The sequence below is a fragment of the Streptacidiphilus sp. MAP12-33 genome (assembly GCF_041261265.1).
In the GTDB taxonomy this organism is placed as follows: Bacteria; Actinomycetota; Actinomycetes; order Streptomycetales; family Streptomycetaceae; genus Streptacidiphilus.
The window spans coordinates 109305-165315 of sequence record NZ_JBGCCA010000007.1 but is presented as its reverse complement, the minus strand read 5'-3'; the positions used below and the strand labels follow the sequence as shown (position 1 = coordinate 165315).

Sequence of the window (56011 nt, the reverse complement as noted above, 5' to 3'; positions counted from 1 at the left end):
CGCTCGTCCCCTGGCGCGGCGTCGGCGCCGAGCAGGCCGCGGGCGAAGGCGTCGGCGTTGGCGGGGAGCACACCGGGCACGCCGAGGACGGCCCAGGGGTCCTCCCGCAGCAGCTCCGCCGCCCGCTCGCCGAGGGCGGCCACCGCCGCGCCCGCGAGCTGCGCGGGCGCGCCGCCCTCGCCCAGTACCGCGGCCGTCTCGCTCAGCGCGTCCCGCGCCTGCGCGTCGACGTCCTGCCCCCGGCCGTCGGCGGCACGGATCGCCTCGGCGAGCTGCTCGGTGACGGCGGCGGCGGTCTCCGTCCCGAGGCCCTCCGTCGCGGGGACCTCCGTCACGGAGCCGTCCGTCGTTGCGCTGTCGGTCATCGGTGGTGACCCTTCGGTGGGGACTGTTCCTTACGCGAGAACGCTATCGGTCACCACCGACAGCCCGTGCCCACCGAATCGGTCAGTACAGCGCGGTCCAGTTCTGGTCGGGGTAGACGTGGACCGGTGCCGAGATGTCGTCCAGCGCCGCGCGGATCTCGTCGGGCAGTACCAACCGCTCGACCTGCAGCGCGGCCTGGAGCTGCGAGGCGGTGCGCGCACCCAGCACCGGCGCGGTCACGCCCGCGCGGTCGCGGACCCAGGCGAGCGCCACCTGCATGGGCGTGGTCGCCAGCCCGTCGGCGGCGGTGGTCACGGCGTCGACGATCCGCCGGCCCCGCTCGTCCAGGTACGGCTGCACGAACGCGCCGAACGACGGGGAAGCGCCGCGCGAGTCCGGCGGGGTGCCGTGCCGGTACTTGCCGGTCAGCACGCCGCGGCCGAGCGGGGAGGAGGCCAGCACCCCGATGCCCGCGTCCAGGGCGGCGGGCAGCACCTCGCGCTCTATCCCGCGCTGGAGCAGCGAGTACTCCATCTGCGTCCCGGCCAGCGGGGTCCGTCCGGGGACCGCCCGCTGCCAGGTGGCGGCCTTGGCCAGCTGCCAGCCGCAGTAGTTGCTGACGCCCGCGTACTGGGCCCGGCCGCTGCTGACGGCGAGGTCGAGCGCCTGGAGGGTCTCCTCCATCGGCGTCTCGTCGTCGTAGGCGTGGACCTGCCACAGGTCGACGTAGTCGGTGCCGAGACGGTTCAGCGAGGCGTCGAGCGCTTGGAGCAGGTGTCCGCGCGACCCGTCGAAGCGGCGATCGCGGTCGGGGACGCTGCCCGCCTTGGTGGCGATGACCAGCTCCGCGCGCGGGACAAGACTGTCGGTGAGCCGGCCGAGCAGGTATTCGGCGCCTCCGTCGGCGTAGACGTCGGCGGTGTCGACGAGCGTGCCACCGGCGTCGACGAACGCCTTGAGCTGGTCGGCGGCCTCGTGTTCGTCCACGTCCCGGCCCCAGGTCATGGTGCCCAGACCGAGGCGGGACACGCGCAGGCCGGTACGGCCCAGATGACGCTGCTGCACGGGAGGCTGCCTTCCTTGGGTCGCGCTGCGGTCGCGGCGCAGCAGGGATGCGGGGCGAGCCTACGCGGATCGGCGTGCACCCGGGGGCATCGGCGATCACCCGCCTGGCGGCGTGTCCCAGCGGGCCCGGACCCGTGCTTGGCTACCCGCCAGTAGCCGCGGGCGGACCCGCGCACTAGAGTCGGCCCAGGCGCCCCACCGACGCGAGCGCCGTCAGCCCGCCCGTCAGGAGGCAGCAGCGTGCGACTCGGGATCAACCTCGGTTACTGGGGTCTCGGCAACGACGCCGACAACATCGCCGTCGCGCAGGAGGCGGACCGGCTCGGCTTCGCGGTCTGCTGGGCCGCCGAGGCCTACGGCTCCGACGCCGCGACCGTGCTGGCCTACGTGGCCGCGAAGACCGAGCGCATCGACGTCGGCTCGGCGATCTTCCAGATCCCGGCCCGCACGCCCACGATGACGGCGATGACCGCCGCCACCCTGGACACCCTCTCCGGCGGACGTTTCCGCCTGGGCCTCGGCGTCTCCGGCCCGCAGGTCTCCGAGGGCTGGTACGGCGTCAAGTTCGACAAGCCGCTGGCCCGCACCCGCGAGTACGTGGAGATCATCCGCAAGGCGATGGCCCGCGAGCGGGTCGTTCACGACGGCGCCAACTGGACCCTCCCGCTGCCGGGCGGCCCGGGCAAGCCGCTGAAGCTGACCATCCACCCGGTCCGCGAGCACATCCCGCTCTACATCGCCGCGATCGGCCCGAAGAACCTGGAGCTGACCGGCGAGATCGCCGACGGCTGGCTCGGCATCTTCTTCGCCCCGGAGCAGGCCGAGCTCTCCCTCGCCTCCGTCCGCGCGGGCCGCGAGAAGGCGGGCCTGACGCTCGACGGCTTCGACGTCGCCCCGAACGTCCCGATCGCGGTCGCCGCGAGCGACAGCGAGGCCGATCTGGCCGCGGCGGCGGACATCTTCCGTCACTACACCGCGCTGTACGTGGGCGGCATGGGCAGCAAGGAGCAGAACTTCTACAACCGCATCGCCTGCCGCATGGGCTACGAGGCGGCGGCGGACGAGGTCCAGAAGCTCTACCTCTCCGGCGACAAGGCGGCCGCGGCGGCCGCGGTCCCGCAGCAGCTCATCGACTCCACCACCCTCGTCGGCACCCGCGACCGCATCGCCGACCGCCTCCAGGCCTACGCCTCCGCCGGCGTCACCACCGTGAACCTCGCGCCCGCCAGTTTCGGTAATACGCTGGACGAGCGCCTGCATGCCTTGCGCACTGCCGCAGAGGCTCTTGAGCTGGCGGGCCTGGGTTGAGTTGACCTGGCGGCCGGATTCCCCCGTTGGGAGGAGCGATCCTCCCTGACCCGAGGGAAGAAATGGCCACCCTGACTAGCACAAACGACGCGCCCGTAACCCAGTTCGATGGTTGCGGGCGCTGTCTGCTTGGGGTCCGGCGGCTCTCGCGGGTGCAGGGCGTCACGTCCTCCCCAGCACGGCAACGTGATCTGATTCTGGACGCCGTGCAGCGCGACGGTGGGCATGTCATCGCCTGGGCTGACGACTGGGACGTTTCCGGTGCCTCCGACCGATTCACCCGGCCTCAGCTCGGTCCATGGCTGATGGGGAAGCGCGGCCCCTTCGACGGGCTCGCGGCATCTGCTGTGGACCGTGTAGGCCGTGATGTCTACGAGGGGCTGCGACTGGCTCGTGAAAATGCTGCTGCGGGTCGGACGCCACTGACTGCGGATCACGTCGGATTCTGGGACCTCACGGACCCGAACCAGGAGCAAGAGTTCCCGCTGAAGCTGTTCGGCGCCCAGATGGAGCACCGAAGCATCCGGACGCGGAACCGTCAGTGGCCGCCGGCTAAACCGGTTCCGCAGTGTTCACACCTGGCACCACGACCGGGAACCCGGCCGGCACACGAATGGTCCGTCATGCGGGCGAGCGCACGCGGCGCCTGCGCGCCCGGCGGTCGGGCACGTTTCGGGTGGATCGGTCAGGGGCTGAGCCGGAATCCCGTGACGATCTCGGGGTGACGAATGGTGTGGTCCATCGTGTGGTCGGTCCAGGGGCGCAGCAGGGTGGCGAACTCGGCGGCCTCGTCGGGGTCGGTGACCAGGGTGGCATAGCCGGTGACCACGACGCTCCATCCGGTGCGGGCGAGGGGGTCGATGTCGTCGGCCTCGTAGGCGACGACCACGCCTGTGGATCCGGGGGCGTCGGCGGCGTTGACCAGGGCCGCGCCGCTGTGGCTGCGGATGACGATGTCGCCCTGGTCGACGATGTGGTTGGGGGACCTGGCGACCGCCGAGAAGCTCGGCGTGAAGGCGCTGCCGCGCCGTGCGGAGAACTGCGGCCGCACCCTGGCCAGGGGCTCGTCGCGTTGCCACCACCTGCCTCAGCGCGGGCTGACGATGACGGTCGCGATGACAGGCCCGGCGAGGGCGAGTAGCGTTTGCTGAGGATGCCTGATGGGCGAGATTCATCCACCTTGCGGGTTCGGGACAACGGGCTCCCTGGTGGCTGGACTTGCTGCTCGATCTGGCTTGCGCCGGTCACGCAGCGCGCGATCGGCGAGTCCGACGGAGAGGCTGGTCACCCGGACACGTACTGGTAGACCGCCAGTTGGTCCCGGATGCTCAGACGCAAGGGGGGCCGCCCACGGAGGTGAACCACGCGTCCCCCGTCGTGCCGTGAGCGGAGGTCGACGATCTGGGCCGGCCGGCCGCCGGTGAACACCCAGTCGCCCACGACGAGGGCGCGGGCGGTGGCGAGCAGCGGCGACGACAGGACGCGGCCGTCGGGCAGGACGAGGCGGCTCGGCGCTGAGGCGACGCCATCGGTCGGCTGCACCAGGTGAACCCTTCGCGTTGGGCCGTCCTCACGCGGAGGTGGGCCAGAACAGGAGCTGGTTCAGGAAATCCGGACCGACGGGAACCGTGAACGTGCTGCTGCTCTGTGAGTGCGCTGCTTCTTGGTTGTGCCACGCGAAGGCCACGCGCGTGTCCGGGTGATCGATCCGGTGTTCGGGGTCGGCCACGACGATCGTCGCGCCGACTCGTCGTGCGCCGCGGGAGATCACGGTGAAGGCGGAACCTCGGGGGAGTGCCAGTTCCACCCGGTCGCCGGGGCGCACGCCGTGGGCCCGCAGGCCGCCTGCGACTCGGGTGCTGAGGTCGTCCAGTTCGTCCTCGGTCGAGGCGATTCGGCCCAACGGACGTGACTGGACGGTTCGGTGGCTGCACGAACCCGTTGTCGCGCTGGTGGCGAGGTTGCTCATCTGGTCTCCCGGCAGGTGGATCGCATCACAGCGATCGTCGCTGTCGGCGTCGGTCCGTGACGATGTGGACGCCGACAGGGTTTTCGCGCGCGTCTCTGTTGCCGGCGACAACGACGATTGGGCCAACAGGCGCGAGTCAGAGGCCGGTTGTGCAGCAGACTGGCCGTTGACCCTTTCGGCGGCCGGGCCAGGCCGTCCCCCGATCACGTGAGGCGTAGGCGTGCGGCAAGTGGCTTTGGATCCGGCGGTTGGCGAGCTCGCGAAGGTGCTGACTCACAGGCTCGACGACCTGGTGGCAGGCATGGCCGACTCGATCGTTCAGGGGATCGAGGTCTACCGCACCTCCGGGGTGAAACCGCACGACCTGCACGACTCGTTGCGGCACAACACCAGTGGAACGCTGGCCCACCTGACCGATGGGCAACCGCTGGACCTGTCCGGGCCTGCCGCGACCGGCCGCACCCGGGCCCTGCAAGGCGTGCCGCTGCCGGAGGTCCTGCGCGCCTACCAGCTGAGTTTCAGCTACTTCTGGGATCAGCTGCTGCTGGAGGCGGTCCGCTCCGGTCCGGAGGCTCAGTCGGCGCTGCTGCGCGCGGCCGGCCGGGTCTGGGGGGTCTCCGAGAGCTACTCCACGGCCGTGACCGCCGCCTACCGCGACGCGCTCGCACAGCGGCTCGTCGAGACCGACCGCAGGCGTTCCGCGCTGGTGGCCGCGCTGGTTGACGGGCCGCCACCCGGCAGCGACACCGTCTGGGAGATCGCGCGGATGCTCGGGTTCCCGTTCGAGGGGACCTTCCTGCTGGTGACGGCGGAATCCCACAGTGCGGGGGAGCCGCCGCTGCCCGGATTGGACGTCAGGTGCCAGGCGATCGACGTCGCGTTCGCGTGGCGTGCCGAGCCGGGCCACGAGATCGGTGTGCTGTCCCTGCCTGCGCGTGGGGCGGCCGGGCCGGTCCTGGACGCGGTGCGGGCCGCGGCGGGCGGGCGCGTCGGTGTGAGTCCTGCGTACACCCGTCTCGACCAGACTCCCCGCAGTCTGCGCTATGCCCAGGTCGCACTCGAATCACTGCCGGCGGGTACCTCGGGGGTGCGGCAGTTGGAGGACACGCCGCTGACCGAGATGGTGATGAACAATCTGGAGACCACCCGGCGAGCGGTCAACCGCATCCTCGGTGGAGTCCTGTCCCTTCCCGAGAACGACCGCACCACCCTTCTGGCCACCGCCCGCGCGTGGCTCGAAGCCCATGGCTCGGCCGCAGAGGCGGCCAGAGCGCTGTACTGTCACGAGAACACCGTGCGGTACCGCATGCGCCGCCTGGAGGAGTACCTGCGCGGCTCCCTGGACAATCCGGAGATCGTCGCCGAACTGGCCATGGCCATCAACGCCGTCGGCGCCTTCCCAGTGCTGCTGGACCCGCACACACCGACCACACCCACCCACGCGTAGCAGTCTTGCGGCCCACGGTCCGGGGCTGCAGCAGGGGACGTGGTCGGCGAGCTCTCCAGGGCCGATGGCCGGAGTCGCGCAGCCGCTGCTGACCTCACTCCATCCGGCGCGGCTGGGAGGGGGCGATCGCGTAGGCCTCATAGGCGACCACCGCAGCTGCCGAATCGCCGACGACAACCATCTTTGTCGTGGCGACCACTACTCCGGCAGCCCGAGCAGGTACTGCTTGACCTAGTTGTTCAGGGACTCCGGTCGCATCAGCCGGGCGCCCCGCGCCCGGGGCCCGTTTCGTGCAGTTGTCCGGCAGGGCACGGGCGTTCAGGTCGCGGGTTCGCACGGGCAGGGGACCGCCCTGCGGTGGTTGACGCCGCAGTTGAGCCGGACACCTCAGGTCTCAGGCGCCTGCGGTGCAGCCGGTCGTCACGGCGCGCCCTCTCGCTGCGAGCCTGGCAGCATCGAGTTATGCACCCAGCCAATACCACCGGAGCGAGCCATTCGGTTCTGTACTACGGCTCCTTGGAGAGACAACACGTCCTGCAGGTGTTCTGGGAGGCCCGCGATGCGGGCAGCGCGACGATGGCCGAGTCCCTACTCGGGACGATCCGTGAGGCCGCCGACGACGCCGAATTCGTCGTGCAGTTCCACTTCGCGGCGAACATCGACGACGAGTTCGGGGGAGTGGGTTCGCGGCGCGCCCTCAGCGCACTCGGAGCAGCAGCCGACGTGGGGGCCGCCGAGTTCGTCGCACTTCTGAACGTACTGTTCTCGCATCAACCCGTGTGCTTCGCCTGCGACTCGTTCTGCGACCCGCGGTTCCTGCTCGACCTAGCATGCCGAGTGCCGGGTCTGCGGTCGGATGGATTCGACCAGAAGGTCATGGAGGACACCTACGCGGACTGGGCAGCGAACGCCACCGCGGCCTTCCAGCTGCCCGGCATATGGGCAACCCCGACGATATTGTTCGACAAACGCGTGATCTGGCTGGACAAGCTCGTCATGCTCGGGGTGCCCCGAGATCCGATGCTCACACCACGGCAGTTGCTCGCCGGTATCCGGGCGTAGCGGCGACGCGAGAAACGTGCGCAGGTAACCCGGCAGCGCGCGCAACGCTGGACGGACAACAGCGTCTACGTTCCCGCAGAAGCAGGTCGATTGATGCAGCATGGCGTTTGACACAGCATCGCGTTCCCTACGGCGGTTCGCTGCCGGGGCAGGAGTCTCATGGTCGTCCCTCAGTCCATCGTCAGGCCCCCGGCCCGTGCCGCTGTGATCCTTGTCGGCGTCTTCGCCGCCGGCGGTGAGGCGACCGTGCGCGGTTTGCTCCAGGACCTGGCGAGCATGATCCGGTCGGTGGGGTTCCGATCCCCGGCCGACGGGCTGACCTGTGTGGTCGGCATCGGCTCACAGGCGTGGGACCGCCTCTTCGAGGGCCCGAGGCCGCGTGAACTCCACCCGTTCTCGGCCCTGGCCGGTCAGGTACACCGTGCGCCGGCAACACCCGGTGATCTTTTCTTCCACATCCGCGCCCAGCGGATGGACCTGTGCTTCGAGCTCGCCCGCCTGATCACGCAGCGATTGGGCGACGCGGTCACCGTCGTCGACGAGGTGCACGGGTTCAAGTACTTCGACGAGCGCGACCTGCTCGGCTTCGTCGACGGCAGCGAGAACCCCGAGGACCAGGCCGCGGACGCCGCCGTGTACGTCACCGACGAAGATCCGGGCTTCCGTGGTGGCAGTTACGTGATCCTGCAGAAGTACCTCCACGACATGGACGCATGGGCCAAGTTGACCACCGAGGAGCAGGAGCGGGCCATCGGCCGCAGCAAGGCGTCCAACGTGGAGATGCCCGACGACGTCAAGCCCGCGAACTCGCACGTCGCGCTGAACACGATCGTCGAGGCGGACGGCCGGCAACGGCAGATCCTGCGCGAGAACATGCCCTTCGGAGCGGTGGGACGCGGCGAGTTCGGCACGTGCTTCATCGGATACGCGCGCACGCCGTCGGTCACCGAGCGAATGCTGCGCAACATGTTCCTGGGCGACCCACCCGGCAACACGGACCGCATCCTCGACTTCTCCACGCCTGTCACCGGATGTCTGTTCTTCGTCCCGAGCGCGGAGTTCCTCGACGGCATCGGAACCTGATCGGGGGCTGAACAGCTGAGCCGGTCCCCTCGCGTGCGAGCTGGCCCTCGCTGGCACACGCCGGTTGTTCGAGCGCGCCGCTCAGGACACCCCTGGGATGTCCCGCCACTGGATGCCTGTCGCCGAGGAGGAGGACGCCGGAGACGCGTACGTGGTGCGAGCCGAACTGCCGGGCGTCCCGCGCGAGCGGGTGTCCGTCGAGCTGGACGGCAAGGAACTGCACATCTCCGGCTCCGTGGACGAGACCGCAGCGGGCAGAACACTCAGCCGTCGGCAGGGGACCTTCTCCTACGGCATCCGGGTGCCCGGGGACGTGGACAGCGCCGGGATCCACGCCCGGCTCGCGGACGGCGTGCTGACGATCTCTCTCCCCAAGTCGGGGGAGCAGGCCCGCCGACGCATCGAGATCGACGTCGACTAGCGGGCGGTGACTTTCGTGCGTTGCGCCTGCCGATCCTACGCAGGAACGGCGGACCGGTGGCCGGGCGAAGCTTCGCAGGGACGACCGGTCCGCCGACACCAGGGGCGTCAGGGCTCGTAGCTGCTCGGCGGGAACGCCTCGCGGTCCTTGCGTGGCAGGTCGGCGTCCCCGGCGACTTCGCCGCGTCGTGCCTCGCGGTCGACCTCGGCCTCCTCACCCGCATACGCGGTGTCCGCGTCCGGCTCGGCCTCGGGGTCGAGCCCGACCTCCTCGCGGTCCAGCTCGGTGCGCTCCTCGAGCTCGTCCTCGTCCGGACGCCGGGGCAGGCCACCGCCGTGGCCGGTGTCCGGGTTGCCCTCGACGGTCTTGTTCGACTTGTGGTGCGCCATGGTCTCTCCTCGGGTCGTCAGGTCGCTTCGGCGCTCGTGGTGGCGCCGGCCGGCGACTGGGACTCGGACTCGGACGCTTCCGCGTCGCTCTCGTCGTGCTCTGCCGCCGCGCCGGTGTCCGCGTCCTTGCTGCGGATCGTGCAGTGCAGGGAGTCGCCCTGGACGTCGGCGACGATGGTGTCGCCGGGCCCGGCAACACCGCCCAGGAGCAGGGACGCGATGCGGTTGTCGAGCTCGCTCTGGATGGTGCGGCGCAGCGGGCGGGCGCCGAACTCGGGCTGGTAGCCGTGGGCGAGCAGCAGCTTCTTCGCGGCCTCGGTGACCTCCAGCTTCATGTCCTGCGCGGCGACGCGGCGCTCGCTCTCGTCCAGCAGGTGGTCGACGATCTTCGCGAGGTCGCCCTCGGTGAGGGCGTGGAAGATGATGATGTCGTCGATGCGGTTGAGGAACTCGGGAAGGAACCGCGTCCGCAGGTCCTCCATCAGTTCGTCCTTGATCTCGGAGACGTCGCCCTTGTGGGCGATGATCCGGTGGGCGCCGATGTTGGAGGTCATGATGACCACGCAGTGGCGGAAGTTGACGGTGCGGCCCTGGGCGTCGGTCAGCCGGCCGTCGTCGAGAACCTGCAGCAGCGCGTTGAAGACGTCCGGGTGGGCCTTCTCCACCTCGTCGAAGAGGACGACACTGTAGGGCTGGCGGCGGACCTTCTCGGTCAGCTGGCCGGCTTCCTCGTAGCCGACGTATCCGGGCGGGGCGCCGACCAGGCGGGCGACGGTGTGCTTCTCCTGGAACTCGCTCATGTCGAAGCGGATCATGCGGTCCTGGTCGCCGAAGAGCTGCTCGGCCAGGGTCTTGGCGAGTTCGGTCTTGCCGACGCCGGTGGGGCCGAGGAAGAGGAACGAGCCGACGGGGCGGTTCGGGTCGCCCATTCCGGAGCGGTTGCGCCGCACCGCCTCGGAGACGGCCGTGACGGCCTCGTCCTGGCCGACGACGCGCTCGTGCATCGCGTCCTCCAGGCCGAGCAGCTTCTCCTTCTCGCTCGCGGTGAGCTGGGAGACGGGGATGCCGGTGCGCCGGGAGACCACGTCGGCGATGTCGTCGGTGGTCACTGTGACGACGCCGGGACGGCCCTCCTCCGCGCCGGCGAGCTCGCCCTCCTGGACGGCGATCCGCCCCTTGAGCTCGGCGGCCTTCTCGAAGTCCTCGGCCGCGATGGCCTGGTCCTTCTCCCGCCGCAGCTGCGCGAGCCTGGCCTCGTGGCCGGCGACCTCGGTCGACGGCCCGGCGGTGCGCAGCCGGACCCGGGCGCCCGCCTGGTCCATGACGTCGATGGCCTTGTCGGGCAGGAAGCGGTCGCTGATGTAGCGGTCGGAGAGCTCGGCTGCGGCGGCGAGCGCCTCGTCGGTGAAGCGCACGTCGTGGTGGGCCTCGTAGGCGTCGCGCAGGCCTTCCAGGATCCGCACGGTCTCCTCGACCGTCGGTTCGGGGATCAGGACGGGCTGGAAGCGGCGCTCCAGGGCGGCGTCCTTCTCGACGTACTTGCGGTACTCGTCGATCGTCGTCGCGCCCACCACGTGCAGCTCGCCGCGGGACAGGGCGGGCTTGAGCATGTTGCCCGCGTCCATGGAGCTGTCCCCGCCCGCTCCGGCGCCGACCATGGTGTGCAGCTCGTCGATGAACAGGACGATGTCGCCCTCGGCCTCCTGGACCTCCTCGATGACCTTCTTCAGCCGCTCCTCGAACTCGCCGCGGTACTTGGCGCCCGCGACCATCCCGGCCAGGTCCAGGGAGATCACGCGCTTGTCCTTCAGCGTTGCGGGCACGTCGTCCGCCACGATCCGCTGCGCGAGGCCCTCGACGATCGCGGTCTTGCCGACGCCCGGCTCGCCGATCAGCACCGGGTTGTTCTTCGAGCGCCGGGAGAGGATCTCCACCGTCTGCTCGATCTCGTCGGCGCGGCCGACCACCGGGTCCAGCTTGCCGGCCTTCGCCTCCTCGGTCAGGTCGCGACCGTACTCGTCCAGCGTGGTCGCGGGCTTCTGCCCGTTCGTGGAGGCACCGCCTCCACGGCCGTCCCCACGCCCGCCTCCACGGCCGTCCCCACGCCCGTCCCTGCGGCCGCCCCCACGGCCGTCCGGGCGGCCGGCCCGGTCGGTGAGCCCGCGCAGTCGGCCGGAGTCCACCCCGGCGTTGCGCAGGATCCGCGTCGCGTCGTCCTCGGCGCCCGCCAGCAGGGCGCCGAGGATGTGCTCGGGGCCGATGTAGGAGGAGCCGGTCGCCTGGGCGTGCTCATAGGCGGTGGTCAGGGTGCGCTTGGCGGCCGGGGTCAGGCCTGGCTCGTCCGTCTCGCCCGCGCCCCGGGGCAGGGCTGCGGCGACCTGGGCGGCGATGTCGTCGGGGGAGAGGCCTGCGCGGGCGATCAGGGAGCGCGCGGGGTCGACCTGGGTCGCTGCCCAGAGCAGGTGCGCGGTGTCGAGTTCGGACACCCCGTCGTCCTCGGCCCGCTGCGCCGCGAGATTGATGAGCTCCTGGGCGGGCTCGGTCAGGAGCCGCCCGATGGGGATCCGCTGCACCGCGGGGGGCGAGGAGGCGGGGGACATGCCGAAGAACCGGTTGAGCAGGTCACTGAAAGGGTCGTCTGATCCGAACGCGGAGCCGAAGGGCATAGACATGACCTCTCCTGACTGACGACGGACGCCGCAGGACAACACCACTCAAGCCCCACCCGCGGACGGTCGCAAACGCGGACCGGGATCCGTCGAATGGCCCGCGAGCGGAGCGAGTGCTATCAGGCGCCGTGGCGTTCGGTCCGCTCTGGCGGGGAGGACTGCCCCAGCAGCGTGGGGAACGTGCCGACCGCGTCCAGCGCCATGGCGAGCTCGGCGACGATCAGCGGGTCCTCCAGCGGGCCGCGCAGGAATTCCTCCAGCCGGCGCATCCGGTACCGCACGGTGTTCTCGTGGCAGTACAGCCCCTTCGCAGCCTCTGCGGCAGAACCGCGCGCGGCGAGCCAGCCCCGGGCGGTGGCCAGGAGTGTCGTGCGCTCGGCCTCGGGCAGTGACAGCAAGCCGCCCAGCACGCGGTTCACGGCACGCCGGGTGGTGTCCAGGTTGGTCATCACCAGTTCCGTCAGCGGGGTGTCGTCCAGTTGGCGGACGCCCGGTGCCGCCGGTGGCAGGGACTCGAGCGCCACCTGCGCGTACCGAAGCGCCCGGCCGGTGTGGTCGAGCTGGTGGTAGACCGGGCTCACCCCGACGCGCCCGGTCGCGCAGGCACCGATCGCTTCCAGAGCGAAGGCGGTCGGCTGCGCCGGGAGGGAGAGGACCGCGATCTCGTGTCCCGGCTGTGCCCGCCACGCCGAACGCACGTGCAGTGCCCGCAGTCTGGGCTCCAGGCCGGCCAGCGGCGGTTCGGCGAGCTTGTCCGCCTCGGCCGTCAGCACCACGAAGGTGCCCTGGTAGGGGAAGTCGAGCATGCGCGCGATCTCCCAGGCCGACTCCCCGACCGGCAGTTCACCGTCGACCAGGGCGGCGACGAGCGCGGAGCGGCGGCGGTCGGTCTCCAGCATCTGCTGGGCGGCCGCCTCCCGGTAGGCGTCGGTGAGTGCCAGGGCGTAGATGTCGGCCAAGGTCCACACCTTGGTTGCCGCGGCCAGCAGCGCCCGTGTCGGCTCTTCGCCTCGACTCTCTGCCTCGGCGAGCAGTTGTTCCCAGAAGTAGGCGAAGCTCAGCCGGTAGCAGCGCAGGATCTCCGGCAGCGGTGCGCCCTGCAGGGCCCGTTTGCGGCCGGTCGCGCTCGGCGCCGTCACGTCGGCGGAGTCCGTCGTGGGCGAGGTGAGGTGAGCGAGGATGAATCCCACACTGCCGCGCAGCCCTTCGAGGAGATCCTCCCGGCTGACCACGGCACTGCGGTAGAACTCCATTTCCCCGGCGATGAGCTCGGCCATGGCGGTGACGAGGGAGTCCGTCCGCGCGCTCAGCGCGCGGGCGATGTCGGTGATGTCGGCGTCGGAACCTGGTTCGGGCACTCCCAGAGCCTAGCCAGCAGCGCACTGAGGGGTACCGCATCCGGGTTTTCTCCGCGCCGACGGTCCGGGACTGTCGGCGCCCACAGAAATCCTTGTCGCTGTCGCCATGGGTGTGCCGGGTCCGTCCACGCCATGATCGTGTGCGTCCGAGCCGCCGGTCCACGGGCAGCCCGGCAGTCAACGGGGAAAGAGAACAGAACAGTTGAGCAACCTCGCCGTCAATCTCACGGGCGCGACCAGGCAGGTTCCGCACCGCCCCGCCGTCCGGCGCGGCCGGAAACTGCTGACCTACGCGGGCCTGGACGAAGCCAGTGCGCGCGTGGCCGGCGGCCTGATCGCCCACGGCATTCGACCGGGCGACCGCGTAGGACTGGCCCTGGACGGCGCCCCGGCCTTCGCAGCGCTCTACTACGGAGTGCTGCGTGTCGGCGCCGTCGCCGTCGTTGTCAGCCCCCGACTGGGGCGGGATAAGACCCGTGACATCCTCGATGCTTCCGCCGCTCGCCTCTGCTTCGCCGAAGGCAGTGAGCCGGCGCGACCGACCGAACCGGCTCTGCCCGCGAGGTGCCTACGGGTCAGCGTCGGTCCGGACTTCCTCGACCAGGTGGCCCTGTGGCCCCTGCACGCCGGCCTCGTTGACCGCGCCGACGACGAGACTGCAGTGATCACCTGGGCACAGCCGGCCGACGGCGATCCTGTCGACCCGGCCGCGGCACCCACCGGCCTCAGCCACCGAGAGCTCCGGGCGTCGGCGTTCGTCGCCGCCACGCTGCTGCTCGACCTCAAACCCTCCGACACGGTGCTCAGCTACGCCCCGATGTCCGGCCCCCTCGGACAGACCTGCGCTCTCAACGCCGTGATCCTCGCCGGCGCGAGCCTGAGCCAACCCCCGAACCCCGACGACCTCACCACTGCGGCGCTCACCATCGTCCGCGAGCGCGCGACGATCCTCGCGGGGGAGCCGGTCGTCTTCTCCACCCTCGTGCACGCCGCTCCGCGCGGTCTGAGCAGCACAAGTCTCCGCCTGGGCGTGTCCAGCGGGCCCCTGCCGTCGGAGGAGACCCGGAGCCGCATCAGCCGCGCGCTCGGTGTGCCGCTCGTCGAGGCGGAGTGGCCGACGGGTGGAGATTGACGGAGATTGAATAGGACCTGCCTTTTCCCATTGATCGGCGGCTAGGCCTGCGTGGCACGGTCAACCCGGAGAACGCCTGTCGCACAGGACTGGCGCCGGCCGAGCTCGAGCACCTGAAGGGTGAGCGTCATGAACGCCTCCGACGATCCGAAGGCCGATCCCGCGGCGGAGCCCGCGCAACCGGGGTTGGAGCCCAGTGTGGGAGCGGTGCCGACGGAGCGCCCGGAGTTCCACCCCTACCACCACCCGGCTGCCGGATGGGGCGCCGCGAAGAGCGTGACGAATTTCCTGGTGCGCGAGGGCGAGTACCTGGACGGGCCCCGCGCGATCATGAAGATGAACCACGAGAACGGCGGCTTCGACTGTCCCGGTTGCGCCTGGCCGGACGACATCAAGGGCCTGAAGCTCGACCTGTGCGAGAACGGCATCAAGCACGTCACCTGGGAGATGACCCGCAAGCGCGTGGACCGCGCGTTCTTCGCCGCCCACTCGGTCGGTGAACTCGACGGGTGGTCGGACTTCGCCCTGGAGGATCAGGGCAGGCTGACCGAGCCGATGGTCTACCACGCGGCGAGCGACCACTACGTCCCGATCAGCTGGCGCGACGCGTTCGAACTCGTCGGCCGCGCCCTGCGGGAGCTGGACGACCCGAACCAGGCGGCGTTCTACACCTCCGGACGGCTCGGCAACGAGGCCACCTTCCTCTACCAGCTGATGGCCCGCGAACTGGGCACCAACAACCTGCCCGACTGCTCGAACATGTGCCACGAGGCCAGCGGCCGCGCCATGCAGGCCTCGCTCGGCACCGGCAAGGGCACGGTGGACCTCAAGGACTGGGAGGCGACGGACGCCCTGTTCATCATGGGCGTCAACGCCGCCTCCAACGCGCCCCGGATGCTCACCGCGCTGGCGGAGGCGTACAAGCGTGGCGCGCAGATCGTGCACATCAACCCGCTGGTCGAGGCCGCGGCGCGGCGCACGATCATCCCGCACGACTTCGTCGACATGGCGCTGAACAAGTCGACGAAGACGAGCACGCTGAACATCCAGCCCCGCATCGGCGGCGACATGGCGCTGGTGCGCGGCATGGCCAAGGCCGTGCTGGAGCAGGCGAAGACGGACCCGAAGGCGCTGGACCAGCTCTTCATCGACCGGCACACCAGCGGCTTCGCGGAGTACCGGGCGGTTGTCGAGGCGACGGAGTGGTCCGAGATCGAGCGCCAGTCCGGAGTGTCGCGCGCCGACATCCTCAAGGCCGCGCGCGTCTACCGCGACGCCGACCGCAGCATCGTCAGCTGGTGCCTGGGCGTGACCCAGCACGAGCACGGCGTGGACACCGTCCGCGAGATCGTCAACCTGCTCCTGCTGCGCGGCAATCTGGGCCGCGAGGGGGCCGGCCCCTCCCCGGTGCGCGGGCACAGCAACGTCCAGGGCAACCGCACCTGCGGCATCGACCACCGGCCCGCCCCGGAGTTCCTGGACCGGCTCGGCGAGGTCTGCGGGATCGACCCGCCGCGCGAGCACGGCAAGGACACCGTGACGACGATCGAGGCGATGCACCGGGGTGAGATCAAGGTCTTCGTTGGCATGGGCGGCAACTTCGCGCTCGCCGCGCCCGACACCCCCTACACCTACGCGGGTCTGCGCCACTGCGAGTTGACCGTGCACGTCAGCACCAAGCTGAACCGCAGTCACCTCGTGCACGGCAGGCAGGCGCTGATCCTGCCCTGTCTCGGCCGCACCGAGAAGGACCACCAGCGCGGCGGCGAGCAGGGCACCTCCGTCGAGGACTCGATGAGCATGGTTCACCTCTCGCGTGGCATGAAGCGGCCCGCCTCACCGCACCTGTTGTCCGAACCGGCGATCATCGCGGGGATCGCCCACGCCGCCCTGCCTGCCAGCCGCACGCCGTGGCAGTGGTACGTCGAGGACTACGACCGGATCCGCGACACCATGGCCCAGGTGCTGGACGGCTTCGAGGACTTCAACCGGCGGGTGCGGCTGCCGCTCGGCTTCCGGATCAAGCAGCCCGCCCGGGAGCTGGTCTTCCTCACGCCCTCCGGCAAGGCCGAGTTCTCCGCTGCGCCGCTCCCGGACGTGGTCCCCGCGCCGGGCACGCTCGCGCTCGGCACGATGCGCAGCCACGACCAGTGGAACACCACGATCTACTCCGACAACGACCGCTACCGGGGCATCAAGAACCTGCGCACGCTGGTCTTCATGAACCGCGACGACATGCGCGAACGCGGCATCGCCGAGTTCGACCGCGTCGACATCACCGCCACCGCCCGCGACGGCTCCACCCGCTCGGTGGAGGGCTACCTCGCCGTGCCCTACGACATCCCGCGCGGCTGCGCGGCGGGCTACATGCCGGAGATGAACGTGCTGTGCGCGATCGGCGACTACAGCACCCAGAGCGACCAGCCCATCATGAAGCACCTCAAGGTCAGCGTCGTGCGCTCCGAGGCGATCCACACGCCCCCGGATCGGGCGGAGCCCGCCCATCTGGGCTGACCGAGCGTGACCTACCAGGCGTAGATCCGATTCATGATCTCGTGGCGCGGTGCGCTCTCCGGGCCGGGATAGGACAGGAGGATCGGCGTACCGCTCGGGTCGCGGCCCTCGACGACGGTGAAGCCGTCGACCTGCCAGGTTGAGGTGTGTGTCGCCCCTGTCTTCAGGAGTTGCTCGCACCGGCTCAGGTCGTCGACGTCGGTGGCAGTCCAGATCACGTACTGCACGCCGACATCGCCGGCGGCGTGCGCGCCGTGCGGACCGGTGGCTCGCAGGTAGAGCTGGAGCCCGTCGGTGCGGGCAAGAAGGCAGGCGGTGTCGGTCCGGACACGCACGTCGACATTGAGCAGCGCCCGGTAGAACCGTACGGACTCGTCCAGATCACGGACGAACAGCACCACCGAGGTCAGCTGCGGGCCCAAAGGGCTGTGGCCAGTACCCATGATTGCCGCGGTCCTTTCGTCGTGCCTGCCCGGCGGACTCGCCGCGTGACCTGTCGCGCCGCGTCGGGGTCCGGGTCGAGTCGCCCGGTTTCACCCTGCCCCACCTCTCCCAAGCCGGCGACTCGGGAGAACAGCTCGACTCCAGCCCTCGCCGAGACTCGTTCAGCTTCCGTGGAGCATGCGGTCCAGCAGCACGTAGCCACGCTGTTCTTCGGTGGCGAGTACAGCCGGGTCCACACCAGCCTGCAGCAGTTCGCCGGCCGCCGCGTCGTCGGCCTCGCGCAGTTCGACGACCGCGGCGGCCAGGCGCACCTGCGCCGGCTGGAGCGAGACCGAACCGACCGCCAGCGACCGTTCCGCGCGGTCGCAGGCCTGGCGGCAGGCAAGCAGTGCACGCTCCACTCGGACGGCGGCGCGGTCGCGGGCGACCAGCAGCGCGCACAACAGGCCGACGCCGATGCCCAGCAGGCTGCCCAGGCCGCGGTCGAGGATCAGGTTCTCGGCCGAGGCCGGCGCGGCCAGTTCGCTCATCAGCAGTGCCAGCGGGGTGAGGAAGACAACGCCGAGTGCGTAGTTGCGCGCGACAAAGTATTCGAGTGAGAACTCCAAAAGCACGATCACCACGGCGAGGACCGTCGCGTCCGGGCCGGTGGCCAGGACCGCGACGGCGATCAGCAGCCCCGCGAGTGTGCCGAGGGTCCGCTGCACGGCCCGCTGCGCGGTCGTGCGCAGGTTGACCGAGTGCAGCACGGCGGCCGCCGAGATCGCCGCCCAGTAGCCGTGTCCGAGGCCCAGTGCCAGGGCCAGGCCGCCGGCCGCCCCGGTGCCCAGTGCCATCCGCAGCGCAGGCACGACGAAAACCGCCAGATGACGGGAATGGTCGCTCGTACGGCCCGTGATGAGTTCGGCCGTGCGACGGCCGGCGGCCTCAAAGGGGGACCGACGGGTCCGGGCTCCGCAGGAACACGCCCCGCCCGTCGGTTCCGGAACGGACCGCAGACGAAGCCCGGCCAGCAGCACCGGCGATCGACGGCGCCCGTTGACCAGGAGACGGACCTGGTCGCGCAACTGCCGCGCGACCACGGCACGATCCTCGGGCAGCCTGCTCGTCGAGCTGATCAGCAAGGACCAGGACAGGTCCGCCAGCCGGACACAGACCCCACCACGCGCTTCCCGCTCTGCCGCCGTGGGCAGTTGGGCCCCCAGCGTGCGGTAGGCCTGCAACACGGCGACAGTGGCCCGCTGCCGCGCGCCCGGTGCGACGTCGCCCGGCTCGCAGACACCCACCACGTCGGCCACAGCCCGCAGGGCGGCGGCCACGGCGAGACGCTGTGGACGGTCGGGATGCCACAGCCAGCCGGCCAGTGACAAGGCCCAGGCCGATGCCGCGCCCGCCGCCGCGACCCCGGTCTGCGGTCCGATGTCCGCGCTCGTGGCCGAGCCGTTCGCCGCGACCGCGAAGGCGAACAGGAGCAGGACCGCACCCAGCCCGCTCAACCGGGCGGCATCGCAGGCGAACTTCGCCGCTCCCGCGACAGCGGCGGTGACGGCGATCACCACCACCGCGCCTGTTCCGCCCGCCGCGGGTCGGGCGAGCACGGCGAGGGCCGACCCGGCGGCCACGACCGCCGTCATGGCCAGGGCCACGGCGGCCAGGATCCAAGCACGCCGTCGGTAAGGCATGTTCCGGCCGAACGTCGTGGTGAACGCCCCCAGCATCGCGTACACGGCGAGCCTGCTCTGTCCGGACAGTGCGATCGGCAGGGCGGGAATCGCCATGGCCGTGGCCGCGCGCACGGCGAACAGCAGAGCGCCGTCCACCGGCTGCAGCACCAACACACCCCGCGAGGACATCGCCAGCGCCGTCACCACGTGAACACCTGGGCGTCCTGGTGCGGTGGAGGGTTGGCGGTGGGGAGTGGACATATCCGCTGTATACCAGGCGAGCCGCAGATGGTCCTCACATCGGGGCCGAGGGCGCTTTGCCGTGATCGGCTTCTTGCGGGAGTCTGTGGGCAACCTGGAGAGGGGAAGCGCGGCATGGACTCGGAAGATCGAGGTTGGGCGCTGCGGCGCGTGATCAGCGAGCTTCGGGAGGACGACCTCATTGACCGGGCCGCGTCGCTGACCTACTACGCGGTCATGTCGATGGTCCCCGCGCTGCTGGTCGTGATGTCCATCCTCGGCGCGATCGGGCCCTCGGCCACGGGCCCGCTGATCCGCGCAGTCAGCGAGTTCGCCCCCGGCCCCGCCCGCGACCTGGTGACCCAGATGCTGGCCGGCCTGCAGCGCCAGCACCTCGCGGCCGGACTGCTCGGGCTTCTCGCGGTCATATGGTCGGCGTCCGCCTACGCCGCGGCATTCGTCCGCGCGATGAACGCGGTCTACGACGTCCCCGAGGGCCGTCCGCTGCGGGTCCTGCTTCCGCTGCGGCTCGGCCTCACCGTGCTCGCCCTCGCGCTTCTGTCACTGGTGACAGCCCTGATCGTGGTCAGCGGACGGCTGGCCGCGCGCATCGGTGCCGCGCTGGGCGCATCCCACACCGTGGTCACGGCCTGGGAATGGGGCAAATGGCCGCTGCTGATCATCCTGCTCGCCCTGCTGCTCGCACTGCTGTACTGGGCTGCCCCCAACGCCCGGCAGCCCTTCCGTGTCGGCACCCTGGGCGGCCTGGCAGCTGTGCTGCTGGTCGGTGTCGCCTCCGGGGGATTCGCCCTTTACACGGCGCACTACGGCTCCTACAACCGGGTCTACGGGAGCCTGGCCGCCGTCATCACGTTCCTGGTCTGGTTGTGGCTGTGCAATCTGGCGCTCCTCCTCGGCGCGGAGATCAACTCCGAGCTCGACCGCCAACGGGCCATCGACCACGGCCACCCGGCCGAACACGAGCCGTACATGCCGCTGCGCAGTACGGAGAGGCTGCCCACCTCCTCCGGCGCCCGGCCTCCGGCGGGCGCCGGCGGAGCCTAGAGCGAGCGTCCCCGCTGTTGCGGGGTGAACTGCTCCAGCAGGGTCGGGAAGGTTCCGATCGCGTCCAGCGCGAGTGCGAGCTCGGCGACGATCAGCGGGTCGTCCAGCGGACCGCGCAGGTTCTCCTCCAGGCGGCGCAGGCGATATCGCACCGTGTTCTCGTGACAGTGCAGTACCTGCGCCGTCTCGGCAGCCGAACCTCCTGCTGCGAGCCAGGCCTGCGCGGTGGCCAGCAGCCTCGCGCGTTCCTCCTCGGGTAGCGACAGCAGCCCGCCCAACACACGGTTGACGGTGCGTTGGGTGGCATCCAGATTGGTCATCACCAGATCCCTGAGCGGGGTGTCATCGAGCTGGCGGACCGCGGACGCCTCCGGCGGCAGGGACTCCAGGGCGACCTGGGCATACTGCAGCGCCCTCGCGCTGTGGTCGAGCTGGTAGTAGACGGGGCTCACCCCGACGCGCCCGGTCGCGCACGCGCCGATCGCGTCCAGGACGAAGTCCGTGGGAAGGGCCGGCAGGGAAAGAACGCCGATTTCGTGCGCCGGCTGTGCCCGCCAGGCGGACCTGACCTTCAGGGCCCGCAGCTTGGACTCAAGGCCCGGAAGAGGAGGCTCGCTGGCCCTGACCACCTCAGCCGTCAGCACCACGAACGAGCCCTGGTACGGAAAGTCCAGCATGTGCGCGATCTCCCAGACGGAGCTGCCGCCCGGCAGCTCCCCGTCGACCAGCGCGGCGACGAGTCCGGCGCGGCGGCGGGCCGTCTCCAGCATCTGCTCGGCCATCGCCTCCCGGTAGGCGTCGGTGAGGGCCAGGGCGTAGACGTCCGACAGGGCCCAGAGCCGCGTCGCTGCCGCGAGAACGGCCCGCGTCGTGTGCTCGCCACGTGCCTCCGCCTCGGCCAGCAACTGTTCCCAGAAGTAGGCGAAGCTCAGGCGGTACACCCGCAGGACCTCCGGCAGCGGGGCGCCCTGCAGGGCCCGCCGTCTGCCGGTCGCGCTCGGGGCCCTCACGTCGACCGCCTGCACGGCGGGGGTGGTCAGGTGCGCGAGGAGGAAGTCGACGCTGCCGCGCAGTCCTTTCAGCAGATCGTCCCGGCTGACCACGGCCGAGCGGTAGAACGCGATCTCCTTGACGATGAGATCGGCCATCGCGTCGACGACCGAGTCGCGCCGCCCGCGCAGTGAGGCGGCGATGTCGGCGAGCACGGTGTCGGGGGAAGCCGGGTCGGGCACCCTTCGAGCCTAGGCCAGCGCCCCGGACACCGCGCGATCCACGCCCCGCCGGTCCCAGCGGGCAAGGGTTCTCTGTCGTCTGCGACAGAGAACTGTGTCGCCGTCGCCATGGCCCGACCGAGCTCCCTCTGGCCATGATCGTTCCCAGTGGCACAAAGCACTCAGACAGGACCGGGGAGGGACGGCGCCCCATGGGAGAGGCGCGTAACCGTCGCCAGGCGGGGCAGGGACCCTGGTCCTGACCCGTAGGGAAGGCCCGCCCGGGTCCGGACGCCCCACACACAGGCCTCCACCACTGACGGAAAGGCAGACAAACGTGCGCCACTGGCAGATGATCGACGCCTTGGTGGAGCAGGATCCGGATCTGATGGACGACGAGGACTTCAAGGCGGTCGTCGCCGTGTTCGACCGGCTGGATGTGGAGGTCCGCAGCACTCCGCCGCGCCGGGAACAGACCGCTGCGGCATGGCGGCTCGAACTTCACTGGCAGCAAAAGGGCCTGCTGTCCGAGGACACCGAGGCCGCCCTGCCAACGGCATTGACCGACATTCGGGAGTACTTCGAACTACGCGGACGCGCTGCGCCCGCGTCACTCGAGGTACTCGACCGGCGAGGTGCCCGGATGCTGCTTGTAGACCCGGTCGATCCCGCGGACCGCTGAGAGTGCTGGCGCCTCGCGCGGGGCTCACTCCTCGTCCGTCCACACGGCGACCGGGTTCGGCCACTGGGCGATGGCGTCCGGATCGGCGGTCAGGAGCGGATCGGGTTGTTTCTTCCACACGTTGACCACGGTCTTGGCCGGTGCGGGACCGGTCCGAGCCTGCGGATCAACGCCCTCTTCAGTATCGAGTCGGCGAAGGCCAGGGCATCAAGGCTGGTTGTCCCGGGCGCCGACTCGGATTGGAGCGAGGTCTCTGTCTGTTCGCCCGATGACGAGGTCTCCACGACGGTGTAGTAGTACGTCTCCATGTTTCCAGGAGAGCCTGCCGATCGTGAACCCGCGAACCCGGGCAGGCTGACGTGTAACCACGCGGCGGCGGGCCGTCGCTATGGCTGGGGCGTCGAGCGGGCCTCGGCGACGAAGACCGTCACGTCGTCGGGGTCCCGGAGCGTGTCCAGCAGCCACTGGCAGGTCTCCTCCAGTGGTTTCGGCGGACCGTCGAGGACGTCGAGCAGTGCGGTGAGCCGCTCGTCGATGGGCTGGTGCCTTGTCTCCACCAGCCCGTCGGTGTACAGCACCAGCCGGTCCCCGAGGCCGAACCAGAAGGCTGCGGCGTGGAAGGGGACTCCGCCGACGCCCAGTGGCGCTCCGGCGGGCAGCTCCAGCAGCTCGGGGTGCAGCCCCGCCCGCAGCAGCACAGGCGGCCGGTGGCCCGCATTCGAGATCGGGCACTCGCCGCACCGCGGGTCGTTGACCGCGTACAGGCAGGTGGCGATGGAGTGCTCCAGTCCCCTGGTGATCTTGTCGAGGTGCTGCCGTACCTGCGCCGGAACCAGGTCCAGATCGGCGTATGCGCGCGTCGCCGTGTGACGGCGGCCCATCGTCGCGCCTGCGTCGATGCCGTTGCCCATGACATCTCCCACGATCAGGGCGCGGCGGGCTGCCGGGCCGAATCGTGGGGCGCGGCGAGGGCGCGCAGCATGGAGAGGAGGTGGCACAGCACTCGGATGCCGTTGTGAGAGGTGGCGAGCGATGCCGGTCTGGCGGATGAGGGATTTCCACGACGACGATCTGGATCAGGTCGTCCAGGTCTGGGACCAGAGCCGGCCCGACGACCAGCCACCTCCGGTCTTCCCGATCTCGGAGGCCATGTCCGCAGCCCGCGCAGGCCAGCCTGCGGTGGTTGCGGTGGTCGGCGAGCAGATCGTCGGAGTCGCCGTGGCGCGGGCCGAGGGCGAACGAGCGTGGATCGTGCTCGTCGCCCTGGCATCCCGCTGGCGGCAGCGCGGGATCGGCAGCGATCTCCTCGCCGAACTGGGGCGCCGCCTGCGCGGCGCAGGAGTGCGCCGGATCTGCGCCCTGCTTCCCGAGTCGGCCGCGGGCACCGCGGCGATGCACAACAGCGGGTACACCGCCCGCGACGGACTGGTGTACTTCGAGAGGCTGGAGCACGCGCCGGCCGCCGAGGCCGGGCTGCTCGAAGCGCTCGGCGGCAGGGTGTTGCCGAGCGATCTGTGGGGCGCCCTGGCTGGCCGTGAGACGGAGAAGGACCTCGTCGAGAAGCGGATCGTCCTGCCACTGAAGGAAACGGAGCTGGTCGAGCGCTTCGGTGTCGTGCCTCCGAAGGCAGTGATCCTTTTCGGGCCGCCGGGAACCGGGAAGACCAGCTTCGTCAAGGCGGTCGCATCGCGCCTGGGTTGGCCGTTCGTCGAGGTATTCCCTTCCCGGCTGGCCGCCGACGGCGGCTCGGTCGGACTGGCCGCCGCCCTGCGGGACGTGTTCGGCGACGTTGGATCCCTGGACGCGGCGGTGCTGTTCATCGACGAGGTCGAGGAGATCGCGAGCGTCCGCTCCGGGGTCGCCGCCGACCCAGGTCACATGGTGACGAACGAACTGCTGAAGGTGATACCGGGGTTCCGCGAGCACGACGAGCATCTCATGGTCTGCGCGACCAACTCGGTGCGCTCGCTCGACCCGGCGTTCCTACGACCGGGCCGGTTCGACTACGTGATCCCGATCGGCCCGCCGGACGCCACCGCGCGCGCAGCCGTCTGGACGCGCTACCTCGGACCCGCTCTGGAGACCCAGACGGTCGACCTGACGCGGCTTGTGCAGGCATCCGAGCTCTTCACCCCGGCAGACATCGAGTTCGCGGCCCGCAAGGGGGCACAGGCGGCATTCGAGCGTGAAGTGGCCAACCGCCAGGACGAACCCGCCACGACGCAGGACTACCTGGCCGCCATCCACGACATCAGGCCCACGCTCACCGACGAGATGATCCGCGACTTCAAGGAGGACCAGGAGCAGTACACCCGGATCTGAGACCGTGCGGGGACTTCCCGTCCGGCCGTGGAGGGTCCCGGTCGCGCAGGTCAGAGGGGCGGCGTAGCGTGAACGACCGAGTTGCCGCCACCACCTGGCAATCCCGGACGGGAGGAGCGGACAGACATGAGCAGGAACTCCCCGGCGAAAGGCCATCACGGACTTGGGGCGCGCGGGCAGGGCAAGCTGCTGTACTTCCACACTCAGCTGGCCCACGCGATCCGCCAGACCAAGGACCAGGTGCTCAGCAAGCGTCACCGGCCCCACGAATTCCGCCAGCCCGACGGCCACTGGGCTCCCTGACAGACGGCGTGGTGCGACATGTCCGAGGTAAGCACCGAAGAGCTGGCCGCGCTGCGCGGCACCCGGCCCTATCCGGCGATCACGCTGGTCATGCCGACGGACCGCAAGGACCCCTTCGGTGACAAGTCGCGCATCCTGCTGCGCGATCTGGTCACCGAGGCAAGACGAAGGCTGGCCGACGACCCTGGCGTGGACCGAGAGGCCCGGCGGGACCTGCTCCACCACAAGTTGGACCTGGACGTGATCGAGAGCGCGCGCGACTCGTTCCGTCCCGGCGACACGCTGGTGGTCTACCTGGCCGCCGACGAGCCGGTGCAGGTCTGGCAGGTCACCTCCCCCTGGACGGTTGTCCCGCGAGTGGAGTTCAGCACCGCGTTCCTGACGCGGTTCCTCGTGGCGGCCGAGCAGGGATCGCGCCCCTACCTGGTTCTCATCCTGGACCAGAAGCTGTGCCGCCTGTTCCGCGGCGCGGCAAGGGAGCTGTCGGAAGTGAAGGCCGACGGCTTCCCCTACGCCCCGCAGATCCCGTCACCCGAAGACGCCGTCCCCGGCCCGATCCCGCACTCGGCGCCCTACGAGGACCACGAGGCACCGCTGAAGCAGTACCTGCGCGCACTCGACACGCACCTCGGGCAGACGGTGAAAGAGCAGACGGTGAAAGAACAGGGCAGGCCGCCGCTCTTCCTGATCGGAAGCCCCAAGATGCTCACGATGTTCGGCAACGAAACCCAGCTGGGAGACCTTGTCGCCGGCACCTTGCCGCTGACCGGCATGGAGACGGTGCCCGTGGCGGATCTGGCGAAACGACTGGCGCCGGTGCTGGACGAGTTCCACGCGAGGCAGGTCAGCGAGGCACTGGCAGCCCTGGACACCGCCCGTGGCCGCGGCACGTTCGCGGGCGGCGCGGCCGCGGCCTGGACGGCCGCACTGGAAAAGCGCGTGAGCCTGCTCGTCGTGGACGAAGGACGCGTCGTGGCGGGCCGTATCTCCGACGACCGCCGGGACCTCGAAGTCCTTCCTGTCCCGGAGCCGGTGACGCTGCCGAGCCCGAAGCGCGACATCGGACCCGCCCCGCACTCCATGGGAGTGACGACCGACATCGTCGAACAGCTCGTCGAGACCACCATCCGCGCCGACGGCCAGGTCCTCTTTGTTCCCGACGGCACGCTCGCCGCGACCGACGGCGTCGCCGCGGTGCTGCGCTTCTGACCGATCGTCGATTGTGTCGGGCAACAACAAACTCGATGTTCCACGACAAGGAGCGGCCTTGATGGCGAGACTCGTGCAGGCGGTCGAGGACTTCACAGCGCTGGACGCCGCCTGCCGTCGCGCTGCCGGCCTGGTCGCCCGGGTGACCCGCCGTCGCGAGGTCAAGAACGCACTGTCGGGCACCTGGCTGGGCCATCCGCTGCATCCTGTGCTCTCCGACATCCCCATCGGTGCGTGGGTGATGGCCTCCCTGCTGGACGCGACGACGGGGGCACAAGGGGCGAGAGCGGCTCGGCTCCTCGTGGGCGCCGGCCTGGCGGCGGCAGTGCCGACCGCCGCGGCGGGGGCCTCCGACTGGTCCGACACCTACGGCGCGACCCAGCGCGTCGGCCTGGTCCACGGCGTGTGCAACGGCACGGCGACAGCGCTGCAAGCGGTGTCATGGGTGGCCAGGCGGCGGGGGCATCACGCGAAAGGAGCCGTGCTCAGCGGCGCGGGGCTCGGCCTCACGCTCAGCGCTGCCTACCTGGGCGGTCACCTGTCCTTCGTCCGAGGCGTCGGAGTGAACCACGCCGCGTTCCAGGAAGAGACCGGGACATGGACCGACGTGGCGGCAGAGTCCGACCTCGTGGACGAACAGCCGCTCCGTGCGGTAGCGAGCGGAATTCCCGTGGTGCTGGTTCGGCATGACGGACAGGTGTCCGTGCTGTCGGCGACCTGCACGCATGCCGGGGGTCCGCTCGACGAAGGCCACCTTGAAGCGGACGGTTGCCTTCGCTGCCCCTGGCACGGCAGCACGTTCCGTCTCTCGGACGGGAAGGTGTTGCGTGGCCCGGCCTCGGTCGCGCAGCCGTGCTGGGAGGTCAAGGTCGAGGCCGGCCGCCTGCGCGTGCGTGCCCGGACCGTCGCTTGATCGCGGCGGGTGAGACTGCTACCGGAGCGGATTCACGATCGTCGGAAAACTGTCGATCGTGGCAAGGACCGGCCCGGGGTCGCGGACGTCTTCGAGGCCGATCGGCTGCACGAGCTCGTACTCGTCGTTTGCCGGCGGAAACACGACAGCATTGGAGTTCCGCAGGATCACCGGCCCCGTGGCGAGGGCGTTCCGCAACGTGATCCCGGGCAGCAGGTCCGGGATGGTGACGTTGATGTTCAGCAGGTACTCCTGGACTCCAGGGAAGGGCTGCCCCGGAGCCACGGCACTCAGGAATCCTGCGGGCGGTACCCGTTCGGGATCCATGACCCACGTCACCTCCCCGATCGTCGTCCCCGCCCCGTCACACGAATCCGCGTGCACCAGCAGCGGCAGGGTGCTGATGGCGCCCGCCCGGTACTGCTCCAGTACGGCGGGGTCATAGCCGATGGACGTGTCACCCGAGAAGTCGACCACATGCGGCCGGCCCCCGACGGTCAGCTGCGCCCCCTTGGTCAAGCGGTGGACGTTCTCCACGCTGGACGTCGCGCTCATCGGGACTCCCTTGGATCGTCCGGCAGAGACCACTGCTTGCGGCCTCGCGGTGGGTCGACCTTCCTGACCATCGTCGCGCGCGGTGGGCGCAGCCGCACCCGATCGATCGACCGGCCGCGCCCCAGCCGGCTGCCCCGCTACGGGTGCACGGCCCCGATCGCGGTACTGCGCTCTGGAGCCGGTCCGGATCACGTACCCTGACCTGCACCGCGGGGCGGCCCGTGGCAGCGGTGTGATGGGAGCGGAGCGGCGGATGAGCGGGAACGGCGGCTTGTGGGTCGCGCTGCTGGCGGGGATCGGCGTCGTGCTCGTCGCCCTGCGCAGCGGCGTCGAGCAGATCCGTTCGCTGCGTGGGACGCGGGTCCAGGCGACGCTGGTCAGCTGCTCCAGGGAGCGTGCCGGCCGTGGTCAGGCCCGCTGGAAGGGCGCGGTGCAGTTCTGCGACCCGGACGACGGGCTCGGTCATCATGTCTCGCTCTACCTCCCCGGGCCGCGCACGCCGGGGCAGCCGCTGCAGGTCTGCTACCCGCCTGGCAGGCCGGCGCGGGCGCGGGTCGCCAAGGGGACGATCGGGTGGCAGTTCCCGATCGGTGGGCTGGTGGTGGGGTCGCTCTTCGTGGCGGGCGCGCTGCTGATCCTGACCGGAGCGGTACACACCTACCCGGTGCCACCGCGCTGACCGTTGCCCTCAGGGCATCACATCGTCGCCTTGATCCCAGCTGACCGGTTAGCCTGTGCCGGGTGCAGCCGACGTTCGTTGACTTCGAGGTCGCTCCGCCCCACGACCACGGCGCGCGAGTGACGTTGACCGGTGCCGAGTTCGGTGCGGACCACCATCTGGTACGTCCGGGCGGCCGGGTCGATCTGGTCGGCTTCGCCGCGACCACGCGGCCCGGCACCGATCTGACCGTGACCGTACGCGGGTGCGCCGAACCGAGTGCCCGGTACGTGCCGGTACGGGTGAGCGTCAACGGTGAGCAGGTCATCGTGCTGCACGCGACACCCGTGCTCGACGAACCCGTCGAGTCACGGGTCACGGTACCGGCGGTACTGCTCACCTGCGGTGCGGACGACGTGTTGTCGCTGTGCGTCGAACCGGGCGCGGACGGCGCGTTCCGGCTCTGGCACGTCCTGGTCGATCCCGTGAACGAGGAGGGACAGTCGGAGAGGACACGGCGCGAGGTCGCCGAGGCGGGCAGCCTGTGGCCCTACCTCACCCGCACCGGTGCCCCGGGCGCCGAAGACGGCGAGGGCAGCCTTTGGATCCAACTGGGGGGCATGGGCCGGGCCGCACTGGCGACACTCGGCTGGCGCATGCGGGACGGAGAGCGCGCGAGCGTGGCCTTCGACGCTGAACAGCGGTCGTTCGCAGGACGGCGGGTTTCCGGACGGAACGAGACGCCCGCCTCGTATCGCGGCGAGGTCGTGGGTCTTCGCCGGATGCCACGTCAGTTCCCGCGGCCACAGCGAACGGTGGTGTTCGACGCCCAGCTCCTCCGCGACGGTGGTTGGCGGGATGCCGCACCGCTCACCGTCCACCTGGACATGGACGACGGTCATGTGCCGCTGGCCGAACTGGAGTGGACCGACCGGAGCGGGGCCCGCACCGGAATCGCCCTCAGCCCGGACGGCGGCGGGTTCTTCGGCCACCACCAGCGGACAGGGCAGATGCCCGTGGAGTACCGGGGCCGGATACGCGGCTCAGGACTGCCCTTCCCGTTCGAGCCGGTGCCGGCCCCGCCCACGAAGCCGGCCGTGCCGGACGTCGAACGCTTCGACACGTGCCCTGCGAAGGCGCTGTCGGGAGGTTCCCTCGACTCGCAGGCAGTGATCGCGGCGGTGCGCCGGTCGACGGCGGGCACCGACCCGATCGCGGTAACCGAGGAGCGGCAGACGGCAGGCATCGCGCTGCGGCACCTGCTGCTCGCGCACGGGTTCTCCACCCGTCCCGAGGTCGCCCGCGCCATCGTTGAGCTGACGCCCGAGCACGCTCGGCTCGCTGTCCGGCAGTTGGCCGGCTTCCTGGACGATCCGGCGCACGATCCGAGTGCCCAGCGCGGCATGTACCTGGAGCAGACGCCCGGCGACTACGAACTGCTGTGCACGGCACTTGCGTTGGCGACCCTCGACGATTCGTACGTGGCCACGGCGACACGGCTGTTCCGTGAGGCGAGCCCGTATGCGGCCGCGGTACTCGCCGCCGATTTCGGGATACTCGGCCCCACGCAGCGGCAGTTGGCCGGCGAGCGCCTCGCGAACCTCGCGGCGAGCACACGCGACGACCACGTAGCCACGCCCGCAGTGCGCGCCCTGTTGCGGCTCGGTCAATTCGAGCTCGTACTCTCTGCGGTGAGAGACTTCACGGACCGCGGCGTGTTCCTGTCGCAGGTGGCACGACCGCTGTCCGAGACGGATCCCGCAGTGCAGCCCGCGTTGGTGGACAGTGCCTTGCACGCGTTGACCGCGAATCCTGGCAACCTGCTGCACCTGGCCACCCGGGGTGACGGCACAGCGCTGGCAGACGTCCCCTCCGAAGTGCTCGCCTGCGGAGAGGCGTACCGGGATCGGGTCGCCGGGATCCTGTGGGGGCTGGTGCGATCCACCGACCTCACCGCGGACGTGCGATGGCGCGCGGCAGACCGGCTCGGGCTGATCGCTTCCTCTGAACACGCAAGCGCCGTCAGACTGCTGGAGGAAGACGGAGTCTACGATCCCGAAGCGCCCCGTCCCCAGCGGCCGGCAGGCACCGAGGAGGAGCTCGCCGCCGCATGCGAGGTGGCCTCGGCGGTATGGCAGCGGATCGAGCGCGAGCTGACACGGCGCTTCCCGAGCTTTCCCGTGATCCTGGGCGGCCCGGCGACACCCGAGGAGATCAGCGCGTGCGAGCAGGCGCTCGGCTGCCGGTTGCCGGTCGACTTCGTGGCCTCCTGCCTGGTTCATCGCAGCATCGCCTTCGGTGACCTCGTGATGGGGATGCCGAACCAGCAGGACGTGGCCGAACTAGCAGACTATCGCGAGTGGATGGGACGAGAGTGGTCCAGCGACCAGCCTGACGCCGCGGACGCCCTGTTCCGCAGCGACTACGGCTGGCGCGACGGCTGGGTGCCCCTCGAATCCGACGAACCGCACAACGGTGAGGCCCTGGACCTCGACCCGGCGCCTGCCGGACGGTACGGACAGATCATCTCGATGGACCACGGCACGCCGCGGGGCGTCTCCGCTGCCGGCTGGTTCGAGCTGCTGGAACGCTTCGCGACCAACCTTGAGCAGGATCGATACCTCCTCCACAAGGACGGGTACCTCGACCTCCACCACGGCTGAGCAGCGGCGAAGGCCCTAATCCCCAGCTGTGCTCGCCCGTCCTTCGGGGGCCGTAGGGCCGCGACGAGGTCGCCGAGTACGCCATACCGCTGGACCACATCGTCCGACGGCGACGCCCACAGGGCACGCCCGTCAGGGCTGAAGGCCAGAGAGTGATACGAGGCCGTGGCTGTGCCGAGGCTCGCTGAGGAGATCCCGCTGGGAGTCCACCGCTCCAGCCCCGCCTCGCCCGCGACGACGAGCAGGGGCTGCTCCGGATGCCAGGACGCGGCGGGTTTCCGCGCCTCCGGCTCCCGCCCGAACGCATCCCCGTAGGCGCTCGACTCCGGGCCGACCGTGGCGAGTTGCCGCAACTGCCGGCGGCGTACTCCCAGACGTGGACCGCCGGACGCTCCGAGTCCCAGCAGGCCACCAGCGGCAGCCGCGGATGACAGGCCAGGCTCTCGACGGAGCGTCCGTTGCCGACCAGCGCCCGTGCCACTACCTCAAGTCCAGTCACACCCGCACCCTAGGGTTCGGGTCCGGCACCGCGTCGGCGGTCGCCCGGCGCTGGGCGGCGGCCAGGGCCAGGGACGCGGCACCGGCCAGGAGGACGGATGCGATCACCGCCGTCCAGCCGCGGCGGAAGCCGGCCAGGGCGGCCTGCGGGCCGTGCGGCGTGCCGATGAGGCTGACCATCAGCGCCACCCCGATCACGGCGCCGATCTGACGGGCCATCGTGGTCACCGCCGAGCCGGTCGCGAAGCGGGAGGGTGGCAGGGAGGCCGCGGCCGCGCCGATGAGGGTGGGCAGGACCAGACCGACGCCCAGGCCGGTCAGCAGCATGCCGGGCAGCAGTTCGGTGGCGTAGTCGGGGCGAACGCCGATCGCCGCCGCCCACCAGCCGACACCGGCCGCGAACAGGAGGGTGCCGAGGGCCGCGAGGCGTCCCGGGCCGAGCCGGCGCACCAGCGCCGCGCTGCCGAGGGCCACCGGCGGTACCAGCAGCGGCCCCGGGGCGATGGCCAGTCCGGTGCGCAACGCCGAGTAGCCCCAGGCATCCTGGCACCACAGCACCGAGGTCAGCAGCATCCCGGCGAAGGCGACGGTGAAGAGCAGCGCGGCGGTGTTGGCCGCGGCGAAGCTCGGGACCTTCAGTAGCGGGAGCTCGACCACGGGTGCCGGATGGTGGGCCGAGCGGCGCAGGAACGCGCCGGTGAGGAGCACCGAGGCGAGCAGGCCGCCGAGCACCCGGACGGAGCCCCAGCCCCAGGCGTCGCCCTTGACCAGGGCGACCGCGAGTGCGGCGATGGCGGCGGTGAGCAGCGCCGCGCCGAACAGGTCGGGCAGGGGGCCCGACTCCCCGCTGCGCAGCCGTGGCAGCACGCGGGCGCCGGCCACCAGGGCGGCGACCCCGACCGGGACGTTGACGAGGAACACCCAGCGCCAGTCGGCCTCCACCAGCAGCCCGCCGAGCACCGGCCCGAGCCCGGCCGCGATCCCGCCGATCGAGGCCCAGGCCCGGATGGCACCGGGGCGCCGGGCCGGGGGAGTGGCGTCGAGGAGCAGCGCCAGCGAGGTGGGTATCAGCGCGGCGGCTCCGGCGGCCTGGACGAGCCGGGCGCCGATCAGCCAGCCCACGCCGGGGGCCAGCGCGCAGAGCGCGGAGGCGGCGGTGAAGACCGCCAGTCCGGCGAGGAACACCGTCCGGTGGCCCACCCGGTCGGCCAGCCGTCCGGCGGCGACGAGCAGCGCGGCGAACACGATCGCGTATCCGTTGAGCACCCAGGACAGGGTGGTCAGGTCGCTGCCGTGGAAGTACTGCTGCATCGCCGGAAGGGCGACGTTGACGATAAACAGGTCCAGGTTCGAGACGAAGACCGCAGCGGCGACCACCAGGAACGCGGTGCGGCGGTGCGGTGCCGGTGCGACGGCGACCGCGTCGACGGAGTCAACGGAGTCGACGACGGCGGGGGTGGCTAGTGGATTTGGTTTTCCAACTCTCTCCATGCGACGAACGCTAGCGGTATCGAGTTTGAAAACACAACCCGTCGTGGCAGGCTGGCTGCATGACCCTGCCCGGACGTCCCTGCTCCATCGCCGCGGCGCTCCAGATCCTCGGCGAGAAGTGGGCGCTGCTCGCCGTGCGCGAGCTCTTCTACGGCAACCACCGCTTCGACGCGATCGTCCGCAACACCGGTGCTCCGCGCGACCGCCTGACCGCCCGGCTGCGTGCCCTGGAGGAGGCGGGAGTGGTCGAGCGCCGCCCCTACAGCGAGCGCCCCCCGCGTTTCGAGTACCACCTGACCGAGGCGGGACGGGACCTCGCCCCGCTCACCCAGTCGCTGCTCGCCTGGGGCGATCGCTGGCTCTCCGCCGAACCGCCCGTGGTGCTGCGCCACCACACGGCCGAGCACCACGACCACCCGCTGGACGCCGCCTGGACCTGCCGCACCTGCGGGGAGGAGGTCCGCAGCCCGGATGTCGCCATCGACATCCGCACGCCCGGCTGGGACCGCCAGGGCCCGACCCCGGACTGACGATCACGCCGGCGGGGCCGAACCCTCGGGGCCGAACCCTCGTGGCCGGCCTCGTGCTACCGGCTGACGACTCGGCTGTTCACCTCGTGCCGGTGGGCCCGGTCGTCAGCGCCACGTCGCCCGGTGATCCGCGCGGCACGGCGGGCGAGCGGGAACCAGAGGAGGGTCGAGCCGCCGACGGTGACGAGGCACAGGACCACGGCCGTGCGTCCCTCGAACATGTACTGCTGCCAGGCCGCCCAGGCGCAGACGCCCGTGAGGGAGACCGTGACGAGTCCGACCGAGAACCGACCCCCGGGGATGCGGAAGGGCCGGTGCAGCCCCGGTTCGCGGATGCGCAGCGCGATCAGCGCCGCGACCTCCAGCAGGATGCCGATGTTGGTGAGGAACACGTCGAAGACGATCAGGTTCGCGAAACTGCTCAGGCAGAACATCGCGTAGACGACCGCCGAGCCAATGACGGAGAGGACCGGGACCCCGCGCTTCCTGCTCTCGCGGGCGAGGAACCTCGGCAGGTAGTGGTCCCGCGCCAGTGCGTAGGGCAGGCGGCTGTTGGAGGCGAGCAGCGCGGAGAAGAGCGCGGCGGAGGCCAGCATGCCGCCGGCCGTCACCGCCCACTGCAGCCAGGGGCCGGCCAACTGGCGGGCGACCCCGGCAAAGGAGCCGGCGCTCCAACCGGCCCAGCCGTTGGTGCCGTGCTTGCCCACGCCGAGGGCTGCCAGCGCGGGCAGCAGGTAGCCGAGCACGATCAGGACCAAGGAGAACGCCAGCGCGCGGGGCAGGTGCCTGCGGGGGTTCTGCATCTCCCCGGCGACCGTGCTCACCGCGTCCCAGCCGCAGTAGCTCCACATCACGATGAACAGGCCGGCGCCGAAGGCGCTCCACCCGGACTGGTCGGTGGAACTGGTCAGTTCGCCGACCGGGTTCGTCCCGGTCCGCGCGAGGTGGACGAAGCCGACGACGGTCAGCACCAGCATCGGGACCAGGCAGACCGCCCCGAACAGCACCGATGTGTCGCCGACCCACCCGGCGCCCAGCAGGTTCAGTGCGGTGAACAGTGCGATCACGGCGAGGCAGACGAACCAGTTGAGGTCGAAGTGGAGATGGCCGACGGAGAACAGGACGTGCCGACCCGGCGCGACGGCACCGACGAGGCTGCGCAGGTAGCCGGTGAAGAGCACCGGATACAGCGCCATGTCGACGAAGCTGCAGATCCACTGCAGCAGCCCCTGCTGGAAGCCCCAGAACCTGCCGAGCCCGCGCTTGACCCAGTGGTAGTAGCCCCCCTCCTCCGGGATCGCGGTGCCGAGTTCGGCGACCACGAGGGAGTGCGGGACCGCGTAGATCAGCGGGGTCACCAGGAGGAGGACGACGCCCATGCCCGGCCCCGAGGCGGAGAACAGCGACTCGGTTCCGTAGGCCCCGCCCGAGACGGAGAAGAAGATCAGCGCCACCAGCGGGAGCAGGCGGACCTGACGCGTCCTCCGGCCGGGCGTCGCCGTGGCAGTCCCCGCAGCGGGAGTCCTCGCGGCGGTCCTCGCGGCGGCCGGTGCCGCAGCAGCTGTCCCCGAAGCGGCAGAGGCCATGAATCGCTCCAGGTCGCAGGCGGTGTGGCCAGCCATTCTGCGTCCGCGTCCGGCGGGGGACAAGTACCCCCGTGCGGTTCGGGCGGGCGAGCCGGCCGCGCGGGGGTTTTGGTGGGGCGCCCCGGGGGTCTTGTATCGTTCCTCCCGAATCATCCAGAGGGGTGGAGGGACCGGCCCGACGAAGCCCCGGCAACTCCCCGGTGGACTCGGTGCGTACGCGCACCGCGCCGCCAGGGTCAGTGCCAACTCCGGCCTGCCGCCAACGTGGCGCGGGAAAGATGAGGAGAAACGGTGCTTTCGGTGCTGTGCTTCGTCCGGGCGCTTACCGCCCCGGCCCTTCCGCGTACCCGTCGCATATTCGGCGCAGGCATCCGGCCGACTTTCCCGGCCTGTTCCCGCTGATCGTCCCCGGCTCCCTGCCACCGGAGTCCGTGTGAGCGCAGTCTGCCTGCCGCTCAAGGGATTTGAGACTGGAGTACCCAATTCATGGAGAACACGAGCGGCGTCGGCGTGCTCGACAAGGCGACCACGATCCTGGGCGCCCTGGAGGCCGGGCCCAGCAGTCTGGCGGCGCTGGTCGCCGCCACCGGGCTGGCGCGGCCCACTGTGCACCGGCTCGCGGTCGCGCTGGAGCGCCACCGCATGGTCGCCCGCGACCTGCAAGGCCGGTTCGTCCTCGGCCCGCGGCTCGGCGAACTGTCGGCCGCGGCCGGTGAGGACCGGCTGCTGGGCGTGTCCGGCGGCGTGCTGGCCCGCCTGCGCGACGTCACCGGCGAGAGCGCCCAGCTCTACCGCCGCCAGGGCGAGGCGCGCATCTGCGTCGCCGCTGCCGAGCGGCTCTCGGGCCTGCGCGACATCGTCCCCGTGGGGGTGACCCTGCCCATGCAGGTCGGCGCCGCCGCGCAGATCCTGCTCGCCTGGGAGGAGCCGGAGCGGCTGCACCGCGGGCTGCGCGGGGCGCGCTTCACCGCGACGGCGCTGAGCGGGGTGAGGCGGCGGGGCTGGGCGCAGTCCGTCGGCGAGCGGGAGCCGCACGTCGCCTCCGTGTCCGCGCCGGTGCGGGCGCCGTCCGGGCAGGTCGTGGCGGCGGTCTCGGTGTCCGGTCCGATCGAGCGGCTCACGCGCCAGCCGGGGGCGCACTACTCCCAGGCGGTCGTCGAGGCGGCGACCCGTCTCAGCGCGGCCCTGGGCCACGGCGGTCAGGGTGGTCAGGGTGGTCAGGGCGGCCGGGGCTGACGGAGCCAGCTACTTGACATTGCCGAGTACCAGGAACAGTCTGGTACTCGTGACCTCCAGCCATGACCCGCAACTGCTCAAAGGCATCCTGTCGCTCCTGCTGCTGCACCTGCTGGCGGAGCAGGAGTCGTACGGGTACGAGGTGGTCCAGCGCCTGCAAGGGGCCGGCTTCGCCGACGTCCTGGAGGGCACGGTCTATCCCGCACTGGCCCGGCTCGAACGGGAGGGACGGCTGGCCTCACGGCTGGTCGCCTCCTCCAGCGGTCCGGCGCGCAAGTACTACCGGTTGACCGACGCCGGGCACGAGGCCCTGGCCGCCGGTGCCGCCGGCTGGGCCCGGCACGTCGCCGGTGTCGAGGCCGTCCTGTCCCGTCCCCTGTCCGCCGCACCGCAGAAGGGTTCCTGACATGCCGAACACCGTCTCCTGGTCCGACCGGCTGCGCGTCGAGTGGGTCGTCTGGTCGCTCGACCAGCGCCTGTACGACCTGCCGCGCCACACCCGGATCGCCCACCGGCGCGAGGTCCGCGCCAACCTGCTGGCCGCCGCCGCGGAGGTCGGCGCCGGCGAGGCGCTGAAGCGCCTCGGCAGCGCGCGGGAGCTGGCCGCGCAGTACCTGGACGCCGAGTTCGGTGAGGGCCCGCGGCACTCGTGGCTGGCTGCCGCGCTCTTCGCGTTCACCACCCCGCTGGTGCTCAACTTCTTCCTGAGCGAGGCGGCCAACGCCTACGAGCAGGCCATCACCGCCCCGGGCGCGCACGCCGACGGCAGTTACAGCTGGGGCGGCGTCACCTGGCTCCAGAGCCCGCTGACGTTCGAGCTGCACCAGGGCCAGGCCACCCACGTCGGCGGGGCGTACACGCCGCTGACCTATGTCCTGCTGGTCGTCGGGGCGATCGCCTGCGGCCGGCTGTGGCGGGCCCTGCCCCGCCGGCGCACTCCGCGTCAGGCCCATCCGGTGGCAGGCTGACCGCCTCCCGCCGCCGAGCGGGTGCAGCCGGCACAGCCGACCCCGTCAGTACGGTCGGCACAGGAGACGCGGGCTCAGTGCAGCAGGTCGGCGACCGTCGCGATGCCCGTCTCGATCGCGCGCTCGCCGACCAGCCCGAAGCCCAGGACGAGTTGGGGCGCGTTCGGGCCGGGCAGGGCGCGGTGGTCGGCCATCGGGTACAGGCCCACCGAGCGCCCGGCGGCCGCCGCGACCACGGCGCGCTCGTCGGCCGACGCCGGGAGATGGGCGACCGCGTGGAATCCGGCGGCCAGGCCCGAGACCCGGACGTGCCGGGCGTGCCGGGCGAGCGCGTCGACCAGCGTGGCGCGGCGCCCCGCGTAGACGGCGCGCATCCGGCGCAGGTGACGGTCGTAGCGCCCCGACTCCAGCAGCGCCGCCAAGGCGAGCTGGTCGAGGGCCGACGAGCCGCGGTCGCTGATCAGTTTCTCCTCGGCGACGCGGTCGGCGAACCTGCCGGGCGCCAGCACCCAGCCCAGCCGGACGGCGGGCGCCAGCGTCTTGCTGACCGTGCCGATGGTGAAGACCCGCTCCGGGGCCAGTCCCTGCACCACGCCGACGGGTTCGCGGTCGTAGCGGAACTCCGAGTCGTAGTCGTCCTCGACGACGTACCCGTCGTGGCGCCGGGCCCAGGCGACCAGCTCGTTCCGCCGTCGCGCGGACAGGACCACCCCGGTGGGGGACTGGTGCGCGGGCATCACCACCACCGCCTGGGCGCCGCTCGACTCCAGGGCCTCGACGTCGACGCCCTGTTCGTCCACGGGGACGTGGACGGCCTCCAGGCGCGGCGCCCCGACCGCCCTGACGATCTCCTCGACCTCGGTCGCACCGTAGCCCGGATCCTCAAACGCCACCCGGCGGACGTCGGCCCCGGTCAGCGCCCGCAGGGCCACGACCAGGCCCTGGGCGAATCCGGTGCTCACGACGATTCGGTCCGGATCGGCCTCGGCGGCGCGCACACGGCGCAGGTAGCCGGCGAGCACCTGGCGCAGCACGACGCTGCCGCGCGGGTCGCCGTAGTCGAGGTCGGCGTTGGCCGCCGTGCGGCAGGTCTCGCGGACCGCCCACGCCCAGTCACCGCGCGGGAAGCTCGCCAGATCGGGGACCCCGGCCCGGAAGTCGGCGATCAGCGCCTGCACGTGCCGGCTGCCCGGCGGCGGCGGCGCCGTCGGCGCGGCGTCGGCGGCCGGGCGAGCCGACCCCGGTGCGACCCGGGTCGCGGAACCGCCACGGGTCACCAGGTAGCCCTCGGCCAGCAGTTGGCCGTAGCACTCCTGCACCAGACCCCGGGAGACGCCCAGCTGCCGGGACAACTCACGCGTGGACGGCAGCCGCTCGCCCTCGTGCAACCGGCCGTCGCGGATCGCCTCGCGCAGGCCGGACAGCAGCTGCGCCCGCAGGGACGTGCCCCCGCCCCGCTCCAGGGGCAGCAACAGCTCCGGGGTGGAACCGGACCACTCGATCGCCACGAAACCGGACCTTACTCCGGTCCGGACGCGGACGTAGCTTCGGGACATGACGACGACCGCGCACACCAGCCAGGGCCCCCGGCCGGCCACCGGGGCCGGACTGGTCACCCGGCCGCTCGCGCTGACGTTCCTGGCCTCCTTCGCCGCGCTCGTCAGCCTCTATCTGCTCTTCTCGGTGCTGCCGCGCTACGCGGCGGGCGCCTCCGGCGGGTCGGGATCCGGCGCCGGGCTGGTCACCGGTGCGCTGCTGTCCGGCACTGTGGTCGCCGAGCTGACGGGGTTCCGGCTGACCCGGCGGCTCGGGCACCGGCGGGCGCTGGCGGCCGGAGCGGTGCTGCTGGGCGTACCGGCGGCGGCGCTGCTGCTCCCCGGCGGGCTGGGCTTCGCGGCGGTCACGGGCGTGGCCCTGGTCTGCGGGTACGGGTTCGGCCTCGGCACGGTCGTGGCCGGGGCGCTGGTGGCCGGACTCGTGCCGCCCGACCGCGTGGGCGAGGGTCTCGGCCTGTACGGGGTCGTCGAGTGTGTCCCCGCGATCGCCGCGCTGCCCTCGGGCCTGTGGATCGCCGGGCACTGGGGGCCGGCCACCGTGGTCCTGCTCGCGGTCGTGGTGGCGCTGGTGCCGCTCGTCGCGCTGCCGCGGGTGCCGGTCGCGTCCGAGGGCGGGCGGAGGCATGGCGGCTCGGAGCAGCCTCCCGGGCTGCTGGGCGCGCTGCGGAACCCCGGGATGCGGGTGCCGTTCCTGGTGTTCGCGTCGACGACGGTCGTGGCCGGCACCGTCGAGTCCCTGTTGCCGCTGGCCACCGGGTTCGCGGGCGGCGTCGCGATCGTCGGCCTGCTGGCCCAGTCGCTCACCGCCACCGCGAGCCGCTGGTTCGCCGGGCGGCTCGGTGACCGGCTGGGGCACGCCCGGCTGCTGGTGCCGGGGCTGTGCCTCGCCGCCGCCGGGACGGCCTGCCTGATCCGGCTGGACCTGGTGCCGGTCGTGGTGGGGATGTGCCTGTTCGGCGCGGGATTCGGCGCCGTGCAGAACGCGACCTTCACGCTGATGGTCGACCGCTCCCCGGCCTCGGACCCGGACACCCCGAGCGCGCTGTGGAACCTGGCGTTCGACGGCGGCTTCGGCGCCGGTCCCGCCGTGGTCGGACCGCTCGCCGGGGCGCTCGGCTACCCCCTGGCCTTCGCCCTCACCGCGCTCCCGATGCTCGCCGCGACGCCGCTGGCCTACGGCTCCGGCTCGGACGTGGGCGCCGCGCTCCTGCGGCGTCGGGACGCCTGACGCGCGGCGGCTCAGTCCCCGCTGCGCACGCCGCGCTGTCCGGTCTCACCGAGGTGGAGCGCGACAGGCTCGCCGGTCTGCTGCGCGCGGCGGAACTCGCCCGGCGTGTGCCCGGTCTCGCGGGTGAAGAACTTGCCGAAGTTGGTGGCCTCGGTGAAGCCGAGGGAGCGGCCGACCACCGCCACGGGCAGGTCGGTGTGGGCCAGGAGTCGCTGGGCCTGGAGGGCGACGCGGGCGTCGGCGAGCTGCTTGGCGGTACGCCCGGTCGCCGCCAGGCAGGCCCGGGTCAGCGTTCGAGGGGCGTAGCCGAGCCGGGTGGCGTAGTCCGTGACGGACCGGGTGACGGCGAAGGAGCGCTCCAGCTCACGCCGGAAGGCGAGGTGCACCTCGTGGCCGGGCGGAGCTGTGCCGGTCGCCTCCGGGAGCCGCGCCATGCGGATGAGCAGCGTGCCGAGGAGTTGGCGCAGCAGCGTCGCGGTCAGGGGTTCACCGCTCCGGAGCGAGTACTCGTCGTGGAGTTCGCCCACCGCGCGGTCGAAGGGGCCGAATTGCTGGGGGGTCAGCTGCCGGGCCACCGGGCCGAACCCGTCGAGCAGAGCGGCGGTCGCAGGCAGCGGCATCGGGAAGTCGGCGGTGAACAGCAGCAGCACGGCGTCGAGGTCGGCCGGGCGGCCCTCCTCGTCGGACGGGAGACGCTGCACCTGGCCGGGCCTCAGGTGCACCAGGGTGCCACGCTCGCACCGGTGGGTGACGAAATCGACCATCATGTCGGCCTCGCCGCTGCGCACCAGCAGGATCTGGTGGAAGTCGAGCCGACTGGGGCGGTTCGCGACCTCACTGCGCAGACGTGACTTCAGCGCCTGGAAGGTCAGCACTTCCAGGCCGAGCGGCAGCCGGTCGGGGTTGTCGTAGGCGATGTCGACGATGTCGCGCTGTCCAGTTTCGACCATATCGGGTCAGGAGCCTACCTCGTCCGCGGGACCTCCGCCGGGGATCGTTGAGGCATCCACACCGGACATGAGAAGAAGTGAGGACCCACACCATGTCGACTCTCGTCATCACCGACCCCGCCCGGCTGCCGATCCTCTTCCAGGACGCCCTGAACGCCGGCGACGTCGACGCCGTGCTGGCCCTGTTCGCCCCGGACGCGGGCATGCGCACCGTCACCGGCGAGACCGTCACCGGTGCCGAGGCCCTTCGCGCCGAGATCGGCGGCACGGTCGCCGCGCGCGGCAGGCTGACGAACGTTCAGCGGCACACGCTGGTCGGCGCGGACACGGCTCTGCTGGTCACCGACTGGACCATGGAGATCGACGGCCCGGCCGGTGCCCGCGTCGCGCCCACCGGCACCACCGCCAACATCGCCCGCCGGAGCACCGACGGTGGCTGGCGCTTCACCCTGCTCAACCCGCTGGGTCTTGCCTGAGCGACGCCCGGCTCAGCCGGAGTCGGCGTCGAAGCGGAGCTTGGAGGTGATGCGGTAGCGGTCGCCGCGGTAGACGGAGTGGGCGTGTTCGACGGTGCGGCCGGTGGTGTCGCGGGTGACGCGTTCGATCTGGAGCAGCGGCGCGTAGACGGGGCAGTCCAGCAGGTCGGCCTGTTCCGGGTTGGCGACGGTGGGCTCGATGGTCTGCACCGCGTCCATGACGGTGACCTGGAAGCGGTCGCGCAGCAGGTGGTAGAAGTTGCCGCTCTCCAGGTCCGCCTCCCGCAGGCCCTCGACGAGGTGGGCCGGGAGCTCGATCCGCTCGATGGACATCGGCTCGCCGTCGACGTAGCGGACCCGGACGATCCGAAGCACGAGGTCGTCCGCGTCGAGGCCCAGGCGGGTGCCCCGGGCGGGGCCCGCCGGGTTGGCGGCGAAGGAGACGACGTGGCTGGTCCACTCGCCCTCGGCCGGGGGGACGGCCAGGGCGTTGGTGGTGGTGCCGGTCATCTCCTGGGTGACCTTCTGCGGGGCGGTGAAGGTGCCGCGTCCGTGCTGTCGCACCAGCAGGCCGCTGCGGATCAGGTCCTCGATCGCGGCGCGGATCGTGGGCCGGGAGACGCCGAGCTCGGTGGCGAGGTCGCGTTCGGCGGTGAGGCTGGTACCGGGACCGGACTTCTCGATGATGTCGAGCAGGTGGGCCCGCACCAGATCGCGCTTGGCGGTGGCACGCGGGGCGGGCTTGGCGTTGCTGCTGGTCATGAGGCCAATCGTCTCTGAGCGGGCGGGGGCTTTAGGTCCGGACGGTCGTGTCAGTGTGTCGCAGTGGGCAGGCGCGCGGACGCCACGCCGAGGGCCCGCAGCCGCTCGCCGTGCGGGTGCAGCCGGGTGAGGAACTCGCCGAAGCCGGTCCCCCGGGTGGACCACGCGTTCTCGGCCAGCGCGCACAGCCGCGGGTAGAGGAGGTGGTCGGCGTGGGCGGGGGTGGCGACGTGCTCGGTCCACAGCTGGGCCTGGACGCCGAGCACGCCGGGGGTCAGCGAACCGGGGTCGGTCGCGGCCAGGCCGCCGGCCAGCGCGTCGAAGGCGTGGACCCTCTCCAGGGTGACGATCTCGCCGGGCTGCCCGGCCGGTTCGCCGGGGTCCTCGCTCTGGGGGTAGTCCAGGTAGGTGGCGGTGTGCGGGGCCATGACCACCTGGTGGCCGCGGGCGACGGCGGCGGCCCCGTGGGCGGGGTCGCGCCACGCGGTCAGGGCGACCCCGGGGGGCAGCGGGTCCGGGCTGTGGCCGGTCTCGTCCCAGCTCATGGCCACGCGGCCGCGCGCGGTGAGGTGGTCGTGCATCTGCGTCAGGAACCAGCCGTGCAGGCCGCGCACGTCGGAAAGGCCCAGGGCGGCGGCGCGGCGGCGGGCGCTCGGGGTGGACTCCCACGCGGTGGTGGGGCATTCGTCGCCGCCGACGTGGACGTGGCGGGAGGGGAAGATCTCCGTGGTGGCGTCGAGGACCTGGCGGCAGAAGTCCAGGACGTGGTCCTCGACCGCGAGGATATCCTCGCTGATGCCCCAGCGGTCCCACACGGGCAGGTGCTGCCCGGGCCGGTTGCCCAGCTGCGGGTAGGCGGCCAGGGCCGCCCGGACATGGCCCGGCATCTCGATCTCCGGCACGACGGTGACGCCGCGCGCCGCCGCGTGGTCCACGAGCTCCCGCAGCTCACGGGCGGTGTAGTAGCCGCCGTAGGGCGTGCCGGGGCCGCCGTCGGCCGCCGTGGTGGTGCGCCAGGCGCCGACCTCGGTGAGCCGGGGCCAGCCGTCGATCTCGACGCGCCAGCCCTGGTCGTCGGTCAGGTGCAGGTGCAGCACGTTGAGCTTGTGCAGGGCGAGCCGGTCGACGGTGCGGTGCAGGTAGTCCAGCGGCAGGTAGTGGCGGGCCACGTCCAGCAGCAGGCCGCGCCAGGCGAGCCGGGGCCGGTCGCGGATGCTGACGCAGGGCCACCACCAGGCGTCCGCCGGGGCGGTGGCCGGGTCCAGCGCCGTCGGGGGCAGCAGCTGCCGCAGCGTCTGGACCCCGTTGAGCAGTCCCTGCGGGGCGGGGGCGGTCAGCTCCACCCGGCGCGGGCGGATCTCCAGCCGGTAGCCCTCCGCGCCGAGCGAGAGCAGCAGTTCGGGGGCGAGGTGGAGGCGGACGACGGGCCCCGTGGTGGTGCGGGGCCGGTCGGCGCCGAGGTAGCCGGCCAGCAGGTCGGCGGCCGGCCGGGCGCCGGGTCCGGCTTCGAGATGGAGGGCGGGTCCGATCACGAAGCGTCCCGGAAGCTCGGTCAGGTCGCTCGGGCGGGGGATGATCACGTCTGCCTTTCGACGGGTCGGCGGGTCTGCGGGTCGACGGACGGGGTCAGTCCTTGACGGCGCCGGCGGTCATGCCGGCGACCAGGCGGCGTTGGATGACCATGAAGAAGACGACCACGGGCAGCGCGGACAGCGTGGACGCGGCGATCAGCCCGCCGTAGTCGGTCCCGGTGGCGGTGCTGAACGAGACCAGCCAGACCGGCAGCGTCTGGTGTCCCTGGTCCTTCATCAGCACGTCGGCGAAGAGGTAGTCGTTCCAGGCGGTGATGAAGGCGAACACGCTGGTGGCGATCACCCCGGGGGCGACCAGCGGCAGCAGGATCCGCCGCACGACGGTCATCCGGCCGGCGCCGTCGACCATCGCCGCCTCCTCCAGCTCGACGGGGATGCCGTGCAGGAAACCGCGCAGGGTCCAGATGGTGAAGGGCAGCACGATCGCGACGTAGGTGAGCGCCAGCCCGAACAGGCTGTCCAGCAGGTGGGCGCTGCGCAGGCCGAGGAAGACCGGGATGACCAGCGCGGGCAGCGGAACCATCTGCAGCACCAGCACGCTGACCAGGAAGGTGCGTCGCCCGGCGAAGCGGAACCGGCTCAGCGCGACGGCGGCCAGGAACGCGACGACGATCGCGAGCCCCACCACCGCGGCGGTGACCAGCAGACTGTTGCCCAGGTCGGTGAGGAACCCGGGCTTGCCGACGGCGTCGGCGAAGTTGCCCAGGGTGAACGGGAACGGCAGGAACTGCGGCGTGGTCCGCAGGATGTCGCCGTAGGGCTTGAACGCGGTGTCGACCATCCAGTACACGGGGAAGATCCACACCAGGCAGAAGCAGGCGGCCACCACGTTCAGCGTCCGCCGCGTCGCGGGTGAGGTCGTCACAGCTGCTCTCCCGACCGCACCAGCCGGCGCACGTAGACGACGGTGAGTGCGAACAGCAGCAGGACGGACACCACGGCGACGGCCGCGCCCTGCCCGAAGGAGTCGCTGCTGAACGCCTTGGTGAAGGACCAGATGCCGAGCGTGGTGGTGCCCTGGTTGGGGCCGCCCTGGGTGAGGATCCAGATCTGGGTGAAGACGTTGAAGTCCCAGATCACCGAAAGGATCGTCACCAGCGCCAGGATCGGCCGCAGGAACGGCAGGGTGATGACGCGGAAGGTCCGCCACGGCCCCGCCCCGTCGAGCGCGGCCGCCTCGTAGTAGCTGCGCGGGATCTGCGACAGCCCGGCGTACAGGGTCAGTGCGACGAACGGCACCGACTGCCACACCACCAGCAGCCACACCAGGGCGAACGCCGAGAGCGGCGAGGAGGTCCAGTCGTGCTGGCTGAGGTCGCCGAAGAGCCCGGTCTGGGTGAGCGCCCAGTTGACCACGCCGTAGACCGGCTCGAACAGCCACTGCCACACCAGCGTCCCGGCGACCGGCGGCATCGCCCAGGAGGCGATCAGGCAGAAGGTGACGGCCCGGCGCATCACCGGGCCGAGCCGGACCATCATCAGCGCGACGGCGAGTCCCACGGCCAGGGTTCCGGCGACCAGCGCCGCACAGAAGCCGGCCGTGCGCAGCAGCACCGGGACCAGCTGCGGATCGTCGGCGATCGCCCGGTAGTTGCCCAGGCCCGCCCAGCCGACCTGGCCGGTGAACAGCGCGCGCAGGCCGTAGTCCTGGAACGAGATCACGCCCAGGCGGCCGAGCGGATAGCCGAAGACCAGGACCAGGACGGCCGTGGCGGGCAGCAGGAGCAGGTAGGGCAGGGCGCGCGGCGCGCGGCGCGGTCGCCGGGCGCGCCGGGGCGGGCGCGCCGCCGCCCGGGTGCGGGCGGCGGACGGGCTCGGGGATCGGGTGGTGGTGGTCATGGTCACTGGCCGGCGTTGAGCGCCTGGTCGAGGTGGGCGTCGAAGTCCTTGGCGGCCTGGGTGACGCTCTTGCGGCCGGTGGCGATGTCGGCGAAGAACTGGTTGATGCTCAGGTCGCTCTCGATCGTGGCCCAGCCGGGCGTGGCCGGGGTGCCGACGCTGTTGCGGGCGGCGTCGAGGAACGCGGCGGAGGTCGGCGGCAGCAGGCTCTTGGCGGAGTCCAGCAGTTGGGTGGAGACCGGTGTCCAGTGGTCGGTGCCGACGATCGCGTTGGTCTGCACGGCCTGGCTGGTGGCCGCCTTCAGGTAGGCGAGCGCGAGCTGCTGGTTGGGGCTCTTGGCGGCGACGGCCAGGTCCGAGCCGCCGAGGAAGACCGGCTGCGTCGTCCCGGAACCGCTCACGCCGGGGAAGGCGAAGGTGCCGATCTGGTCCTTCAGGGCCGGGTTGTCCTTGAGGATCGTGTTGATGTTGGTGTCCACGATCGTCGCGGTCTTCCCCTGGGCGAAGAGCGCGTCCTGGTCGGGGGTCTTGGTGTCGGTGTTGCGGGACGCGGCCGGCGAGTAGGTGTTCTGGAACGCCTTCCAGGCCGTCAGCCCCTGCTGCGCGGCGGGGGACTCGAGCCCGCCGGTCCACTTGCCCGAGGCGTCCTTGGTGGCCAGCTGCCCTCCCGCGTCCCAGACGAACTGCAGCGCGGCGAACCAGTACTGGCCGGGCAGGTACATCGCCGAGAAGCCGGGCGCGGTGTCCGCCGCCTTGATCTTGTCGAGGTCCTGGGTGAACTGGGCGAAGCTGCTGGGCGCGGCGGTGATGCCGGCCTTGGCCCACAGGGTCTTGTTGTAGACCACGGCGCGGTTGCCGGCGAACAGCGGGGCGGCGTAGAGCTTGCCGTCGACGGTGGCCGGGTCCACCAGGCCGGGGAGCCAGGTCTGTCCGGCGGAGAGGTCGGCGCGCTGCGCGGTGATGTCCGCGAGGGCGCCGTTGGCGGCGAACAGCGGGACGTCGGTGTTGCCGATGTCGATGACGTCGGGCGGGTTGTCCTGGGCCAGGGCGGTGCTGATCTTGGTGTTGATGTTGGCCCACTCCTGGATCTGGACCTTCACCTTGGCGCCGGTGGCCTTCTCGAACGCGGCGTTCACCGTGTTCACGGAGGCCGGGGTCAGGTCGCCGTCCATCAGCCAGACGGTGAGCGTCTTCGACGTCGCGGCCGAGCCGCCGGTACCGCTGGTGGTGCCGCTGCTCCCGCAGGCCGCGGTGAGCAGGGCGACAGACAATCCGCAGGCCGCTGTCGCGAGGAATCTGGTGCGCACGAGGTCTCCCTCAAGGCGAGTGAAGGGGTGATGGCAGCAGAGATTCACACAGGACCACTGGTCAGGTCAAGAGGTTGCGCATGGCGGACGGGGAGCGGGCGTCGGCCCGTGAAGAAGCCAGATTCCGGGGCTTGACAGCAGGCTGAAGGGCCGTCACCTTTGAGCGCAGTCGGCGGCCGCATGACTGACCACTGGTAAGACTTTGGACCTCCGCTTCCTCCCGAGGAGAACCGATGGGTCACGTCCACCCCCACGCGCACGCCGGTCGCCGGCGCACCGCGCTGCTCGCCGCGGCCTCGCTCGCCTGTGCCGCGACCGTGCTGCTCCCCACGCTGGCCAAGGCGCACGCGGACACCGCGGCCGCGCTCACGGTCGACTACAGGACCACCACCACGTCCGCGTCGGCGAGCGAGATCGACCCCTGGCTCCAGGTGGTGAACTCCGGGACCAGCCCGGTCGCGCTCAGCACGGTGACGCTGCGGTACTACTTCACCGCCGACACCAGCGGCCCCTACACCTTCCAGTGCGCCTGGGCGGTGCCCGGCTGCGCCAACCTCACCGGCACCGTCGTGGCGATGGCCACCCCCACCGCCACCGCCGACCACTACCTGCAGATCTCGTTCGGCGCCGGCGCCGGCACCCTCCAACCGGGGGCGTCCAGCGGCGACCTGCAACTGCGCCTGTACCGGGCCGACTGGCAGAACGTGAACCAGGCGAACGACTACTCGTTCAACCCGAACGACACCGCCTACACGCCGTGGAACCAGGTCACCGCCTACGTGGGCGGCAATCTGGTCTGGGGCGCCGAGCCGGGCGGCGGCTCCTCACCGACCGCGTCGGCCTCGGCCTCGGCCTCCGCCTCGGCGTCTCCGTCGAGTTCGGCCAGCGCCAGCGCGAGCGCCAGCGCGTCGCCCAGCAGTTCGGCGACCGGCACGACGCCGCCCGGCGGCACGATGTTCGACGACTTCACATACACCGGCCCGAACGACCCCAACCTGGCCGCCCACGACTGGAAGGTGCGCACCGGCGCCGGCGGCCCCGGCGTCCAGAACACCTGGACCGCGAGCGGCGTCAGCTTCCCCGCCGACCCGACCGCGCAGGGCGGGCACGTCATGGACCTCACCGCCACCACCGACGGCACGACCGCGGGCACCACCCAGGCCGAGATCGACACCGCCCAGCAGAAGTTCTTCGAGGGCACCTACGCCGCCCGCGTCTACTTCAACGACGCCCCCACCACCGGCGCCAACGGCGACCACGTCAACGAGACCTTCTACGCCATCACGCCCGACAACTCGCTCTACAGCGAGGACGACTTCGAGTACCTCCCCAACGGCGGCTGGGGCGGGCCGGCGAACTCGATGTACACGACGACCTGGTACAGCGCCGACGCCATGGACCGCGTCACCACCGACACCCAGGGCAGTCTCCAGGGCTGGCACACGCTGGTCGCCACCGTCTACGGCGGTACCGTCACCTACTACATCGACGGCAAGCAGGTCTTCTCCAGCACCGGCAAGTACTACCCGCGCGAGCCGATGACCATCGACTTCAACGAGTGGTTCATCGACCTGCCCTTCACCGGGGCGCGCAGCTGGGACGAGAAGGTCAACTGGGTGTACTTCGCCAAGGGGGTCGCCCAGTCCCCGACGGACGTGCAGAACGCCGTCAACGGCTACTACGCCGCCGGGACGCACTTCACCGACGGCGTCCAGTAGCGCCCGTGGACGACATGAGGGTGGGGACGCCGGTCCTCGGCGTCCCCACCCTCACGCGTCGTACGCAGCCCGTGGGTCAGAGACCCTGGGCCAGCAGCTCCAGCGTGTCCACGACGCGGTTGGAGAAGCCCCACTCGTTGTCGTACCAGGCGACCACCTTGATGTGGCGGCCGTCGACGCGGGTCAGCTCCGAGTCGAAGATGGACGAGGCCGGGTTGCCGGTGATGTCGGCGGAGACCAGCGGGTCGTCCGAGTACTCCAGGATCCCGGCGAGCTTTCCGGCGGCGGCCTCGCGGTAGGCGGCCAGCACCTGCTCGCGGGTGACGTCGCGGCTGACGACCGTGTTCAGCTCGACGATCGAGCCGACCGGCACCGGCACGCGGATCGAGTCGCCGGACAGCTTGCCGTCCAGCTGCGGCAGGACCACGCCGATCGCCTTCGCGGCGCCGGTCGAGGTCGGCACGATGTTGACGGCGGCGGCACGGGCCCGGCGGGCGTCGCGGTGGGGGCCGTCCTGCAGGTTCTGCTCCTGCGTGTAGGCGTGCACCGTCGTCATGAAGCCGTGCTCGATGCCGGCCAGCTCGTCCAGGACGGCGGCGAGCGGCGCGAGCGCGTTGGTCGTGCAGGAGGCGTTGGAGATGACGGTGTGCTGCTCCGCGTCGTACGCCTCGGTGTTGACGCCCAGCGCGAGCGTCACGTCCGCGCCGTCCGAGGGCGCGCTGACGAGCACCTTGCGGGCGCCGGCGGTCAGGTGGGCGCGGGCGGCGTCGGCGGAGGTGAAGCGGCCCGTCGCCTCCAGCACGATGTCGACCCCGAGCTCGGCCCACGGCAGGTCGGCCGGCTCACGCTCGGCGAGGACGCGGATCCGGCGGCCGTCGACGACGAGCGTGTCACCCTCGACCGTCACCGGGCGGCCCAGGCGGCCCGCGGTGGTGTCGTAGGCGAGCAGGCGCGCCAGGGAGGCCGGGTCGCCGAGGTCGTTGACGGCGACGACCTCCAGCTTGCTGTCGCGCTCCAGCAGGGCGCGGAGCACGTTGCGTCCGATGCGGCCGAATCCGTTGACGGCGATGCGGGTCATGGTGGGGGAGTCCCTTCTGTGGGTGGACACCCCAACCCTCGCGCGGGCCGTGCCACCTGGGCAGTGGCCTTTGTGCCACGGTTCGCAAGGATCGTGCCAAAGGGCCCTTGAGCGGCGCTTATTCCCCTGGGCTGCTCCCCTGGGCTACTCCCCCTGGGCGAAGGTGCGGCGGTACTCGCTGGGCGTGGTGCCGAGGATCTGCTGGAAGTGCAGCCGCAGGTTGGCGCCGGTGCCCAGGCCCACGTCGGCGGCGATCTGCTCGACGCCCCGCTCGCTGCGCTCCAGCAGCTCGCGGGCCAGGTCGACGCGGGCACGCAGGATCCACTGCATGGGCGTGTAGCCGGTGTCCTCCACGAAGCGCCGGGAGAAGGTGCGCGGGGAGACGGCCGCGTGCCGGGCCAGCACCGTCACGGTCAGCGGCTCGCCGAGCCGGTGCAGCGCCCACTCCCGGGTCGCCGCGAACCGCTCGCCGATCGGCTCGGGCACGCTGCGCGGGACGTACTGTGCCTGGCCGCCGCTGCGGTAGGGCGCGGCGACCAGCCGCCGCGCGGCGTGGTTGGAGGCCGCGACGCCGAGGTCGGCGCGCAGCACGTGCAGGCACAGGTCGATGCCGGAGGCCGCCCCGGCCGAGGTCAGCACGCTGCCCTCGTCGACGAAGAGGACGTTCTCGTCGACCCGGACCCGTGGGTGCTTCGCCGCGAGGGCGCGGGTGTAGTGCCAGTGGGTGGTGGCCCGCCGCCCGTCCAGCAGGCCCGTCGCTGCCAGCGCGAACGCGCCGGTGGAGATCGCCGCGAGCCGGGCGCCGCGCTCGTGCGCGGCGAGCAGCGCCGCGAGCACGGCGGCGGGCGGCTCGTCCCGGTCGGGATGCCGGTAGCCGGGCACGAACACGATGTCCGCCCACGCCAGCGCGTCCAGCCCGTCGGCCACGTGGTACGACAGCCCGTCCCCGCCGGTCACCAGCCCGGGCGCGGCCCCGCACACCCGTACCTCGTACGGCATGCTGGCGCGGGTCGTGAACACCTGCGCGGGGATCCCGACGTCGAGCGGCTTGGCCCCGTCCAGGACCAGAACGGCGACCCGCCGCAGCCGAGGCTCGGAAGAGAGCTCAGCGGGAGGGGGCTCGAGGGGCTGCGGCTCGGCGGGACGGGCCTCGGCGGGACGGGACGTGGGCGGATGGGCCTCGGAGGGGTGGAGCTCGGACACAGGTCCAGCGTAGGGATCCGGCCGCGGTACCCCACGCCGGGTGGCCGACGTCGCGCGGCGCGGGGCCGGGCGTGGCTCCCCGCACCGGACGCTCCGCGTCGGCGCCGGCCGGTCGAGCCCCCGCACCCCCGCACCCCCGGGCCCCCGGGCCCCCGCCTGGGCCCGCGCCTCGTGCGGGCTACGCGGTGGGGGCCGGGGCGCTCGCGTGGGCGCCGGTCGCGCCGTCGATCAGCTCGCGCAGGATGTCCACGTGGCCGGCGTGGCGCGCGGTCTCCTCGATCATGTGGACCAGCACCCAGCGCATCGAGACCACCCGGCCCGTCCACGACACGGTGCCCGTTGCGTCCAGCTCCGTCGCCTCGATGACCGCGTTGGCCGCCGCGCAGGCGCGGTCGTAGAAGGCCAGCAGCTCGGCCGTGGTCTCGCCCGGCTCGACCCGCAGGTCGGCGTTCTCGTCCTCGTCGACGTCGGGGAGCGGCTCGGTCTCCACGCCGAAGGTCTCGCAGAACCAGCCGTACTCGACCGACGCCAGGTGCTTGACCAGGCCCAGCAGCGAGGTGCCCGAGGGGACCAGCTGCCGGCGCAGCTGCTCGTCGTCGAGGCCCTCCAGCTTCCACCGCACGGCCGCGCGGTGGCGCTCCATGCTGTGGAGGAGGATCTCCTTCTCCGTGCCCGTGTGGGGCGAGGTGCCGATCGTCGTCATGCGCGCGAACGTAGCAGTCCGCACCGACAACCCACGGGTCATTTAGGCTGGCGGCATGCCGACGCTGCTGCTGGTCCGCCATGGCCGCTCCACCGCCAACTCCTCCGGTGTGCTCGCGGGCTGGAGCCCGGGCGTGGATCTGGACGAGCACGGCGAACAGCAGGCCAAGGCCCTGGCGGAGCGGCTCGCCGGGCTGCCGCTGAGCGCCGTGGTCAGCAGTCCGCTGGACCGCTGCCGGCAGACCGTCGCGCCGCTGCTCGCCGCCCGCCCCGAGCTGGGCGCCCTGCGCCTGGACGAGCGGCTGGGGGAGTGCCGCTACGGCGACTGGACCGGCCGCCCGCTGGCCGAGCTGGCCAGGGAGCCGCTCTGGTCGACGGTGCAGGCGCAGCCCTCCGCCGTGACCTTCCCCGGTCCCGAGGGCGAGTCGATGCGCGAGCTCAGCCACCGCGCGGTGGAGAGCGTGCGCGAGTGGGACGCGGAGGTCGAGCGTGAGCACGGTCCGGACGCCCTCTGGCTGGCCTGCAGCCACGGCGACGTGATCAAGGCGATCGTCGCCGACGCGATCGGCCTGCACCTGGACCTGTTCCAGCGGATCTCCGTCGAGCCCGCCTCGGTCACCGCGATCCGCTACACCGCCACCCGCCCGTACCTGCTGCGTCTCGGCGACACCGGCGAGTTCGCCGGTCTCGCGCCGCGCCCGCGCTCCGCGCCGGGCGCGGGCGAGGACGGCGACGACGCGGTGATCGGCGGCGACACCGGAACCCGGTGACCAGTGGGTAGGGTGGAAGCGGCGACGTGATCGTGACGCCGCCGAGCCCCTGACCCCCGACCTCCCTCGCACCCTCCGACTCCGTGGAGCAGACATCGTGCCCCGCCAGGTGTTCTTCTACGACCCTCCCGAGCGCTTCGTGGCCGGAACGGTCGGCGAGCCGGGCCACCGCGCCTTCTACCTCCAGGCCAGCGCCCGCGGCCGGATCACCACCGTGCTGCTGGAGAAGGGCCAGGTCGCCGCGCTGGCCGAGCGGGTCGACGAGCTGCTGGACGAGGTCGTCCGGCGAGCCGGCGGCAGCACCACGGTGCCCGCGCTGGCGCCGCCGGAGATGATGGACTCCGCCCCGCTGGACTCGCCGGTCGAGGAGGAGTTCCGGGTCGGCACGATGGCGCTGGCCTGGGACGAGACGGTGCAGATGCTCGTCGTGGAGGCCCAGGAGGTCGTCGAGGGCGAGGAGGAGAGCGAGGAGCCCACCCTCTACGAGGACGAGGAGGACGGCCCCTCGCTGCTGCGGGTGCGGCTGAACGGCGTGATGGCCCGCGTCTTCGCCAAGCGCGCGCTCGAACTGGTCTCGGCCGGCCGGCCGCCGTGCCCGTTCTGCAGCCTGCCGCTCGACCCGGAGGGCCATGTGTGCCCGCGTCAGAACGGTTACCGGCGCTGAGCGCGGCCGAGCCCGTGGCGGTCCCGGAGGCCGACCCGGCCGCGTGCGCGGCGCTCGCGGCCGACGCCGAGCGCGCCGTCGCGTTGCTGCGGGACGGGGAGCTGACCGTCCACGGCCGGATCACGGACGCCTCCAACGCCGCCTTCTACTGCACCGTCGCGGACGGGTCCGGCGACGGGTCCGCCGTCTGCGTCTACAAGCCGGTCCGGGGAGAGCGCCCGCTGTGGGACTTCCCCGACGGCACGCTGGCCGGCCGCGAGACGGCCGCCTACCTGGTCGCCGCCGCGACCGGCTGGGGCCTGGTCCCGCCGACGGTGCTGCGCGAGGGCCCGTTCGGTGAGGGCATGTGCCAGATATGGGTCGAGCCCGACGCTGAGCAGCCGGAGCTGCTGAGCCTGCAGCCCGGCGAGACGGCCCGGCCCGGTTGGCACGCCATCGGCCTGGCCGAGGTCGAGCCCGGCCGCACCGCGCTCTTCGTCCACGCCGACGACGAGCGGCTGCGCCGCCTGGCCGTCCTGGACGCGGTGCTCAACAACGGCGACCGCAAGGGCGGCCACCTGCTGTCGGCGGCCGACGGCCGCCTCTACGGCATCGACCACGGCGTCACCTTCGCGGTCCCCGGCAAGCTGCGCACGCTGCTGTGGGGCTGGGCCGGCGAGCCGCTGACGGCGGACGCCACCGAGGCCCTCGGGCGGCTGCGCGCCGATCTCGACGGCGCGCTGGGCACGGCGCTGGCCCCGCTGCTGACGGCACAGGAGATCGCCGCGACGGCGGCCCGGGTGGACGGGCTGCTGAAGGACGGTCACCACCCCTTCCCCTCCCAGGACTGGCCGGCCGTCCCCTGGCCGCCGATCTGACGCCGCTCCCGGTGCGGTGCGGAGGTGGGGCGAGCAGGCCGGGGGGCAGGGTGGCGGGGGTCAGGGTGGCGGGGGTGGGGCAGGGTCCGGCATAGTGTGCGCGCCCGCAGCGCCCGCACGGCCGCGCCCAGCCCGAGGAAGACCAGAGCCATGACCGCTCCGTACGCCGCCACCCCCGCCCCGTACGCACCCCCCGCCGTCGACGTGGCCGATCTCGGCCCCGGCGTCTACACCTACTGGGCCAAGCGCTGGAGCAACTGGCGGCTGTTCTCCGGCTGGTTCATGATCGTGATATCGCTGGTCTCGGTCATCCTGAGCCCGCTGGCGATCCTCTTCGGTGTCCTGCTCTTCCGCAGCCCCAACTTCTCGAAGAAGGCGCGCGCCAAGCGGGTCGACCTGCACCAGCACGGCATCGTCCTGCACGAGGAGCAGGGCCCGGTCGCGGCCTACCGCTTCGACGCGCTGACGGTCCAGCAGCGGATCACCGAGAACTACTACAACGGCATCAGGACCGGGACCTACTACCAGCTCACGCTGACCGGTCACGACGGCCGCACCTCCAAGATCACGCAGTTCTACGACAACATCGGCCACCTGGCCCAGGTCCTCCAGCAGGGCGTCGCCGAGGCCCAGCTCGGCCGCGCCCTGGCCACCGCCCAGGCCGGCTACCCGGTCACCTTCGGCCCGTTCACGGTCACTCAGCAGGGCTTGGTCTGCGGCCAGAAGGCCACCGTCACCTGGCCGCTGCTCGACCGCGTCGTGGTCTCCCAGGGCACGGTCCGGATCATGGTCCACGGCCGCCGCACCGCGCTGATCTCCAAGCCGGTCTACCAGATCCCCAACTTCGCCCTCTTCCTGGCCCTGGTCAGCAACCTGCGCGCCGCGCAGGTCTGAGCCGTCGGCGCCACGGTCCGGCGCCACCGGTCAGCGCGGCGCCGACGCCCGGTCGCGGACGACCGCGGCCCAGGCGCGGGCGGTGGCGGGCCAGACGGCGAGCAGGGCGGGTTCGGCCGCGCGGAGGGAAGCGAGGGCGGCGTCGGGGTCGGCGCCGGCGGCGCGGGCGGCCGGGCCGTCGGAGGCGGTCCAGGGCACCACGTCGGCGTGCAGGACCTCGGGATGGAACTGGACGCCCCAGGCGGCCGGGCCCAGACGGAAGGCCTGGTGGACGCAGTCGTCGCCGCTCAGCAGTGGCACCGCGTCCGGCGGCAGGGCGGCCACCTCGTCCCAGTGCCACTGCGCCGCCGACGTGCCGTCAGGCACGCGGGCGAAGACCGGGTCGTCGGCCGCCGCCGGGAGGCGGCGCAGCGGGACGGCGCCGAGCTCCGGCGGGTGGGTGCGGCGGACGACGGTGCCGCCGAGGCAGTCCGCGGCGAGCTGCGCGCCCAGGCAGATGCCGAGGAACGGCACGCGGCCGGCCACCGCCTCCCGGATCAGCGCGCGGACGGCCGGGAACCAGGGCGCGGCGTCGTCGTCCCGGCAGTTGGGCGCCCCACCCAGGACGAGCAGGCCGTCGTGCCCGGCGAGGGACGCGGGCAGCGCCTCTCCCGCCCACGGATGCCTCAGGTCGAGGCGGAGGCCGACCGCCTCCAGCGCCGCCCCGACGATGCCCGGGCCGGTGCCGTCCTCGTGCTGGACCACCAGGATCTCCACGTGGCGCACCCTTCCCCCGACGGGCGGGGTTCATGCCCGACCGGGTGACTCGCTTCCTCGGCGATGGCGGCCGGAGAAAAGGCCGTATTCGGTCGGTTTCATGCGGTTCGCCGACGGTGTGCGAACCGATTGACCGAGAAGGTCGTTAGCGGATCGAATGATCAGCCGGTTAGAGTCAGACATATGCATGCCTGGCCCGCTTCCGAGGTGCCCCTGCTACCAGGCAAGGGGCAGCCTCTGCGCATTCACGACACCGCGTCGGGCGAGCTGCAGACGACCACGCCCGGGCCGACCGCCCGGCTCTACGTCTGCGGCATCACCCCCTACGACGCCACCCACCTCGGCCACGCGGCCACCTACAACGCCTTCGACCTGGTGCAACGCATCTGGCTCGACGCGGGCCACCAGATCGTCTACGTGCAGAACGTCACGGACATCGACGACCCGCTGCTGGAGCGGGCCGTCGCCACCGGTGAGGACTGGGTGGCCCTGGCCGAGCGCGAGACCGCGCTCTTCCGGGAGGACATGACGGCGCTTCGGATGCTGCCGCCGGCCCACTACGTCGGCGCGGTCGAGTCGATCCCGCTGATCGTGCCGCTGGTCCAGGACCTGCTGGCCAAGGGCGCCGCCTACGAGCT

General features: G+C 71.7%; 54 protein-coding genes and 1 riboswitch (2 of these 55 only partly in view). Of the genes, 28 read left to right on the top strand and 26 right to left on the bottom strand.

Annotated elements, in window-relative coordinates:
* A protein-coding gene (locus tag ABH931_RS10005; protein WP_370111965.1) for an ATP-binding domain-containing protein crosses the window boundary here: on the bottom strand, positions 1-365 show its 5' end (the start). The gene continues 1861 nt to the left of window position 1, outside the view; 365 of the gene's 2226 nt are visible here — the first part of the coding sequence; the start codon lies at positions 363-365; the stop codon falls past the left edge of the window.
* An 82-nt stretch (positions 366-447) separates the two neighbouring features.
* A complete protein-coding gene (locus tag ABH931_RS10000; RefSeq protein WP_370111963.1) occupies positions 448-1431 on the bottom strand; it encodes an aldo/keto reductase in 984 nt (327 codons plus the stop codon).
* Between the two features lie 240 nt (positions 1432-1671).
* Between ABH931_RS10000 and ABH931_RS09995 the strand changes: the two genes are divergently transcribed.
* Both ABH931_RS09995 and ABH931_RS09990 read left to right on the top strand, forming a co-directional pair.
* Positions 1672-2739, top strand: coding sequence for an LLM class F420-dependent oxidoreductase (locus ABH931_RS09995; protein WP_370111961.1), 1068 nt, complete (start codon positions 1672-1674; stop codon positions 2737-2739).
* A gap of 62 nt (positions 2740-2801) precedes the next feature.
* Positions 2802-3464 (top strand): recombinase family protein, encoded by a 663-nt coding sequence (locus ABH931_RS09990; RefSeq protein ID WP_370111959.1) that lies wholly within the window; start codon positions 2802-2804, stop codon positions 3462-3464.
* Here ABH931_RS09990 and ABH931_RS09985 read toward each other — a convergent pair.
* From ABH931_RS09985 to ABH931_RS09975, 3 genes are all read right to left on the bottom strand, one after another.
* Positions 3425-3790, bottom strand: coding sequence for a pyridoxamine 5'-phosphate oxidase family protein (locus tag ABH931_RS09985; protein WP_370111957.1), 366 nt, complete (start codon positions 3788-3790; stop codon positions 3425-3427). The two genes, ABH931_RS09990 and ABH931_RS09985, sit on opposite strands and share 40 nt — an antisense overlap.
* Positions 3791-4023: 233 nt before the next feature.
* A complete protein-coding gene (locus tag ABH931_RS09980) occupies positions 4024-4281 on the bottom strand; it encodes a hypothetical protein (RefSeq protein ID WP_370111955.1) in 258 nt (85 codons plus the stop codon).
* A 28-nt stretch (positions 4282-4309) separates the two neighbouring features.
* Positions 4310-4708 (bottom strand): AMP-binding protein, encoded by a 399-nt coding sequence (locus tag ABH931_RS09975; protein ID WP_370111954.1) that lies wholly within the window; start codon positions 4706-4708, stop codon positions 4310-4312.
* A 265-nt stretch (positions 4709-4973) separates the two neighbouring features.
* Here ABH931_RS09975 and ABH931_RS09970 point away from each other — a divergent pair, with 265 nt between their 5' ends.
* The 4 genes from ABH931_RS09970 to ABH931_RS09955 all read left to right on the top strand — a co-directional run bounded on the left by ABH931_RS09970 (position 4974) and on the right by ABH931_RS09955 (position 8721).
* On the top strand, positions 4974-6155 hold the full coding sequence (locus tag ABH931_RS09970; protein ID WP_370111952.1) for a PucR family transcriptional regulator: 1182 nt from the start codon (positions 4974-4976) through the stop codon (positions 6153-6155).
* A gap of 462 nt (positions 6156-6617) precedes the next feature.
* On the top strand, positions 6618-7217 hold the full coding sequence (locus tag ABH931_RS09965; protein WP_370111950.1) for a hypothetical protein: 600 nt from the start codon (positions 6618-6620) through the stop codon (positions 7215-7217).
* 159 nt (positions 7218-7376) lie between these two features.
* Positions 7377-8300, top strand: a complete 924-nt coding sequence (locus tag ABH931_RS09960; RefSeq protein WP_370111948.1) for a Dyp-type peroxidase — start codon at positions 7377-7379, stop codon at positions 8298-8300.
* A gap of 97 nt (positions 8301-8397) precedes the next feature.
* Complete coding sequence (locus ABH931_RS09955; protein ID WP_370111946.1) at positions 8398-8721, top strand: Hsp20/alpha crystallin family protein; 324 nt, start codon at positions 8398-8400, stop codon at positions 8719-8721.
* Positions 8722-8828: 107 nt separating this feature from the next.
* Here the strand turns inward: ABH931_RS09955 and ABH931_RS09950 are convergent, their stop codons facing one another.
* The 3 genes from ABH931_RS09950 to ABH931_RS09940 all read right to left on the bottom strand — a co-directional run bounded on the left by ABH931_RS09950 (position 8829) and on the right by ABH931_RS09940 (position 13137).
* Positions 8829-9110: a hypothetical protein gene (locus ABH931_RS09950; protein WP_370111945.1), complete on the bottom strand. Its 282-nt coding sequence runs from the start codon at positions 9108-9110 to the stop codon at positions 8829-8831.
* 17 nt (positions 9111-9127) lie between these two features.
* Positions 9128-11782, bottom strand: a complete 2655-nt coding sequence (locus ABH931_RS09945; protein WP_370111943.1) for an ATP-dependent Clp protease ATP-binding subunit — start codon at positions 11780-11782, stop codon at positions 9128-9130.
* Positions 11783-11898: 116 nt separating this feature from the next.
* Complete coding sequence (locus ABH931_RS09940) at positions 11899-13137, bottom strand: PucR family transcriptional regulator (RefSeq protein ID WP_370111941.1); 1239 nt, start codon at positions 13135-13137, stop codon at positions 11899-11901.
* A 202-nt stretch (positions 13138-13339) separates the two neighbouring features.
* Here ABH931_RS09940 and ABH931_RS09935 point away from each other — a divergent pair, with 202 nt between their 5' ends.
* Positions 13340-14269 carry an AMP-binding protein gene (locus ABH931_RS09935; RefSeq protein ID WP_370111939.1) on the top strand — a complete coding sequence of 310 codons (930 nt, stop codon included), beginning with the start codon at positions 13340-13342 and terminating at the stop codon, positions 14267-14269.
* A 129-nt stretch (positions 14270-14398) separates the two neighbouring features.
* Entirely contained in the window at positions 14399-16783 is a 2385-nt protein-coding gene (locus ABH931_RS09930; protein WP_370111937.1) for an FdhF/YdeP family oxidoreductase, read from the top strand.
* 11 nt (positions 16784-16794) lie between these two features.
* Here ABH931_RS09930 and ABH931_RS09925 read toward each other — a convergent pair whose 3' ends face one another.
* Both ABH931_RS09925 and ABH931_RS09920 read right to left on the bottom strand, forming a co-directional pair.
* On the bottom strand, positions 16795-17226 hold the full coding sequence (locus tag ABH931_RS09925) for a VOC family protein (RefSeq protein WP_370111935.1): 432 nt from the start codon (positions 17224-17226) through the stop codon (positions 16795-16797).
* 162 nt (positions 17227-17388) lie between these two features.
* On the bottom strand, positions 17389-19080 hold the full coding sequence (locus ABH931_RS09920) for an FUSC family protein (protein WP_370112021.1): 1692 nt from the start codon (positions 19078-19080) through the stop codon (positions 17389-17391).
* 186 nt (positions 19081-19266) lie between these two features.
* Here ABH931_RS09920 and ABH931_RS09915 point away from each other — a divergent pair, with 186 nt between their 5' ends.
* A complete protein-coding gene (locus ABH931_RS09915) occupies positions 19267-20196 on the top strand; it encodes a YihY/virulence factor BrkB family protein (protein ID WP_370111933.1) in 930 nt (309 codons plus the stop codon).
* Here ABH931_RS09915 and ABH931_RS09910 read toward each other — a convergent pair.
* Positions 20193-21428 (bottom strand): PucR family transcriptional regulator, encoded by a 1236-nt coding sequence (locus ABH931_RS09910; protein ID WP_370111931.1) that lies wholly within the window; start codon positions 21426-21428, stop codon positions 20193-20195. The genes ABH931_RS09915 and ABH931_RS09910 overlap by 4 nt on opposite strands.
* Positions 21429-21744: 316 nt before the next feature.
* On the opposite strand from ABH931_RS09910, the gene ABH931_RS09905 reads away from it, so the two are divergent.
* The gene (locus tag ABH931_RS09905) at positions 21745-22089 is read left to right on the top strand and encodes a hypothetical protein (protein WP_370111930.1); all 345 of its coding nucleotides are present in this window, start codon (positions 21745-21747) and stop codon (positions 22087-22089) included.
* Between the two features lie 386 nt (positions 22090-22475).
* On the opposite strand, the gene ABH931_RS09900 is transcribed toward ABH931_RS09905, so the two are convergent.
* Positions 22476-23087 (bottom strand): PP2C family protein-serine/threonine phosphatase, encoded by a 612-nt coding sequence (locus tag ABH931_RS09900; RefSeq protein ID WP_370111928.1) that lies wholly within the window; start codon positions 23085-23087, stop codon positions 22476-22478.
* A gap of 34 nt (positions 23088-23121) precedes the next feature.
* Between ABH931_RS09900 and ABH931_RS09895 the strand changes: the two genes are divergently transcribed.
* From ABH931_RS09895 to ABH931_RS09880, 4 genes are all read left to right on the top strand, one after another.
* Entirely contained in the window at positions 23122-24411 is a 1290-nt protein-coding gene (locus ABH931_RS09895; RefSeq protein WP_370111926.1) for an ATP-binding protein, read from the top strand.
* Positions 24412-24537: 126 nt separating this feature from the next.
* On the top strand, positions 24538-24714 hold the full coding sequence (locus tag ABH931_RS09890) for a hypothetical protein (protein WP_370111924.1): 177 nt from the start codon (positions 24538-24540) through the stop codon (positions 24712-24714).
* A gap of 18 nt (positions 24715-24732) precedes the next feature.
* On the top strand, positions 24733-25923 hold the full coding sequence (locus ABH931_RS09885) for a hypothetical protein (RefSeq protein WP_370111923.1): 1191 nt from the start codon (positions 24733-24735) through the stop codon (positions 25921-25923).
* Between the two features lie 61 nt (positions 25924-25984).
* Positions 25985-26836 (top strand): Rieske 2Fe-2S domain-containing protein, encoded by an 852-nt coding sequence (locus ABH931_RS09880; RefSeq protein ID WP_370111921.1) that lies wholly within the window; start codon positions 25985-25987, stop codon positions 26834-26836.
* Between the two features lie 18 nt (positions 26837-26854).
* On the opposite strand, the gene ABH931_RS09875 is transcribed toward ABH931_RS09880, so the two are convergent.
* A complete protein-coding gene (locus ABH931_RS09875) occupies positions 26855-27391 on the bottom strand; it encodes a hypothetical protein (protein ID WP_370111919.1) in 537 nt (178 codons plus the stop codon).
* 253 nt (positions 27392-27644) lie between these two features.
* On the opposite strand from ABH931_RS09875, the gene ABH931_RS09870 reads away from it, so the two are divergent.
* Positions 27645-28070 (top strand): DUF3592 domain-containing protein, encoded by a 426-nt coding sequence (locus ABH931_RS09870; RefSeq protein WP_370111917.1) that lies wholly within the window; start codon positions 27645-27647, stop codon positions 28068-28070.
* Positions 28071-28132: 62 nt separating this feature from the next.
* Positions 28133-30712, top strand: coding sequence for an SMI1/KNR4 family protein (locus ABH931_RS09865; protein WP_370111916.1), 2580 nt, complete (start codon positions 28133-28135; stop codon positions 30710-30712).
* A gap of 495 nt (positions 30713-31207) precedes the next feature.
* Here ABH931_RS09865 and ABH931_RS09860 read toward each other — a convergent pair whose 3' ends face one another.
* Entirely contained in the window at positions 31208-32701 is a 1494-nt protein-coding gene (locus tag ABH931_RS09860) for an MFS transporter (protein WP_370111914.1), read from the bottom strand.
* Between the two features lie 59 nt (positions 32702-32760).
* On the opposite strand from ABH931_RS09860, the gene ABH931_RS09855 reads away from it, so the two are divergent.
* Complete coding sequence (locus ABH931_RS09855; protein ID WP_370111912.1) at positions 32761-33231, top strand: winged helix-turn-helix transcriptional regulator; 471 nt, start codon at positions 32761-32763, stop codon at positions 33229-33231.
* 56 nt (positions 33232-33287) lie between these two features.
* On the opposite strand, the gene ABH931_RS09850 is transcribed toward ABH931_RS09855, so the two are convergent.
* The gene (locus ABH931_RS09850) at positions 33288-34817 is read right to left on the bottom strand and encodes an APC family permease (protein WP_370111911.1); all 1530 of its coding nucleotides are present in this window, start codon (positions 34815-34817) and stop codon (positions 33288-33290) included.
* Positions 34818-34963: 146 nt separating this feature from the next.
* Positions 34964-35102: riboswitch (SAM riboswitch) on the top strand.
* A gap of 201 nt (positions 35103-35303) precedes the next feature.
* On the opposite strand from ABH931_RS09850, the gene ABH931_RS09845 reads away from it, so the two are divergent.
* Genes ABH931_RS09845 through ABH931_RS09835 form a run of 3 tightly spaced genes read left to right on the top strand, consistent with a single transcriptional unit; the run spans position 35304 to position 37021 of the window.
* Complete coding sequence (locus ABH931_RS09845; protein WP_370111909.1) at positions 35304-36053, top strand: IclR family transcriptional regulator; 750 nt, start codon at positions 35304-35306, stop codon at positions 36051-36053.
* A 49-nt stretch (positions 36054-36102) separates the two neighbouring features.
* On the top strand, positions 36103-36459 hold the full coding sequence (locus ABH931_RS09840; RefSeq protein WP_370111908.1) for a PadR family transcriptional regulator: 357 nt from the start codon (positions 36103-36105) through the stop codon (positions 36457-36459).
* A gap of 1 nt (position 36460) precedes the next feature.
* The gene (locus tag ABH931_RS09835) at positions 36461-37021 is read left to right on the top strand and encodes a hypothetical protein (RefSeq protein WP_370111906.1); all 561 of its coding nucleotides are present in this window, start codon (positions 36461-36463) and stop codon (positions 37019-37021) included.
* Positions 37022-37095: 74 nt separating this feature from the next.
* On the opposite strand, the gene ABH931_RS09830 is transcribed toward ABH931_RS09835, so the two are convergent.
* A complete protein-coding gene (locus ABH931_RS09830) occupies positions 37096-38529 on the bottom strand; it encodes a PLP-dependent aminotransferase family protein (protein WP_370111904.1) in 1434 nt (477 codons plus the stop codon).
* A gap of 46 nt (positions 38530-38575) precedes the next feature.
* Here ABH931_RS09830 and ABH931_RS09825 point away from each other — a divergent pair, with 46 nt between their 5' ends.
* Positions 38576-39805 carry an MFS transporter gene (locus ABH931_RS09825; RefSeq protein WP_370111902.1) on the top strand — a complete coding sequence of 410 codons (1230 nt, stop codon included), beginning with the start codon at positions 38576-38578 and terminating at the stop codon, positions 39803-39805.
* Positions 39806-39816: 11 nt separating this feature from the next.
* Here ABH931_RS09825 and ABH931_RS09820 read toward each other — a convergent pair whose 3' ends face one another.
* Positions 39817-40755: a helix-turn-helix transcriptional regulator gene (locus tag ABH931_RS09820; RefSeq protein WP_370111900.1), complete on the bottom strand. Its 939-nt coding sequence runs from the start codon at positions 40753-40755 to the stop codon at positions 39817-39819.
* Positions 40756-40847: 92 nt separating this feature from the next.
* On the opposite strand from ABH931_RS09820, the gene ABH931_RS09815 reads away from it, so the two are divergent.
* On the top strand, positions 40848-41231 hold the full coding sequence (locus ABH931_RS09815; protein ID WP_370111898.1) for a nuclear transport factor 2 family protein: 384 nt from the start codon (positions 40848-40850) through the stop codon (positions 41229-41231).
* Between the two features lie 12 nt (positions 41232-41243).
* Here the strand turns inward: ABH931_RS09815 and ABH931_RS09810 are convergent, their stop codons facing one another.
* From ABH931_RS09810 to ABH931_RS09790, 5 genes are read right to left on the bottom strand one after another with little or no spacing between them, the layout of a single operon-like run.
* Positions 41244-41993 (bottom strand): GntR family transcriptional regulator, encoded by a 750-nt coding sequence (locus tag ABH931_RS09810; protein ID WP_370111896.1) that lies wholly within the window; start codon positions 41991-41993, stop codon positions 41244-41246.
* A gap of 50 nt (positions 41994-42043) precedes the next feature.
* Positions 42044-43573 carry a beta-N-acetylhexosaminidase gene (locus ABH931_RS09805; RefSeq protein ID WP_370111894.1) on the bottom strand — a complete coding sequence of 510 codons (1530 nt, stop codon included), beginning with the start codon at positions 43571-43573 and terminating at the stop codon, positions 42044-42046.
* A 46-nt stretch (positions 43574-43619) separates the two neighbouring features.
* Positions 43620-44450, bottom strand: coding sequence for a carbohydrate ABC transporter permease (locus ABH931_RS09800; RefSeq protein ID WP_370111892.1), 831 nt, complete (start codon positions 44448-44450; stop codon positions 43620-43622).
* Positions 44447-45424 carry a carbohydrate ABC transporter permease gene (locus ABH931_RS09795; protein WP_370111890.1) on the bottom strand — a complete coding sequence of 326 codons (978 nt, stop codon included), beginning with the start codon at positions 45422-45424 and terminating at the stop codon, positions 44447-44449. The genes ABH931_RS09800 and ABH931_RS09795 overlap by 4 nt, the downstream gene beginning before the upstream one ends.
* A 2-nt stretch (positions 45425-45426) precedes the next feature.
* The gene (locus ABH931_RS09790; protein WP_370111888.1) at positions 45427-46731 is read right to left on the bottom strand and encodes an extracellular solute-binding protein; all 1305 of its coding nucleotides are present in this window, start codon (positions 46729-46731) and stop codon (positions 45427-45429) included.
* A gap of 233 nt (positions 46732-46964) precedes the next feature.
* Here ABH931_RS09790 and ABH931_RS09785 point away from each other — a divergent pair, with 233 nt between their 5' ends.
* Entirely contained in the window at positions 46965-48449 is a 1485-nt protein-coding gene (locus ABH931_RS09785) for a cellulose binding domain-containing protein (RefSeq protein ID WP_370111886.1), read from the top strand.
* A 76-nt stretch (positions 48450-48525) separates the two neighbouring features.
* Here the strand turns inward: ABH931_RS09785 and gap are convergent, their stop codons facing one another.
* The 3 genes from gap to ABH931_RS09770 all read right to left on the bottom strand — a co-directional run bounded on the left by gap (position 48526) and on the right by ABH931_RS09770 (position 51433).
* Positions 48526-49527 carry a type I glyceraldehyde-3-phosphate dehydrogenase gene (gene gap / locus ABH931_RS09780; protein WP_370111884.1) on the bottom strand — a complete coding sequence of 334 codons (1002 nt, stop codon included), beginning with the start codon at positions 49525-49527 and terminating at the stop codon, positions 48526-48528.
* Positions 49528-49671: 144 nt separating this feature from the next.
* Positions 49672-50613 carry a GlxA family transcriptional regulator gene (locus ABH931_RS09775; RefSeq protein ID WP_370112020.1) on the bottom strand — a complete coding sequence of 314 codons (942 nt, stop codon included), beginning with the start codon at positions 50611-50613 and terminating at the stop codon, positions 49672-49674.
* Between the two features lie 295 nt (positions 50614-50908).
* A complete protein-coding gene (locus ABH931_RS09770; protein ID WP_370111882.1) occupies positions 50909-51433 on the bottom strand; it encodes a DinB family protein in 525 nt (174 codons plus the stop codon).
* Between the two features lie 55 nt (positions 51434-51488).
* On the opposite strand from ABH931_RS09770, the gene ABH931_RS09765 reads away from it, so the two are divergent.
* The 4 genes from ABH931_RS09765 to ABH931_RS09750 all read left to right on the top strand — a co-directional run bounded on the left by ABH931_RS09765 (position 51489) and on the right by ABH931_RS09750 (position 54617).
* Positions 51489-52202 (top strand): histidine phosphatase family protein, encoded by a 714-nt coding sequence (locus tag ABH931_RS09765; protein WP_370111880.1) that lies wholly within the window; start codon positions 51489-51491, stop codon positions 52200-52202.
* A 97-nt stretch (positions 52203-52299) separates the two neighbouring features.
* Complete coding sequence (locus ABH931_RS09760; protein WP_370111879.1) at positions 52300-52866, top strand: DUF3090 family protein; 567 nt, start codon at positions 52300-52302, stop codon at positions 52864-52866.
* 14 nt (positions 52867-52880) lie between these two features.
* Positions 52881-53723, top strand: coding sequence for an SCO1664 family protein (locus ABH931_RS09755; RefSeq protein ID WP_370112019.1), 843 nt, complete (start codon positions 52881-52883; stop codon positions 53721-53723).
* Positions 53724-53873: 150 nt separating this feature from the next.
* Positions 53874-54617, top strand: a complete 744-nt coding sequence (locus ABH931_RS09750; RefSeq protein WP_370111877.1) for a DUF6585 family protein — start codon at positions 53874-53876, stop codon at positions 54615-54617.
* 30 nt (positions 54618-54647) lie between these two features.
* Here the strand turns inward: ABH931_RS09750 and ABH931_RS09745 are convergent, their stop codons facing one another.
* Positions 54648-55373, bottom strand: a complete 726-nt coding sequence (locus tag ABH931_RS09745) for a type 1 glutamine amidotransferase (protein ID WP_370111875.1) — start codon at positions 55371-55373, stop codon at positions 54648-54650.
* Between the two features lie 183 nt (positions 55374-55556).
* On the opposite strand from ABH931_RS09745, the gene mshC reads away from it, so the two are divergent.
* Positions 55557-56011 carry the 5' end (the start) of a cysteine--1-D-myo-inosityl 2-amino-2-deoxy-alpha-D-glucopyranoside ligase gene (gene mshC / locus ABH931_RS09740; RefSeq protein ID WP_370111873.1) on the top strand. Its footprint extends 772 nt past the window's final position, so 455 of the gene's 1227 nt are visible here — the first part of the coding sequence; the start codon lies at positions 55557-55559; its stop codon lies off the right edge, out of view.

What these genes read in the sequence shown, in the direction of transcription:
- ABH931_RS09990 (WP_370111959.1), top strand. Translation starts at nt 2,802, where the DNA reads ATGGCCACCCTGACTAGCACAAACGACGCGCCCGTAACCCAGTTCGAT.
- ABH931_RS09975 (WP_370111954.1), bottom strand. Translation starts at nt 4,708, where the DNA reads ATGAGCAACCTCGCCACCAGCGCGACAACGGGTTCGTGCAGCCACCGA.
- ABH931_RS09965 (WP_370111950.1), top strand. Translation starts at nt 6,618, where the DNA reads ATGCACCCAGCCAATACCACCGGAGCGAGCCATTCGGTTCTGTACTAC.
- ABH931_RS09960 (WP_370111948.1), top strand. Translation starts at nt 7,377, where the DNA reads ATGGTCGTCCCTCAGTCCATCGTCAGGCCCCCGGCCCGTGCCGCTGTG.
- ABH931_RS09955 (WP_370111946.1), top strand. Translation starts at nt 8,398, where the DNA reads ATGTCCCGCCACTGGATGCCTGTCGCCGAGGAGGAGGACGCCGGAGAC.
- ABH931_RS09950 (WP_370111945.1), bottom strand. Translation starts at nt 9,110, where the DNA reads ATGGCGCACCACAAGTCGAACAAGACCGTCGAGGGCAACCCGGACACC.
- ABH931_RS09945 (WP_370111943.1), bottom strand. Translation starts at nt 11,782, where the DNA reads ATGTCTATGCCCTTCGGCTCCGCGTTCGGATCAGACGACCCTTTCAGT.
- ABH931_RS09930 (WP_370111937.1), top strand. Translation starts at nt 14,399, where the DNA reads ATGAACGCCTCCGACGATCCGAAGGCCGATCCCGCGGCGGAGCCCGCG.
- ABH931_RS09925 (WP_370111935.1), bottom strand. Translation starts at nt 17,226, where the DNA reads ATGGGTACTGGCCACAGCCCTTTGGGCCCGCAGCTGACCTCGGTGGTG.
- ABH931_RS09920 (WP_370112021.1), bottom strand. Translation starts at nt 19,080, where the DNA reads ATGTCCTCGCGGGGTGTGTTGGTGCTGCAGCCGGTGGACGGCGCTCTG.
- ABH931_RS09915 (WP_370111933.1), top strand. Translation starts at nt 19,267, where the DNA reads ATGGACTCGGAAGATCGAGGTTGGGCGCTGCGGCGCGTGATCAGCGAG.
- ABH931_RS09895 (WP_370111926.1), top strand. Translation starts at nt 23,122, where the DNA reads ATGCCGGTCTGGCGGATGAGGGATTTCCACGACGACGATCTGGATCAG.
- ABH931_RS09890 (WP_370111924.1), top strand. Translation starts at nt 24,538, where the DNA reads ATGAGCAGGAACTCCCCGGCGAAAGGCCATCACGGACTTGGGGCGCGC.
- ABH931_RS09885 (WP_370111923.1), top strand. Translation starts at nt 24,733, where the DNA reads ATGTCCGAGGTAAGCACCGAAGAGCTGGCCGCGCTGCGCGGCACCCGG.
- ABH931_RS09880 (WP_370111921.1), top strand. Translation starts at nt 25,985, where the DNA reads ATGGCGAGACTCGTGCAGGCGGTCGAGGACTTCACAGCGCTGGACGCC.
- ABH931_RS09875 (WP_370111919.1), bottom strand. Translation starts at nt 27,391, where the DNA reads ATGAGCGCGACGTCCAGCGTGGAGAACGTCCACCGCTTGACCAAGGGG.
- ABH931_RS09870 (WP_370111917.1), top strand. Translation starts at nt 27,645, where the DNA reads ATGAGCGGGAACGGCGGCTTGTGGGTCGCGCTGCTGGCGGGGATCGGC.
- ABH931_RS09860 (WP_370111914.1), bottom strand. Translation starts at nt 32,701, where the DNA reads ATGGAGAGAGTTGGAAAACCAAATCCACTAGCCACCCCCGCCGTCGTC.
- ABH931_RS09855 (WP_370111912.1), top strand. Translation starts at nt 32,761, where the DNA reads ATGACCCTGCCCGGACGTCCCTGCTCCATCGCCGCGGCGCTCCAGATC.
- ABH931_RS09850 (WP_370111911.1), bottom strand. Translation starts at nt 34,817, where the DNA reads ATGGCCTCTGCCGCTTCGGGGACAGCTGCTGCGGCACCGGCCGCCGCG.
- ABH931_RS09845 (WP_370111909.1), top strand. Translation starts at nt 35,304, where the DNA reads ATGGAGAACACGAGCGGCGTCGGCGTGCTCGACAAGGCGACCACGATC.
- ABH931_RS09835 (WP_370111906.1), top strand. Translation starts at nt 36,461, where the DNA reads ATGCCGAACACCGTCTCCTGGTCCGACCGGCTGCGCGTCGAGTGGGTC.
- ABH931_RS09825 (WP_370111902.1), top strand. Translation starts at nt 38,576, where the DNA reads ATGACGACGACCGCGCACACCAGCCAGGGCCCCCGGCCGGCCACCGGG.
- ABH931_RS09820 (WP_370111900.1), bottom strand. Translation starts at nt 40,755, where the DNA reads ATGGTCGAAACTGGACAGCGCGACATCGTCGACATCGCCTACGACAAC.
- ABH931_RS09815 (WP_370111898.1), top strand. Translation starts at nt 40,848, where the DNA reads ATGTCGACTCTCGTCATCACCGACCCCGCCCGGCTGCCGATCCTCTTC.
- ABH931_RS09810 (WP_370111896.1), bottom strand. Translation starts at nt 41,993, where the DNA reads ATGACCAGCAGCAACGCCAAGCCCGCCCCGCGTGCCACCGCCAAGCGC.
- ABH931_RS09795 (WP_370111890.1), bottom strand. Translation starts at nt 45,424, where the DNA reads ATGACCACCACCACCCGATCCCCGAGCCCGTCCGCCGCCCGCACCCGG.
- ABH931_RS09785 (WP_370111886.1), top strand. Translation starts at nt 46,965, where the DNA reads ATGGGTCACGTCCACCCCCACGCGCACGCCGGTCGCCGGCGCACCGCG.
- gap (WP_370111884.1), bottom strand. Translation starts at nt 49,527, where the DNA reads ATGACCCGCATCGCCGTCAACGGATTCGGCCGCATCGGACGCAACGTG.
- ABH931_RS09770 (WP_370111882.1), bottom strand. Translation starts at nt 51,433, where the DNA reads ATGACGACGATCGGCACCTCGCCCCACACGGGCACGGAGAAGGAGATC.
- ABH931_RS09765 (WP_370111880.1), top strand. Translation starts at nt 51,489, where the DNA reads ATGCCGACGCTGCTGCTGGTCCGCCATGGCCGCTCCACCGCCAACTCC.
- ABH931_RS09750 (WP_370111877.1), top strand. Translation starts at nt 53,874, where the DNA reads ATGACCGCTCCGTACGCCGCCACCCCCGCCCCGTACGCACCCCCCGCC.